This window comes from Rothia sp. CCM 9416, assembly GCF_048513535.1.
GTDB lineage: Bacteria > Actinomycetota > Actinomycetes > Actinomycetales > Micrococcaceae > Rothia.
The window spans coordinates 1-57,671 of sequence record NZ_JBLXXR010000008.1; the positions used below are offsets into that span (position 1 = coordinate 1).

Below are 57,671 nucleotides of genomic sequence, written 5' to 3' on the forward strand. Positions count from 1 at the left end.
TCTTTTCTTCTCGTCGTAGTAGAAAGGTTGATCCCCACTCGCCTTAATAGTCCCATTACGAGCCAACATCCACTCATCAATGGTCTCCTGCAAAGACACCTTAGTGTAGTATTTGGAATCTTCCACTTTTTCTTCTTTCGCGCTACATGCTGAAACTAAAAGACAGAGCGGCAGTAGGACTGCCAGTAGTTTTTTATAGAACACCGTTCCCCCTATTTACTGCGGCCCAGAATAAAGTCTTTATGGGTAAATTCGTAGCGTGTACCGTGCTGCTTATAGACCCAATCGGGGTAGTCGGCGTTAAAGGTAATCTCAGAAGAAGTAATCATCCCAGCATTATCGGTTGTAATAAGAATTCCATTATGGTATGAAGTGCGTAATGGAGAGTTATAGCCCGTCCCATCAGCCGGATTCACCGGGTGCCCCTGCACAGCACCAAATTGACCGTCAGCAGAGGCCTCCGAAGATAGGGTAAAACTATTTTTAAAAGCGCGCGGGTCAAACCTACCGCTAGCGTATTCACCGGTGCGAGCAATGTTATCAGCATCAGCAAGTGTGCTATACATTTGTGGACTGCCCTGGTCATCCTTCCCCAGGTATTTAAAGGACATGGCGTCCGGGTCACCAAAATAGAATTTTGGCCACCCAGCGGCTCCAATATTGTAATAAGCCTCAATGGGTGAATTTACATTTTGTAGCGTAAAACCAGCGGTTGTAGAGCCATAAGAATGGTTCCACAAATAGATTTTACGGTTATCATCCCCGAACGAAAGATTATTGCCCAGCACATTCAAGGCATCAACCGCGTTAGCATTGCGCTCGGAAGCAATCTCGGCATCGTCAGTTGAAAGTACATCCAGCCCTTGGGGGGGGTTACATAGTTCAGGTTGATAACCACAGCATGGGTTGTTTTACTGCCCTCCGTTCCATAGACCTTGCCTTGATCCGTATAGATTCTTTGGCCCATCCCCGCCAAATCTCCATCGTTCGGATCAAGACTGGTCTTGGGGTGGTTAAGCATCCCAGGATTAAAAATAGTCACGACATCAGCCCGATCCAAAACACCGTACGCAATTGTAGTGAGTACATCGTCTGTCTCGACTTTGTCCTTTCGATGTTCTCGACCGAACCCGTCGTAGCGCACCGTCGTACCCATATTGGACAAATCAAGATTAATGAGGCTTCGAGGAGCGCCTTTCTGCTGGTCGTTTATAGTTGTTTGAATGAGCAGCAAGGTATCCTTGGCGTAATCAGATAAGAGCTCTGGGTGCTCTAGTTTCAGGTTCAGTAAAGTCATATTTGCCTGGTGCCGGTCAGAGTACCGTACGCCCTCAAGATTTCCCACGAAACCAGGCATCTGTGCAATCAAAGCAGCACGCTGTTCCTCCGATAAGCCATAAATATGAGAGCCGTCAAGATTCCACCAGTCCCGTGATGCCTGCGCATTACCAACACCATCATTAGACACATGCACAGGCAGGCCCGCTAATTCAGGGTACCGCCGGGCAAAATCAGCAATCTCAGCCGGCGATAGCAAAGCAATACTAGATAGGTACTCCTGCAAAGCTTCAGGGCTTTCAGCAGTTTTCTCCGACAGGAGCTTCAAATCACGAGCAGAAACCGGCGGGTTACCCCGAATCACATCGGGCGAAAGCTCAAACAATGAGCCTCCCGATGCAGTTCCCAAAGCAAAATTAGGCACCCCATGATTGGTATGCGCCAGGGCGAACATATCCCCCACCGGAGTCAGCTTATACTCAGCACCTAAGCCTTCCCCAGCAGTCTGATATTCACGTGCAAGACCACGAACAATCTCACGTTGCGCCTCCAAAACCTGCTGCGCATCCGATAGTTCAGTGGCGAACCCTGCAATACTTTTTTGGGTATCTTCCCTCTCTGACTTATCGTCTATGTGATTCAGGCTTACAGTCAATGCCGCCAATTTTATGGAACATTCCCTAACGCTGTCTTGCGCCGCAGTCGCTAGACGATGCGCTTCCTGAGCACGCCCTTTAATATCAATCAGAGTTTGCTCCCAACGCTGAGCTAACTGCGCCATGCGATCAAATTCTTTGTGAACCTGCCAAATAAAGTATTCTCCAAGAGACAGGGACTCGTTGAGATAGCGAACTTTATAGCCTTGCCCGGCAAGCTCCCCAGTGGCCCTAAAAGAAGAAAGCGCAACATTAAGTGCCTCTGCTTTGTTATCCCACATCGAGCGAATCGCGACCCAGTCAAAAGGACTTCCTGGGGCAGGGTCCCCAGTGTCAAAAAGTGACCAGTCCTGAGGGTAGCTACCAATGGATAGAGCAGACGGAGCAGCTTGTGATTGAGCAAAACTACTGAGTGTTGATCCCATGCCTCTTTAAACTCTTTCTTGATAACTTGCTATCGCTGCCGCCGCGGCTCCACCGCAACTCATAATTTACCTTAGGTTAACAACGCGCAAGGTAACAACTATGACAACATTGGGTTCCGGCAAGGCTCATTACCCTGCATGATGTGGAGTAAAAATGTCCTCGATTCTACAGCTAAAGGCGGCGGCTAGCTGGAAGGCTAGGGGCAGGGAAGGGTCAAAACGGCCCTTTTCGATGCTGATAATGGTCTGCCGGGAAACTCCCAGCCGGTCCGCTAGCTCCTGCTGGGAGTAGCCGCGGTCTGCCCGCAGTTCTTTGAGACGATTCTGCATAGGCTAAACGCCCCTGCGCTTATAGACCAAGTAGTTTGCCAGGAAGATGAGCATTGCTAAGACTGTGGTGGCAGTGAGCACTAGGGAGGCGGGCGCGTCCCAGCCGAAGGTTGAAAAGGCTCCGACACCCAGGCCCATGATGGCAATCATCCAGTAAAAGGTGTTTTCTGCCGCCTTGGCATACCAGTGACTTTCAACGCTGGCTTCTGGGTTACGGACCGCCCCTTTGAGGGTTGAACGGTCTACCAGGAGGGCCCAAATACCTGCTATTGCTACAGGCCATACAGGTAAGGAAACCACAGGAAGAGCCCAGCCCGGCAAGTCCTCCTGCCGGAAGCTCACAATGCCCCAGCCCACTAGCAAGGAAAGAGCCGCACCGCCAACAATACTGATGGTCAGCAGGGTTGCTTGCCCGCCACCATAGCGGGAGCTACCCCAGGTGCTTACTTTCTTTTTTGTTTCCATTTGAGACTCCTCATGTCAAAGGTGCTTTACATTTCTTTGTAAAACAGACTTTACACATCTCAGCATTTTTAAGTCAAGCACACTTTACACACAGGGAATAGAAAAGCCCCTCCCAGTACCCAGCTCTACAAGGCTAGGTATCGGGAGGGGCTTATCCACACGCTAGCTCACTAGCTCTACGGCTTTCGGGTCAACACCCTTAAACGCCAGCCCCGAGCCAGTTGACCCGAAAGCCGTAGAGCTAGAGCAATCTAGGTAGTACCTTGCTAAGGCCTTACTGCAACCCTCACAGCCACAATTACCTTGTACCCTTAGCTGGTGACAAACTCCCCGTAGCCCAGGTCGGTCAGGGCCGCGCGCAGCTTCTCAGCCGCCTCGTCCATAAGTGCGGGGTCAGGGTTACGGTTGGCCTGTTCAAAGGTAAACTCACTCTGGTCAAGAGCTGGCCACACGTGCAGGTGGGTATGAGGTACGTCGAAACCGGCAATCATCATGCCGACCCTAGTCGGGTCAAAGGCCTTTACCAAGCCGCGAGAAACCTTGTGAGCCACAGCGAAGAGGTGGGCGCTCAGTTGCTCGGGTAAGTCAACCCAGTGGTCAATCTCCAGGCGGGGAACCACCAGGGTATGCCCGTACTGGAAAGGCTCAATGGTAAAGAAAGCAAGGCAGTGCTCGTCTTCCCAGATGAGACGGCCGGGAATCTCGCGGTTAATAATCTTAGTAAAAATGGTGCTCATAGCCACTCCCCTAGTTATTCTCTACATCAACGGTGGTACCCGGTGCCAGGTACTCAAACTCTGTACCGTACTTCTTACCAAAGTTGGTTGCGTGCCCCACAATCATGTTCCTTCCCGTCTCTGCCAGCAGGGAGTCATGAATCTGATAAGCCTTCTGCGCCCTCACCGCAATAATAAAGTCGATGACTTCCTGGATTTTGTTCCAAGGGGCGTGAATGGGTACCAGCAGGGTTTTGACCTCGATACCGTCAGGGACCACAAAGGAATCGCCAGGGTGGAAGAGGTTATCATCAATCAGGTAGCCCACGTTATCGATAGTCGGCAGGAGCGGGTGAATAACCGCGTGGTTACCGCCAAAGGTTTTAATGTTAAAACCGGAGAGGGTCAGCTGTCCATCTGCTTCTACGGCCAGAGCCTGAGCCTGGGGTAGCTCTTTGAGGACCGCCTGAACCACAGCGGCAGGGGCGTGCAGGGTAGTCTGCGGGTTCTCTTTTAAGAAAGCCAGTACCCTACCCTCATCGAAGTGGTCGGGGTGTATATGGGTGATCAGAACATGATCAGCGCCATCTAGGGCCTGCTCAACTTCCGAGAAGTTGCCGGGATCCAGCACCAGCACGGCGCCGTCTTTTTCTAAACGAACGCAGGAGTGGGTGTATTTAGTAAGTTTCATACCTCCAACCCTAGTATCTCGGTCTAGCCGATACCAGTACCAGGGAGCACAGCGAGCAAGCGGCGACCTAAGCCCTGCCGGTTCGCTCTATCGTGTACAGTAAGGCAAAGAAAAACAGACCTGGACCCCACGAGGATGCTTTCATGGCGACCCAACCGGCATCGGCTACTACCAAACCTGTAGAAATTAGAAACACCAAACAGCGTCGCGCTGTAACCGCAACCCTTGAAACGCTTGAGGATTTCATCTCGGCGCAGGATCTGCACCAGCTCATGCTCTCACGCGGCGAGAAGGTTTCCCTGGCGACGATTTACCGTCTCTTGCAGTCCATGGTGAACGCCGGTGAGGTCGAAACCCTCAAAACCGAAGAGGGCGAAGCCATTTACCGCCAGTGCGGCCTTGAGCACCACCATCACCATATTCTCTGCCGGTCCTGCGGGGCGGCCCAGGAGTTTGAGATTCCCGAGCTTGAAGAGCTCGTTCACGCTATTGCCGGTCAGCACGGCTACACCCAGGTCAGCCACGTCATTGAGATTACGGGCCTCTGCGCTACCTGCGCAGCTGAGGGCCGGTAAGCGACCCAGCGGCCAGGCCACCAACTGGCTCGGGTCTGGCGTTCGGCGAGATTGGCAAGCGCATCCACAGCCCGGCTTAGCACCCGGTGTGCCAACTGGCTCGGGTCTGGCGTTCAGGGAGATTGGCAAGCGCATCCACAGCCCGGCTTAGCACCCGGTGTGCCAACTGGCTCGGGTCTGGCGTTCGGGGATGTTGGCACACCGGGTGCTAAGCGAACGTAATGGCTTATACGGCTATTTCTCCAGCCCAGGCTCACTGCGCTTGCGGCCCGATGCTGAGTAGCGCTGGCGTACTGCCCGAATACCGCGGCACATGACAAAGATAAGAAAAGACAGCGTGGTGACGTAGGGGCTGATAGGGAGTGAGCCGGCTAGTGCCAGCAGGATTCCGCCTACCATGGCGACCTCAGCAAAGAGTACCGATAGGATGAGCGCCCGCAGGGGTGAAGCTGTAACCTGAAGGGCTGAGGCAGCCGGGGTGATAAGCAGGGCTAGCACCAGGAGCGACCCCACCACCTGAACCGATAGCGCAGTGGCGATACCGAGCACCACCATAAAAGCGACAGAGAGCAAGCGTAGCGGCAGGCCTTTAGCCTGCGCAACCACCGGGTCCAATGAGGCAAACATCAGAGGCCGCCACATGAGCGCTAGAGCCGTAATGATAACTGCCCCACCAACTACCATAGAGGTAAGCTGGGCCGAATCAACCGCCACAATCTGACCGGTCAGCAGAGAGAACTTGTTGGCCGAGCGTCCCGAGTAGAGGGATAAGAAGAGAATACCCAGACCCAGCCCAAAGGGCATGAGCGCCCCAATGATGGAGTCGTTCTCATGCACCTTGGCACCCATCAGGGCAATTATGAGGGCCGAGAAGATCGACCCTATCAGCGAGCCGGTGACCACGTTGTAGCCCAGGAGCAAGAAGAGCGCCGCACCAGCGAAAGACATCTCAGCAATAGCGTGAACGGCAAAGGCATGGCGGCGGAGCATGACGAAGAGTCCAACGACCCCCCCAATAAGGCCCAAAACTGCACCGGCGATAATGGACTGGCTCAGGAGTTCTAGGAGCTCACCGTAGCGGTCAAAGACAAAAACTTTGCTCCAAAAGTCAGCTAGGCTCATCCTTGTTCTCCCCGGGTGGCAGGTAGGTGTAGAAGCGGATCATCTGTTTCTAGGGCGCAGTGGTCCTCGCGGTACTCCCCGCCCACCACCACATAGCGCCCCTTGGTGTGAATAACGGAGACGGGGGTTTGGTAGAGATCAGTGAGCACCTCTGAGCGCATGACCTGGGGTACTGTACCGACAGTAAAGCGTCCACCGGCTAGGTAGAGCACCCGATCCACATGATCGATGATGGGGTTGATTTCGTGGGTTACGAAGACCACGGTAGCCCCATTTTCACGGTTGTAACGGTGGATCAAATCCGAAACCGCATACTGGTGGTTAAGGTCAAGGGAGAGCAGGGCCTCATCTGCCAGGATAATAGCTGGGTCGTTGGCTAGGGCCTGGGCGATGCGTAGGCGTTGCTGTTCCCCGCCGGAGAGTAAACCCACCGGAACATTGGCGTAGTCTTGTGCGCCGACGGCTTCTAGCAGACTATCAACCTTGGCCCGGTAGTCCCGGTTTTTGAAGCGAAAGCCCCAGCGGTGTCCGTCCACCCCTAAACCTACAAAGTCCCGAGCGCGCAGAGGCAATTCGGTCCCCAAGGCTTTTTGTTGGGGGATGTAGCCTAGTGCCGGGTTCCCCAGACCCGCTGCAGCACCCAGGACGGCAATCTTACCTTGGCTAAGCTGGGTCAGGCCCAGAATAACCTTGATAAAGGTTGATTTACCTGAGCCGTTGGGGCCGAGTACCGCAAAGTATTCGCCGCGTTCTACAGAGAGGCTAAGGTCCTTCCAGAGGGTGCGGTGCCCAAAGGACAGCCCACCCCCGGTGATCTCTATAGCGGGGGCGAGCTGGGGGGAAGAATCTGACATAGCTCCTATGCAACTGCCTTTTCGAGGTTGTCGATATTCTGGTTCATCCACTCAATGTAGCCGGTGTTTTCGGGAAGGGTCTCGGTGAACGAGACGCTGGGTACATCTTTGTTTTGGGCGTAACTAAAGATTTCAGCAGTTTGTGCGGTCTGGGTTTGTTCGTTGAAGGCAAGCAGGTCAATCTTCCCGGCGCCGAGAAGATCTTTGGCTTCCTGCAGGGTCAGCGGGGCGATGTCGCTTTCACTGTCTACCGCCGCTGTTAGGTCTGCCGGGGTGGCATCCGTGAAACCTGCGTCTTGGAGTAAGTAGCCGGAGACGGGCTCAGTGGCAAGATAGGTGCGTTTCTTGCTGTCTACGGCTTTGAGGCGGGTGATGAGCTCATCCAGGCGGGTCGAGAAGTCACGCGCGGCGCTGCGGTAGGTATCGGCCTGGTCGGGATCGAGTTCCGCCAGGTCAGCTGCCACCTGGTCGGCAACCTTTTTCATGGTGTCCAGGTCATACCAGACATGCTCGTTGTAGGCGTGGTGGTCGTGGCCCTCATGATCGTGGCCCTCATGATCGTGACCCTCATGGTCATGATCCGTATCTGCCTCCCCGTGGTGCTCTTCTTGCATATGAGCCAGGTCATCTGCGCTAAAGAGCCCAGAAACTTCAACGGCATTGACGATCTTCTGGCCGGGGTTATCGTTTCCAGCCAGATCGGTTAGAAAGGCATCGTAGCCTCCCCCGTTAACAACTACTATATCCGCGTCCTTGACAGCCAGACGATCCTGGCTGGTTGCCTCGTAAGAGTGGGGATCTACAGCCGTTGAGGCGATCAGCGGGGTGGCTTCCACTCGTTCACCACCGATTTCTTTAACCAGGTCAGCATAAACATCGGTGGTAGCCACTACTTTGATTGCGCCTTGATCAGGTGCGGCACTGTTGGAGCTTTGCTGGCCGCAAGCCGAAAGGCCAAGCACCGAGAGCATCAACAGGGAGGTAGCGGGGAGGATTTTTTTCACGACATATCTTTCTAGCCAGGTTCAGGTTTTCGTTTTATTAGCCTACCCCCTTTTGCGAACCGTTCGCAAATAATATCAATGTGCTTCCTCCCACCGACCAAACAGAGAACCGCCGCCCCTCCCCTAGACGGGAGGGGCGGCGGTTGACTCAATAACCCTGTAGGATGTCGGGGCTTGCCTTAGGGCTCAGAGGTAAAGCGGGCTGCGGCCTCCTGGCGGCGTCGCACATGCTCCTGGGTGGTGTCCTTAATTTCACCCACCAGCTCCTCCAAAATATCTTCCAGGAAGAGCACGCCCACGCTCTGACCCTTACCATCGACCACGTGCGAAACGTGGGCGCGGTTGCGTTGCATGACTGCGAGCGCGTCATCAATCTCAGTTTCGGGTTTGACAACAGACATCTGGCGGAGCTTGCCCCAGGCAATGGGCTGGTCCATTCGCTCAGCCTCGTAGACCAGAGCGTCTTTAATGTGCAGGTAGCCCATGTAGGTCCCGCCTTCACGGTCTTCCATGACGAAGCGGGAGTAGCCGGTATGGGCCACCGCCTTTTCTAATTCCGCCGGAGTGCAGGGAAAGACCATGGTGATGAGCTTGTCACCGGGCACCATAATGTCAGCTACCGTTTTTGTACTGAATTCCAGTGCCCCTGAGAGTACTCCTGAGCCGTCATCGACGGTGCCTTCAGCCGTGGACTGGGCCACGATGTTCTGTAGCTCATCCAGGGTAAAGGTGGAGGCGACTTCGGCTTTAGGCTCCACTTTCATCAGCCGCAGCGTGTGGTCGGCAATCCAGTTGAGCAGACTGACGATTGGTTTGAGCAGTCGGGAGATCGTAACCAGCGGCGGAGCGATCCACAGGGCTACGCCCCGAGCCGCCAGAGAGACTGCCATATTCTTGGGCACCATTTCACCTAGAATAACGTGTAGGTAGGTGACCAGGATCAGGGCGAAGGCAAAGCCCACGGCGCTGGCTACGGAGTAGGGAATGCCCCAGCTTTCCAGGGGTGCCGATACCAGGTGGTGCAGGGCAGGTTCCGATACGTTCAGAATCAGCAGAGAGCAGATAGTGATGCCCAGCTGGCAGGTAGCCAGCATGAGCGAAACGTTCTCCAGGGCGTACAAGACCGTGATAGCTCGCTTATTGCCGGTTTCGGCCAGAGGCTCCACCTGCGAACGGCGGGTAGACATAACCGCAAACTCACCGGCCACGAAGAAAGCATTACCGGCCAGCAAAACAAACAGAAGCGAGATAGCGACCCAGTCACTCATCGGCGGGCCTCCTTAGCGGTAGCGGGCTGAACCTCAGGGGTGGCGGGGGTATCGTGCACATAGCGGATTCGGTCCACGCGGCGCTGTTCCATCTTCTCTACCCGCAGGTATCCGCCCTCAAGGGGCACCACGTCCCCGGTCTCAGGAACCCTGCCCAGGCGGTCCATCATAAAGCCACCCATGGTTTCGTAGGCGGGGTCGTCCTCGATTTCAAGGACCTGGATGTAGTCGTTGACCTCATCGGGGCGCAGAAGGCCGGGGAAGATGTAATCGCCGTTGCCTACGCGCAGGGGGCGTTCGTCCGGGGAATGGACGTCATGCTCATCGGAGACTTCGCCCACAATTTCTTCGACCAGGTCTTCCAAGGTGGTGATACCGGCGGTTCCGCCGTATTCATCGAGCACCACGGCCAGTTGAAGAGCGCCTTCGCGAAGCTGAATCAGCAGGGAGTCGAGGTGCACGGTTTCGGGCACCTGAAGCACATCTTCCATGAGAATACCGGCCTCAAGGGTTTCTCGCTTATCTAGGGGTAGGCCGACGGCTTTCTTGACGTGGACAACACCCACGATGTTGTCCTGATCTTCACGGTAGAGGGGGAAACGGGAGTGCCCGGTGGTACGAGCTAGCTCGATAACGTCGCTGACCGGGGAGGTGTCTTCGAGCATGATGACCTTGCGGCGAGGGGTCATGACGTCGGCGGCGGTCAGCTCCGCAAAGGAAAGAGTGCGGTCAAGGAAGCGCGCGGTGTCTGAGTCCAGGGTACCCAGGTCAGCGGAGCGGCGGACCATAGAGGATAACTCCTCGGGCGAGCGCGCGGCAGACAGTTCTTCCTTGGCTTCCATGCCGAAGCGGTGCAGAATCCAGTTGGCGGATCCGTTGGCGGTTCGGACGATGGGGCCCATGACCTTGGTAAACAGCAGCTGGAGCGGTGCCAGGGAACGGGCGACCCGGTAGGGTTCAGCAATTGCCAGATTCTTAGGGACCAGCTCACCAATGATCATGGAGAGCAGGGTGGCTATACCCATAGAGAAAATGAGGGTCAGGGCTGAAGCGACGCCGGTGCTCAGCCCCCAGGAGGCAATGGTGTCACCAGCCAGAGCGTTAATACTGCTATCGAGTGTGTAGCCGGTAAGCAGGGTGGTGATAGTGATACCTAGCTGGCAGCTTGAGAGCTGGGTGGAGAGGGATTTGAGACAAGACATGACTTGCCTGCCCCGCTTGTCCCCTCGGTCAATCTCTTGCTGGACCTTGGACTGGTCGAGAGCTACCAGAGAGAACTCCACGGCCACGAAGAAGCCGGTCCCCAGAATAAGGAGGAAGCCAACTATGAGCAGGAGCCATTCCATTTAGCTATTCACCGCCCCGTTAGCAAAGGTTGGCACTAGGGCAAGAACGGGAGCGTCATGTCGATATATTACGGGGCTCTTGCCCAGGTGTATGTTAGAAAGCTGCTGAGTGCAGCGACAACTAGAAGGGTCTTCCATAGTCGCCCATTCTAGCGAAAACTCAAGAGAGGCGCGCGGTTGCTTTCACCGGGTGCGAAATTGTAAGGGGCAGCTGTCTCATTCTTTAGAAAGAAGCATAGGGCACTGGCCCATCACATGAACCAACATAGTCCCACACAAGACCATCTATTGACGCATGTTCCCCGTGGCTTAATGTCGCTTTATCAGCTAAGTACACAGCCCTAGCCAGTGGGGTATGAGCTTTACCCCCACCAGAGGTTGACCCTTTACTGGCTCTTTGCCCGGTGGGGCGTGTTGGACGTATGCCCTGAACACTCCTAAACTAGACAAAGATATGCAATACATCACGCGCCCAAGGGTGTGCGCGATGAATCATTCAGCCCGGCGCCCAAGAACCTTGCGGTGCCCAATGACCATACGAGATGGAAGAGGCGTTAGACAGTGCCAAACCAGCCAGAACATACTGTGCCTGAAGAATTTGCGGGCAACGAGTGGCTCGTTGAAGAACTCTTTGAGAAGTTTGAGGCAGACCGCAGTGCGGTCGATCAGAAGTGGTGGCCCCTCTTCGAACAGTGGGTAGGCAAAGGTGCCCCCACAGCTAATGCAACTCCCGCCAAGGCACCGGTCACCCAGCAGGCAACTTCGCCCCAGCGCTCTACTCAACAACCTGCGGCTCCCCAGCCCGCCGCGACTAGTCCTGCGCCCGCTGTTTCATCACCCCAGGTAACCACCCCAGCTCCTCAGAAAGAAGAACCTGTGAGCACTGCACCCGAAGAAGACCAGATTGTCACCCTCCGTGGCCCTGCCAAAGCAGTTGCCGCCAACATGGATCAGTCTCTGAGCGTTCCCACCGCCACCACCGTGCGCGCGGTACCCGCTAAGCTGCTTATCGATAACCGCACAGAGATTAACAGCTACCTGGCTCGCACTCGCGGCGGTAAGGTCTCCTTCACTCACATCATTGGCTACGCCATCATTCGCGCACTGGCAAACTTCCCCTCCATGAACGTGAGCTACGGTGAGGACGCCAAGGGTAAGCCCGCCGCTATTCAGCACGCCCACGTCAATTTTGGTCTGGCTATCGATCTACCTCGCCCTGACGGCTCCCGCAACCTGGTAGTGCCTAATATCAAGGGTGCAGAGTCGCTGTCGTTCTCCGAGTTCTGGCATGCCTACAACGACATCGTTCAGCGCGGCCGCGAAGGCAAGCTCGGTGTAGAGGATTTCCAGGGAACCACCGTCTCACTGACCAACCCCGGCGGCATCGGGACCGTTCACTCCGTGCCGCGCCTCTCCAAGGGGCAGGCTGCTATTATCGGTGCCGGTGCCCTTGACTACCCGGCCGAGTACCGTGGCACCTCCGATAAGGTCATTGCCCGCAACGGTGTCTCCAAGATCCTGACCCTGACCTCCACCTATGACCACCGCGTTATCCAGGGTGCCGGTTCTGGTGAGTTCCTCAAGCTGGTGGAGCACTACCTGTTAGGTGGTGACAACTTCTACGACCAGATTTTTGAGGACCTGCGCATCCCCTTTGAGCCCGTCCGCTGGGCCCGCGATAACCAGGTTAACCCCGAGGCTGAGGTCTCCAAGGTCGCGCGCATTCAGCAGCTCATTCACGCTTTCCGTGTACGCGGTCATCTGATTGCCCAGACCAACCCCATCGGCTACCAGATGCTCTCCCATCCGGACCTGCAGCTGGAAAACTACGGGCTAACCCTCTGGGATCTTGACCGCCACTGGCCCACCGGCGGGTTTGGCGACAAGGAGTCCTTGCCCCTGCGCACCATTCTGGAACTCCTGCGCGAAGCCTACACCCGTACCCTGGGCGTGGAATACATGCACATTGAGAACCCCCAAGAGCGCCAGTGGTTCCAGGACCGCCTCGAACACGGCTACACTAAGCCTTCCCGTGACGAACAGTTCCGCGTCCTGGGTACTCTGAACGCCGCTGAGGCTTTTGAAACCTTCTTGCAGACCAAGTACCTGGGCCAGAAGCGCTTCTCCCTAGAGGGCGGCGAGTCGCTGATTCCGCTCCTGGACTCGGTCATTTCCGAAGCTGCCGACGCCGGACTTTCGGGCGTTGGCATCGGCATGGCCCACCGTGGCCGCCTGAACGTACTGACCAACATTGCCGGCAAGTCCTACGCACAGATTTTCCGTGAATTTGAGGGCCAGCTTGACCCGCGCCTCACCGGCGGTTCTGGTGACGTCAAATACCACCTGGGTACCGAGGGTGTCTTCACTTCCCACAACGGCAACCAGACCCAGGTCTACCTGGCCGCTAACCCCTCTCACCTTGAAGCGGTCAACACCGTGCTTGAGGGAATCGTCCGCGCTAAGCAGGACACCCTCGCTGACCAGGGCATCATCAACTACCCGGTCCTGCCCATTCTGGTTCACGGCGATGCCGCCTTTGCTGGCCAGGGCATCGTTATGGAAACCCTGCAGATGTCCAAGCTGGAGGGTTACACCACCGGCGGTACCGTTCACATTGTGGTCAATAATCAGGTTGGCTTCACCACTACTCCGCGCGATGGTCGTACCGCTACCTACTCCACCGACGTTGCCCGCATGATTCAGGCACCTATCCTGCATGTCAACGCCGATGACCCCGAGGCCGTTGTACGCGCGGGCTCTATCGCTTTTGCCTACCGCCAGGCCTTTAACAAGGACGTCGTTATCGACCTGGTCTGCTACCGCCGTCGCGGCCACAACGAGGCCGATGATCCCTCAATGACTCAGCCCAAGATGTACCAGCAGATTGAGGAGCTCCCCTCAACCCGCAAGATTTACACCGAGGCGCTGGTAGGTCGTGGCGACATCACCCAGGATGAAGCCGAGCGCGCGCTCAAGGACTATCAGAGCCGCCTGGAGCAGATCTTCACTGAGACTCACGAGGCTCAGTCATCCTCTGCTCCCCTGGTCACTGCCGATGCAGCAGCAGTTTCGAACATTGAGCGCCCTGCCGCCCAGCAGAATGAGGACTCCGTTCGTGTTGCCGGTGAAACCGCTATCTCGCCCGAGACCCTGGCCCGTATTGGCCAGGCCTTTGCAGAGGTTCCCCAAGGCTTCACCGTTCACAAGAAGCTCAAGAAGCTCCTGGATCAGCGTGTGAAAATGTCCACCGAGGGCGAGATTAACTGGGGCTTTGGCGAACTTGCTGCCTTTGCCTCCCTGCTCCTTGAAGGCCGCAATGTCCGCCTCACCGGCCAGGATGTCCAGCGTGGCACCTTCGTCCAGCGTCACTCGGTTCTACACGACTCAAGGACCGACCAAGAGTGGAACCCGCTGGCACACCTCTCCGAGAACCAGGGCAAGTACGCTATCTACAACTCCCTGCTCTCTGAGTACGGTGTCATGGGCTTTGAATACGGCTACTCCGTGGAAAGCCCCGATTCCCTGGTGCTCTGGGAGGCTCAGTTCGGTGACTTCGCCAACGGCGCCCAGACCATTGTGGACGAGTTCATCTCTTCCGCTGAGCAGAAGTGGGCTCAGCGTTCCTCGCTGGTTCTGCTCCTGCCCCACGGCTTTGAGGGCCAGGGCCCGGACCACTCATCAGCCCGTATGGAGCGCTACCTGCAGCTGTGCGCTGAGAACAATATGACTGTTGCGGTTCCCTCTACCCCGGCATCCTACTTCCACCTGCTACGCCGCCAGGCGCACTCACGCCCCCACAAGCCGATGATTGTGATTACCCCCAAGCAGCTCCTGCGTCTGAAGGCTGCAGCTTCGTCGGTAGAGGACTTCACCACCGGTAGCTTCAAGCCCGTGATTGAGGATCAGGCCAATCTGAGCCCGGCCGAGGTCACCCGCCTGGTCTTTGTCTCCGGCCGCCTCTACTACGACCTCGAGGCTGAGCGAGCTAAGCGCAATGACAGGACCACCGCGCTGGTGCGCGTAGAGCAGCTCTACCCGCTCCCTGCCCAGGAGATTAAGGAACAGATTGCGGCCTACCCCAATGCCGAGGTCATCTGGGCTCAGGACGAACCTGCCAACCAGGGCCAGTGGCCCTTCATGGCGGTCAACCTGCTCCCCCAGATTGGCTACAAGATGGCTCTGGTCTCCCGCCCAGCCGCTGCCTCGCCTGCTGCGGGTACCGGCAAGCGCCACCAGCGTGAGCTCGATAACCTCATTTCCGAGGTGTTTGACCGCTAACTCTCTTAGCCCCTGGCTCACCAAGCAGGTGCTCCACCGTTTTTGTCAGTGGGGCACCTGTTTTTAGTCCCGGCTGACTGAAAAACAGGCGCTACCGGCCTTGCGAGCGTGCGTTGGCTGGCTCCCAGGGTTTAGACTAAGAAAGAATAAGACAACCGTTGCTGTGGGGCACTTACCCCACGGCCTAGAGAAAGAAGCACGTGGATCAGCGAAAAATTCGGCTTGTAGCCGTTGGCGATGAACTGCTCGCAGGCGTTGGGGACCCCCGCACCCTGGGGTGGTTTGGTCGCGTTATGGCACGCACCCCCCAGAACTCAGCCTCCATCTCGGCCTATAACTTGGCCGCCCCCGGTGAAGGCAGTGAACAGCTCAACTCACGCTGGTTTGAAGAAGCCAGCCGCCGTTTTGCCCAGGGTCACGATAACCGCCTGGTGATCGCACCCTCCACTTTTGACATTGACCTGGGTATCACCAGCGCACGTTCACGCCTGAACCTAGCGAACATGGTTGATATGGCTTCTCAGAACAATGTCAAGGTTCTTGTAGTTGGCCCTCCCCCCACCCTGGACTCCGAACGCAACCGCAAGATTGCTGACCTCTCCGCAGCTTACGCCGATGTGGTTACCCGCCGTAACCACGTCTACGTTGATACCTTCAACCCGCTCCTTCACCACGAGCAGTGGCGCAACGACCTTGCCGCTAACGACGGCCGCCCGGGCCAGTCCGGATACGGCTTGATTGCCTGGCTGGTTCTTCACCGCGGCTGGTACAACTGGCTCCAGATTTCTGAGCCGGTCTAAGCCAACAAACTGGCGTGATATTCAAAGCAGTATTGTGCAATCAGGGCTAAGGTATGCCAAAATGGTGAGAAGTGCCTGTTAACGGGTGCTATCGACCATTTTGTGCTCCGTTATCCTGGCGGGCACTCCACCTTGATCAAGGAGGCTCATATGAGCAAGCGCGGTCGCAAGCGTAAGGATCGCCGTAAGGGTGGCGCTAACCACGGTAAGCGCCCCAATTCATAAGGCAATCACCAAGGGCCCTCACTCTTCACAGAGTGAGGGCCCTTTCGTATGTCTGACGCACCTAGGCCTCGGTATGGGCCTGGCTGTGCAGGGTGTCGATGCAGTCCCGGATACGGCTCTTGAGATCCTGGGGCGCCCTTTCGGTGCAGGTTCTTCGCACCGCCTGCCGGATAATACATTCGAGGTCGTATTCCTGAGCACAATATTTGCACTCGGCCAGGTGGGCTTGGAGCTCTTCGAGATCCTGGCAACTCAGTGGGTCATCCAGGTAGTCGTAAATTCTGGTGAGTCGTTCCTGGCAGGGGTTGGGGGCGCCGTCTGCGCCGTGTGCCGTGGGCATGATGGCTCCTTTCTTAAACCGAGGTCTTGATGCCGCGTTCAGCTGCATAGTCTGTAAGTTTGTCACGTAAAAGTTTGCGCCCACGGTGCAGGCGGGACATGACGGTGCCGATAGGGGTATCCATAATCTCGGAGATTTCTTTGTAGGAAAAACCCTCAACATCTGAGTAGTAGACCGCCATGCGGAAGTCCTCCGGGATTGCTTGGAGGGCTTCTTTGACGTCGCTGTCGGGAAGACGGGCCAGGGCCTCTGATTCGGCGGAGGGCAGGCCACGTGAGTCGTGGGCACCTGCCTGCGCCAGTTGCCAGTCCTCTACCGTATCGGTGTTGGCCTGGTAGGGTTCCCGCTGACGCTTGCGGTAGACATTGATGTAGGTGTTGGTCAGAATCCGGTAAAGCCAGGCTTTGAGGTTGGTGCCGGGCTTGTACTGGTGGAATGCAGCAAAAGCTTTCATGTAGGCTTCCTGCACCAGGTCCTCGGCGTCCTGAGGGTTGCGGGCCATGCGCAGAGCCGCCGCGTAGAGCTGGTCCACGTACTGGAGGGCTTCGCCTTCAAACCTGGCTTTTTGCTCAGCATTCAGCTCGGGGCCTTCCTTCTGGCTTTGCCCGGTGTCTCCTGCGGTTTCCATGGAGCCTGTGGTGGTCATGTCCCTCCCGTATCTGGGGTCTTATCGTCCTACTCTACCTGCCAGTAGCGGGTAACAGTACCCTGGGCGACACAGGGTATAACACTATCTCCTGCCCCTTTTATTCCCGTGAATTTTTTGATTCTTGTCGCCTGCCTCAGGGTGTACCGGCCCCCTGAACCTGTTCGGCTCTGTATGCTGGGAACTGAAAGAATCTATCGCGCTGCGGTGGGACCCCCCCTCAAAGGAGAAAATCATGTCTTTGGTTCGTAAAGTTGCTCGCCCCCTCTTGGCTTCTAGCTTTATTGTCTCGGGTGTTGACCGCCTGCGTACCCCAGGTTCATCCAAGCACCTGACCAAGCTAGTCGATGTGGCAGCTAGCATCAGCCCCCAGCTCAAGGCCCTCAAGGGGCAGGAAGAACTGGTCGGTAAGGTTCTGGCGGGTTCTCAGGTTGCCGCTGGTACGCTTTTTGCTCTGGGAAAGTTCCCCCGTTTGGCCGCCACACAGCTTTTCATCACCGGGGCCATCAACTCCTACGTTGAGTACCGTGCCGCTGAGGCCAACACTAAGAACGAAAAAACAGCCCGCCGCAATGTTGCCCTTGCCAACGGCTCCTTGCTGGGTGCTATCGCAATTTCAGCAGTAGACACTAATGGTAACCCTTCACTGGTTTGGCGTGCATCTAAGCTCAGCGACAAGGTGGCCCACAAGTCTTCACGGCTTGCCTCTGAGGTGCAGGATGTAGCCCACGATGCCCAAAAGAAGGTCAGCGATTTGCTGTCTGCCTAAGACTTTAAGGGCGGCCAAAAACTAGAAAACCCTGCACCAAACGGTGCGGGGTTTTCTTCTACCCCTTCTAGCAACCTAAAATAGGTAGCAGTATGCCCTTATAAGAAAAGGTAGGTAGGTTTTTCGTGGTTGATGTGCCCAGCACAGTGTCAGTAGCAGATGGTGACTGGCACGCCCCCACCGTATCGGTGCAACCAGGCGCTCGAGCCCGCCTTGAGATCCCGGGCTCCAAGTCGCTCACCAACCGCTACCTTGTGCTAGCGGCCCTTGCCGATAGCCCCTCGATTATCCATGCACCCCTGCATTCCCGCGATTCAGCTCTGATGATTGCCGCCCTCAGCGAGCTGGGTGCCCGGTTCGATGAGATTCCAACAGGCAGTCCCTTTGGGCCGGATCTGCGAGTTACTCCCCTGAATTTTTCTCACCCACAGCCTAAGACAGCCTCCATCGATGTGGGCCTAGCGGGTACGGTCATGCGTTTTGTTCCCCCGGTGGCAGCTCTGCTCCCCGGTAGGTTTTCTTTTGACGGTGACCCCCACGCTCGAATTCGACCTATGGGCCCGGTCATCGATGCCCTGCGCAGTCTAGGTGCCACCCTTGATGAGGGCGGAGATAGGGCTCTTCCCTTTACCCTGATTTCAGACGGCAGGCACCAGGTTGCTGAGCTTACCATTGACGCTTCTGAGTCTTCGCAGTTTGTTTCTGCCCTGCTTCTAGCCGCCTGTCGGCTCCCTCATGGGCTGATTCTGCACCATGAGGGCGGGGCGCTGCCCTCCATGCCTCATATTGAGATGACTGTTGAGACTATGCGGGAGCTCGGTATCTCAGTCGAGTTCGATGGAGCCAACACCTGGACGGTAGCACCCGGCGGCTTCCCCGGTTTCGAAGTCACAGTAGAACCCGACCTCTCTAACGCTGGGCCCTTTTTGGCCGCAGCAGTGGTCACCGGCGCGCAGGTCACTATTGCAGGCTGGCCCGAACACACTACCCAGGGCGGTAATCACTGGCTCACTATTCTGCCCCAGCTCGGTGCTCAGGTTGAGCTACATGACGGGAACCTGACTGTCACCGGCCCAGCTGGCGGTGCCGTAGCGGGCCTACCCGGTCTTGACCTTGACCTGTCAGAAGCCGGCGAGCTGGCACCTACAGTTGCCGCGCTGATCGCGCTCTCACCGGCCACCAGCGTTCTCAGAGGTATTGCTCACCTGCGGGGGCACGAAACTGACCGGCTGGCGGCCCTTACCGCTGAAATCAACCGTTTGGGAGGCCAAGCGGAAGAAACAGAGGACGGCATCAAAGTTACAGCTCCGGTTCAGCACGGCGGGTTCTTCCTGACCTACGCCGACCACCGCATGGCAACAGCCGCCGCCATTATCGGCCTGCACCTTCCCCAGGTCATCGTGCAGGAGGTTGAAACCACTGCTAAAACCCTGCCCGGTTTCACCGGTCTGTGGATGAACATGCTGGACCAGTTCAAGGCTGGTGACCGCTAATGCGCCGCACCTGGGATGAAAGCGACGTGCGGGTTCGCCCCAATAAGAAGGGTTCCCGCCCACGCACCAAGGACCGCCCCTCCTATGCTGATGCTCACATCGGTCGTATCGTTACTGTTGACCGTGGCCGCTACACAGCGGTACTCGATGAGGGTCTCTCAACAGAGCGCCGGGTAACAGCCGTCCGTGCCCGGGAACTGCGCCGCTGCCCCATTGTGGTGGGCGATCGGGTTGCGCTGGTGGGTGACACCAGCGGTAAGCCTGATACGCTAGCCCGCCTGGTCCGTATTGAAGAGCGCACGAACCTGTTGCGCCGTAGCGCCGATGACACCGACCCCATCGAGCGGGCCGTTGTTGCCAACGCCGACAAGCTGGTTATTGTGGTGGCCGCAGAAAACCCCGAGCCCCGCACCGGCTTCATTGACCGTTCCTTGGCCGCTGCCTTTGATGCCGGCCTTGACCCGGTTCTCTGTATTACCAAGACCGACCTGAAATACCCCCAACGTCTGCTGGACTACTATAAAGACGTTGAGCTCACCCTTGTGCTTTCTAAGGCCCGGGACGGTCGAGCCCCCAGCGAAGAGGGCTCCGAGGGCCTTGATCTGTCCCTGATCGACCAGCTCAGTGACCTTCTCACCGGGTCAGTCTCGGTCCTCCTTGGCCATTCCGGTGTCGGCAAGTCCACTTTGGTCAATGCGCTCACCGGCGCCGAGAGAGCCACCGGCCACGTCAACTCTGTCACCGGGCGCGGCAGGCACACCTCATCGTCCGCCCTGGCACTGCAACCCAAAGACAAGCAGGCCGGAACCTGGATTATTGACACCCCCGGCATCCGTTCCTTTGGCCTAGCCCATGTTGAGCCAGAAACCCTGGTTGCTTCTTTTAGCGACCTAGCCCCCGGCTCAGCCAACTGCCCCAAAGGGTGCACCCACGCTTCTGCAAGCCCCAACTGTGGAATCCAGGCCTACGTTGAAGCAGGCCTAGCAGGTGCCGCAGGTGCAGAGCGTTTAGAATCCCTCCGCAAACTTCTTCGCGTCGATGAAGAAACCGGTGACTCCGAAAAAGAACTTGGCGTCGTAGCCTCCTAGCGACCACACACTCAAGGGTAAAGACACATGACCAACTACAACGATGACCTCCGTCTAGCTCACATCATGGCTGACTCCGTTGACCGGCTCACGCTGGCTCGTTTCAACGCGCAGGATTTCACCGTAGAGACCAAACCCGATCTCACCCCTGTCACCGAGGTAGACCGCGAAGCTGAACAGCATATCCGCTCCCAGCTCTCCCGCGTCCGCACCCGCGACTCCGTTCTGGGCGAGGAATTCGGGGAGACAGGTTCTTCCCCACGCCAGTGGGTGATTGACCCCATCGACGGCACCAAGAACTATGTGCGTGGTGTACCGGTATGGGCCACCCTCATTGCCCTGCTCGATCACGGTCAGCCCGTTGTTGGCGTGGTTTCTGCCCCCGCCCTACAAAGGCGCTGGTGGGCAGCTCTAGGCACCGGTGCCTATACCGGACGTTCCTTGGCTAAGGCCACCCGCATATCGGTTTCATCGGTGAGGTCTCTGAACGATGCTTCACTTTCCTACTCGTCTCTCAGTGGCTGGAAGGAACTGGGCATCCGAGATCAGTTCATTGATATGACCGATAGGGTCTGGCGAACCCGTGCCTACGGCGACTTCTGGTCCTACATGATGGTGGCAGAGGGTGCTGTCGATATAGCCGCCGAACCGGAGCTTGGCCTCTACGACATGGCGGCCCTGGTCCCAATCGTCACCGAAGCTGGCGGTAAGTTTACCTCCCTGGCCGGTGAGGACGGCCCCCACGGCGGCAACGCCCTGGCAACCAACGGGCATCTGCATCGATCCGCGCTGGAGTACCTGGGCACAGACAAAACGCTCTAGGTGCTGCCTGTCTGCGATATTTATAGACAAGGCCTAGGGGCTCACGCTTGCTGTGGGCCTGCGCCTTAACTGAATCTTATGGATTCCCTACTTAAAAAGCCGGCTCCCCGAATATTCGGGGAGCCGGCTTCTTCTAGGGGCAGGGTTTCTACTTCTTTTTCTTGAGAAGAGAAATCTGCTCGTTGGTCCTGTCCTTGACAGCCTCGGTATGAACCTCGGTCTGGCCGCTCTCAGACGGTGCCGAATACTGCAAGAACTTAGGCTGAGCAGGAATCTTCAGCTGAATATTAGTCTGCTGAGTACGTTGCTTGGAAAGATCAATCTGATAGAGCATGGTAACGGTTTCCTCACGGATAGCGTCCATCATGCCCAGGTACAGGGCGTAGCCTTCACGCTGGTACTCCACCAGGGGGTCCCGCTGAGCCATAGCTCGCAGGCCGATGCCCTCCTTGAGATAGTCCATCTCGTAGAGGTGCTCAGGCCAGCGCTTACCGATAACAGAGAGCACAACACGGCGTTCAATTTCGCGCATGGCGTCTCGCCCCACTGACTCTTCGCGTTCCTTGTACTGGAGCTCAGCATCAGCCAAGATTTCCTTGACGATCTGATTACGGGTGACCTTGGTGCGGTCCCCCGCTTCTTCGTCTAGGTCCTCGGGTGTAATGGTCACGGGGAAGATAGAGCGCAGGGCCTCCCAGAGTTTATCAAAGTCCCAGTCTTCGGCGTGGCCCTCAGCTACCTGAGCGTCAATGGTTGAGGTAATAACCTCGGTACGGAACTTGCTCATCTGCTCTTGCAGATCATCGCCATCAAGAATTTGGGCGCGGTCGGTGTACATGGCCTCACGCTGGCGGTTAAGAACATCGTCGTACTTGAGCACGTTCTTGCGCTGCTCAGCGTTACGGGCCTCGACCTGGCCCTGAGCGTTGGCAATGACACGGGAAACAATTTTGGCTTCTAGCGCGGTGTCATCGGGGGCACCGGCCATCAGGCGGGCGGCAGCCTGACCGTTGAACAGGCGCATCAGGTCATCGGAAAGTGACAGGTAGAAGCGTGACTCACCGGGATCACCCTGACGGCCAGAACGGCCTCGGAGCTGGTTATCGATACGGCGGGACTCGTGGCGCTCGGTGCCCAGGACGTACAGGCCGCCCAGCTCGGTGACCTCATCGTGTTCAGCGGCTGACGCTTCCTCAGCGGCCTTAAGGACCTCGGGCCACTTGGCCTCGTAGTCTTCGGGGTTATCGTTGGGATCCAGGCCCAGACGCTTCATGGTTTCTACGGCCTCGAACTCAGGGTTACCACCGAGCATGATGTCAGTACCACGGCCTGCCATGTTGGTTGCCACGGTCACGGCGCCCTTACGACCAGCCTGAGCCACAATTACCGCTTCACGGGCATTGTTCTTAGCGTTCAGAACCTCATGACGGATACCAGCCTTGGACAGGAGCTTGGAAAGGTACTCAGACTTCTCAACGCTGGTTGTACCGACCAGAACGGGCTGGCCGGACTCGTGGCGGGCCTCAATGTCCTTCACAACGGCGTTGAACTTAGCGATTTCGTTCTTGTAGACCTTATCGGGCTGGTCGATACGCTGAACGTCCTTGTTGGTGGGAATCGGCACAACACCCAGCTCGTAGGTGTTCATGAACTCAGCGGCCTCGGTTTCGGCGGTACCGGTCATGCCCGAGAGCTTATCGTACATGCGGAAGTAGTTCTGCAAGGTCACGGTTGCCATGGTCTGGTTCTCAGGCTTAACCTCAACCTCTTCCTTGGCTTCGATTGCCTGGTGAATACCGTCATTGTAGCGGCGGCCAGCAAGGATACGGCCGGTGTGCTCATCAACAATCAGCACCTCACCGTTCATCACAACGTAGTCTTTGTTGCCCTTAAAGAGTTCTTTGGCCTTAATAGCATTGTTGAGGAAGCCGATGAGCGGGGTGTTCTCGGGTTCGTAGAGGTTATCGATACCCAGGTGATCTTCCACCTTGTCGATACCGCTTTCCAGGACGCCCACAGTGCGCTTCTTCTCGTCAACCTCATAGTCCTTGCCGGGTACCAGGGTGCGAGCGATCCGGGCGAACTCGCCGTACCAGCGGTTGGCCTCCCCCATTGCGGGGCCGGAGATAATCAGCGGGGTACGGGCCTCGTCAATCAGGATGGAGTCAACCTCATCGACAATGGCAAAGTTATGTCCACGCTGTACCTGCTCGTCCTTGGTCCAGGCCATATTATCGCGCAGGTAGTCAAAGCCGAACTCATTGTTTGTGCCGTAGGTGATGTCAGCTTCGTATTGCTTACGGCGAACCTCGGGGGTCTGGTTAGCCAAAATGACGCCGCATTCCATGCCCAAGAAACGGAAAACACGGCCCATGAGGTTAGCCTGGTACTCCGCCAGATAGTCATTCACCGTAACAATGTGCACACCCTTGCCAGAGAGGGCGTTCAGGTAGGCCGGTGCAGTAGCGACCAGGGTCTTACCTTCACCGGTCTTCATTTCGGCGATATTGCCCAGGTGCAGGGCGGCGCCGCCCATGAGCTGAACGTCGTAGTGCCGCTTGCCCAGCGTGCGCTTTGAGGCTTCACGGACTACTGCGAAGGCCTCGGGCAGCAAGAGATCCAGGGATTCGCCGTCTTCAACACGTTTGCGGAAGGAGTCGGTCTCAGCGCGAAGTTCAGCATCGGTCATAGAGACAAAGCTGTCTTCGAGTGTGTTCACTGCATCGGTGTAAGCACGCAGCTGTTTGAGGACTTTCTTGTCTCCGCTGCGGAGTAGCTTTTCCAAGAGAGATGCCACTGAAGTTTGCTCCTTGTAGATTTGAAATAGTCGTAAGGTGGGTAGGCCCACCATGCTCACTCTATTGTAGTTTAGTCCTTTAGCCCCTCAGACTCTTTCACCTGTGGGCGTGATACAAGCTTTTCTTAAGGTCATTGGGCGCTCCCAGGTAGCCCTGAGAGTAACCAGGGCCCCATACAATGGCTCCCTCCCCGTCATTGGGGAGGGAGCCATCATGGGGCGATTCAGAAGAGCTTAGCTCTCGGTATCTTCAAGCAGGATGACACCGTAGGACCAACCCTTACGCCGGTAGACGGCTGCCGGTGCACCTGTTTCGCGGTCAACGAAGAGGAAGAAATCGTGGCCAACCAGCTCCATACGGTCAACAGCTTCTTCTGCTGTCAGATGATCTGCGGGGAAGCTCTTCTTTCTGATTTCGATGGGGGAAGAAACCTCATCGTGCAGGTCATACTCACCAGCGAATGCGGCTTCTTCAACCGGTAGTTCATCGGTGCGAATCTCAGTGAGCGCAACCTCTTCGGTAATGATAGGCATTGAGCCGGTTGCCTCGGCTACAGAAACGGGGTGCTTGCCACCGGCGCGACGGGTCTTGCGACGATCTCGTGCGCGACGCAGGCGCTCAAGGAGCTTGCCGTAGGTTTCGTCAAAGACAGCGAACTTGTCCTGGCCAGTTGATTCTGCACGCAGGATAGGACCACGACCAATAACGGTTATTTCCGCTCGGATTGAGGCCGGGCCGCTTTCGCTTTCCCTGGTGAATTTGACCTCAATATCGGTGACATTATCACCCAAAACTTCAAACTTGGTGATTCTGCTTTCAATGTATTCCTGCAAACGCTGGCCCACTTTGACGTTGCGACCGACGATCTTGAATTCCACAATTCCCTCCATTCTCAGGGGGTGAATACGGGGCCTTGTGACTGCCTCGTATTGGGGAATCTGCCTTGTGGATTCCTTACTGCAACTTTACGCCTATTTGTGTTTCAAGTCATTGCCTTGGGAGCTTGTCGGGCAAATTCAGTCGTATTTTACGGGGCTAAAGCGCTCTAAACCTATCATGTGTTAGTAAGGTCTACACGCGGGACCCGAGCCACGGCGATAGCACCTTCCACCAGCACCCCGGCCTGGCGCAAGAGACGCTGGGCTTCTGCTAACGATGCGCCCGTAGTGACCACATCATCGACCAGTATGCAGCGGGCACCAGCTAGCTTATATGAACGCCCCAGGCTGTGGAAGAGCGGCTGCCCTAAGCGTAGCTTTCCGTTCATCGCCCGCTGGCGGTCGTACTTACTCAGGGTCTTTTGCGCACCGGTACGATGCCCCTCCCCTGGCCTGCACCAGGTAGGGACCGGCTCAAGGACAGGCAGGACCCGTACATCCACTTGCCCTCGCACAGCACGCACCAGAGCCGAGGCAAGAAGAGGTGCAGGGGCATAACCCCGACGGCGGGTTGCGGCTCTACTGGACGGCAGTGGAACCAGGTGCAGAGGGTGGCCGCTAGACCGGCTTCCAGTTCCCGCAAGTAGCGCAAGCAGAGAACGGTTGAGCGCACTCACAAGGTAAGGGGCTAGATCGGTTCTGCCACCGTCTTTGAAAGCCAGAATACAGCGTGCCAGCTCGTACTCATACCGGCCAGCCGTATAAATCGGTAAGCGCGCATAGGCAACAGCGGTGGGCTCAACCGCCAGTGTTGCCAGGCGCAACAATCGGTCACAGAGCGGGCAAAGCGCCCCAGAGCCTTCCATAGTCCTGCCAAAAGCCCAGCAACTAGCGCAGACCCTGGGGAAAAAGAGCTCAGCAGTCTGGCTCAGGTGCCCCAGAAGGCCTTTATCAGCAGGTCTCGTCTCATGTCTTTGGAAGAGGTAATGCACACCCTGAAGTATTCCTGGGTCTATGAAAACCAGCCAGGGGTGTGTACACCGGGAACACCTTTAGCCAGAGTAATTCACTTCACTCAGGCTAGTCTCGATCCGGGTCCAGCTCCTACCGGCAACAATATACAGACCGTTTTCATCAGTCATCGCTACAGCCTGATCAAGCCCGTTACCCGTCACAATACGCACAATTCCCTGAAGCGGATCGTACTGGGTACTATGCCCAGAAAGCGAAACAATTTCGGTTTGAGTGGTTTCGGTATTCCACAGGAAAACCTCTTCATCAGTATGCCATTCAGCGCCCCTTGGATTAATATCCGAGCCAATACGTACCGGGGCCATGAGCTCCTGCGGTGTACCATCAGATGCCCGGCGGATAGCAGAAACCCAAGCGGCGTAGTCATTCCCCCCGACGGAGGTCACCACAAGGGCACGGCTACCGTCACGAGCTATCGCAAGGCTGTGCACGGTTTCCTCCGTTAGCCATGTCTTGACCGTCAGAAGCTCACCATTTTCCTGGCCAGCCGGGTAAGCCCTCACCCTTCCACCTTGCTCACCCAGCCAGAGCCAATTCAGGTGATCAAAACTTGGTTGCAAGATGCCATTCCCCCGGTAAATAGAACCAGACCGGTTTGAATTGGCCAGCCATATCTCGTTGCGACCAGCATTTGTGTAGGCATAAAAGTTGCGGGTGTAGTTCATTGCTGGCTGTGTAATAGCGCCGTAGGCTACGCCCTCGACAATAGTCTGCTGGCTAGCTGTATCGACCAAAGCGCTCCGGCTTACCAGCCGATTGTTCTCAATCCCCACCACGGCTCCTGACACCACAGCATTAATGGTGGGTTCTTTATAGTTCTCGAGGTTCTGGGCATCTACCACCTGATTATTGATACTCATCTGAACCGAGGCAACCGTAGCCAGGTTCGACAGAGCCTGAGTGAGCTGAGTCCTTAACCGCTCAGTCTCCAAAGCACTTGCCGTGACCAGGGCATTACCACCAGCCAGCTGAATATCAGCTACCCCGTTTTCCACAGGAACCGAGTTGATGGCCAGGCGAGTTTCCTGCGGCACAGCAGTCACCACCGCGCCCTCAAGGTAGGGAGCCGGTCCCTCTAACAAAACCCGAATGAGCGATGTAGCGATCGTCGAGCGTTCAGCAAACCATCGGATATCGGGCACCGCGTAGGTGAAAGTCGGGTCGTAAAAGTAGAGAGTAAAAGGATTGAACACCTCACCAAATTCAGTGCGGCTCAGAACCGTTCCGTCAGGCACCGCAGAAATTCGCCATTCCTGCTGCACTTTCTCCAAAGAGAACTCGATTTCGGTATCGGTAAAGGTCGTGTATGAGGTAGCCAGCCCCCTGTTATCAATCTCAGTGCTGGTGGGCACCGCAACCACATAGCTATTCTCCCCGGTCGCCCTGGTTGTAAAGGATGAGTTATAGACCAGGGTCCTGCCATCGGGTCGCCACGACTGTGCCAGGTCTTTAGTCAGATACTGGCGGGCAACACTGTAATCGTCTTTAACACCGGTTCCAGCGTGTAAGAACCCCTCAATAATCTCTGAAGGACTGGCCCCCGGCTGAGGGCCTTGCGGACCGGCAGAGGTACCAGCAGTTGAGCCCGTCGCCTGCGGGTCAGCGTAATGGTTGACCTCACCGTCAGTTGGAATCGTAGCGCAGGCGCTTACAGATGCAACTAAGGAACTCAAAGTCATGCTAAGGGCGGTGCGGCGTGAGATCTTAGCCATCGGTGGCCTCCGGTCGGTCGTATTCGTCGATGCTTCCTTCTAGCGGTCGGGCCTCCAGAGCCAAAGGCTCAGGAGCAAGAGGCTCACCGCTCAGCAAGACAGGCGATGGACCCATCGGTAGGTCCTGGTCAACAGGAATGGTCATGCGGAAGCAGGCGCCCTCCCCCTTGATACCCCAGGCTTCTAGCAGGCCCTGGTGAAGACGTACATCTTCTGCCGCAATGGACAGCCCCAGCCCGGTACCTCCCAGGGTGCGCTTGCGCGAAGTATCAGCACGCCAAAAACGGTTAAAGACTTGCTCGGTTTCCTCGGGGCTCAAACCGATACCGTGGTCACGGACAGCAAGGCCCAGGGTGGTTTCGGTGGCATCCACATACACATCAATAGGTCTACCCTCTGAGTGCTCTACCGCGTTAAAGAGCAGATTCCGCAGAACACGCTCAATCCGTCGGTGGTCCATATCAACCATGATCTCGGTGTGGTCAGTATGAACTGTGAGTTCGGTATTGGTGCGCATCAGATGCGGTTCAACCGCTTTGAGCACCTCATCAAGCACAGCCATAAAATCCACCGACACGATTTCTAGGGTCTGGGATCCAGCGTCAAAACGCGAAATTTCAAGGAGATCTGCCAGCAGGGAATCGAAGCGGTCCACCTGGTTATAGAGCAACTCGGTAGAACGTTTGTAGAGTGGCTCCATATTCTCACGGTTATCGTGCAACATATCCGCTGCCATGCGAACCGTTGTCAATGGGGTCCGCAGCTCATGGGAAACATCCGACACAAAACGTTGCTGCATGGTCGAAAGCTTTTCCAACCGGGAAATCTGATCCTGCAGGGAGTCAGCCATTCGGTTGAAGGAAAGCCCCAAACGGGCAGTTTCGTTCTGCCCCCGGACCAGAACACGCTGGTCGAGATCCCCCGCAGCCAGTTTCTCCGCTGTAATAGCGGTAGAACTAATGGGTCGAATAACCAAACGGGCAATCATCCACACGATAGTCAAAACTACTACCAGCAAGATACTGAACCCGACCCAGACCACCAAATTGATGTACTGCACGGTAGCCTGAGAAGCCGACAGGTCATAGACCAAGTAGATAGCGTAATCAGGGTTCTGCGGTATAGAGACCTTTGTGCCTACCACCAGCACCGGCGCTGTATGTCCATCATCCCAGGTGGCCTGTGAGGACTGCCAGTAGATACCTGACCCCTCACTCACACTCGTAGCCAGGTCAGCCGGAATGTCTTCCCCCGTCACCTCCTTGCTCTGCGACTGCTCGGTAATAAAACCATCTGTAGGAGCCTTAGGGTCTTTGAGAAGAACCCAATGGCGGTTACTATCAGCGCTGCTGGTCTCCAAGACCGTGATAAAGCGCCTCACATCTCGCTGAATCTCGGTACGGCCGGTTGCATCAGAACCGTTCATGAGGGTCTGCACACTACTGAAACCCGCAGCTGACTCTTCAAGAGCCTGGGCCAGATTTCCCCGGAAAAGTGAGTTCGCTATTTGGTGAGAAATAAACGAACCCACAAAGATGAAGGCCACCAGCAGGAGCGAGGCTGAAGCCACCACTGCACGGAACTGTAGCGACTGCTGCCACAACCTGCGAACAGTATGGAGAAGCCTCAAACGGTGTGAACGAGCGGGAGGCTCTACTGACTGCGGTTCAGAGGTAACAGACAAGGAAAGTCACTGCCTAGCGGTGCCCGTCGGAGGCAGCCTTATAGCCCACCCCACGCACAGTAAGAACAATTTCGGGATTCTCCGGGTCACGCTCAATCTTGGCTCGAAGACGCTGAATATGAACGTTCACCAGACGGGAGTCCACAGTCTTTTCATAGCCCCATACATTGCCCAATAGGGCCTCACGGGTCATAACCTGGCCTGGCTGGCGGGCCAGGTTAGCCAGAAGCTCAAATTCCAGCGGTGTCAGCGGAATACCCTGCCCATCACGGGTCACTGTATGCCCTGCTAGGTCGATGACCAGGTTGCCAATACGCAAGGGTTCATTATGACGCTCCTCGCGGGGGCGCAGGCGGGCACGCACACGCGCCAGCAGTTCAGCTGGCTTAAAAGGCTTAGTCATGTAGTCATCGGCACCAGCCTCAAGACCCTTGACGACGTCCTCGGTGTCGCCCTTGGCGGTCAGCATAATGATAGGAACCTCAGACTCACTACGAATCTGGGTGCACACCTCGATACCGTCCATACCGGGGAGCATAAAATCGAGCAAAATCAGGTCGGGGTGATTGTTGACGAAAGCCTCAAAAGCCCGGTCACCGGAATCGCAGAAGACCGTCTCGTAGCCTTCTTGAGCAAGCACAATACCGACCATCTCTGAGAGGGCGTCATCGTCATCGACTACAAGGATGGTTTCTTTCACGGGTGTTCTCCTGGATAGAGGGGGTGTGATGCAGGCCTTTCCCTAGTGTAACCGGTTTGTCCCCCGGTGAGTGTGAGCTCAGGTTCAGGGGGAGGCTTAGGCTTCCTGGGCAATTTCGGAGAGAGCGCGGGCGGTATCGGTCAGATGCCCCAAAACGGTAGTGGCACGAGCAGGGTCGGTGGTCGCTAAATCACCGCGTTCAGTCAAAATCATCTGATTCAGAAGCGCCTTGTGAAGACCCAAATCACGCCAGGTTTTCCACAGGCTACGGGCCAGATCCCCACTGGCAGTGCGAGTGATTGGATCAGCGGTTTCAAGGTAAAGACCGCCACCGGCTTCAAGCCGCGCGGCAAGCGGCTCCCAGTCAGCTGTCTTACTCCCTGTCATATCGACGACAGGGGTGGCAATAACCCTTTGGACTTCGGGGTCAAGTGCCAACAGATCAGTACGTACAAGGGGCTGAGCTTCCAAGTCCGCTGTAGCCCCGTGAAGCTCGTTCAGAGTAGCAACCAGCTCATGCCGGGGCACCGACCGCAAGGTACGGTAGCCACTCGAGGTAGGGATAGTTCCAGCTGCCACGGGGGTGAGAAGCGGCTCATCAAACTGAATCACTAGTGGCGCGCCAGGAACAGCCTGCCGCAGCTGGCGGGTGAGGTAATCCAGCCCCGCCATCAGCGACTGCGCTAGATCGGTGCGCGCACCTGGATCCGAGATCAGTCGCTCGCCATTGGTGAGGTAGGTGCTAGCGGCCAGGCTCAGTGGCCCCAACAAGCCTATCTTGAGCGGTGAGACCGACAGCCCAGATTCCCTTCCGACCACATCGGCAAGCACATTAATATCCGACTCCAGCAGGCTCCGGGCGGAGCTCCCCTCAGCGGCAAAACCGCTGGTTATCCGCCAGCCACTGGCTGTAGCATCGGCGCTCAACCCCTCAAGTGCCGCGATGGTTCTGGCCAGCAGGCTGGCCCGGTAGCCCCTACCGGGCAGGTCAGGCAGATAGCTAATGTGAGGCTCCCCCAGCTCCCCTCGGATCCTGGTGACTGCGTCAAAGATGTTCTCCCCTGCCCAGCTACCCAGACCGCTCGCTCTGACCGTGAGATGTTTCTCGAAAGTGATGGGTGTTTCGCTGTCCTTACGGATTGCGAGCATTTCTGCATCGGTTGGCAGGTAGAGGGCTGGTGCGGCACGATGCACGGACGGTTGACCTTTCTAGGGGTGATTGGGGTGCTGAATTTCAGTCTCAGCCGCTATCTTTTCATGGTGGCGGATAACTTCGGAGATGATGAAGTTTAGGAACTTTTCTGCAAATTCCGGGTCCAGATCAGCAGCCTCGGCCAGGCCGCGCAAGCGCCTAATCTGGGCTTCTTCCCTCCCAGGGTCCCCTGCCGGCAGGCTATGGGCGGCTTTAAGGTGCCCTACTCGCTGGGTGGCGCGGAAACGCTCTGCCAGGATATGGACCAGGGCAGCGTCCATATTGTCGATAGTCTGGCGCATAGTCAAAAGCTTGTCCAAGACGGCAGGATCAACCCCCTCCATGGATGTTGCTCGGGGATTAAAATCTGCGTGGGCTTGCACGTCATCAGAAGTTTCTCTTGGGCTCATGTCTTTAGTCTAGGGCGCGGGTGGGCCTTGGGTGCAGGAGTGACTCCCATCATTTCACGGTATGGAACGTGAATTTAGGGAGCAGTGATGTCCGCGCGGTCCAGGGAGTAGGCCCGAGCGATAGTGGACTGGCCCAATACCCGGGTGCCCTGGTAGAGCACCATGGTCTGCCCGGGGGCAACGCCGCGAAGCTTATCGTGCAGGCGCACCACGGTCTCTAGGCGCAGGGCACCAGGCTCAGCGGCTTCATCATCGGCAACCCATTCTAGGTGGGCGGTGGAGGGCACCGGATCTGCGTGTGCCCGCACCTGGGCGGTCACTTCAAAAGACCCACTCTGTGCGCCCTCCACAGGGTCAAGGGCCAAAAAGTGTGCGGCTTGTTGGACGGGTAGGCCTGCCCAGGTTTCGCGGATACCGCGAATCTCGTCAATTTCAAGCAGGTCCTTGCCCCCCACGATAACCTCATTAGTTTTGGGGCGGATTTCAAGCACAAAGCGGGGCTTACCGTCTGCAGCAGGGTGACCAATAGCCAGGCCCTTGCGCTGGCCCACGGTAAAGGCCTGAGCACCTCGGTGGGTACCCAGGACTCGCCCCTCGGTGTCCTTAATAGCGCCCTCGGTCATTTCAATGTGCTCTTCGAGCCACTCGCGAGTATCGCCCTCGGGGATAAAACAAATATCGTAGGAGTCCGGCTTCTTGGCCACGGAGAACCCGCGTTCGGCGGCCTCAGCACGCACCAGATCCTTGGAGGGAGTATCGGCTAAGGGGAACCAGGCATGCTTGAGCTGTTCGTGGGTCAGCACACCCAGAACATAGGACTGGTCCTTGGCCCAGGTCGCAGCACGGTGCAGTTCGCGGTTGCCGCCCTCGGTAGTAATGACCTTGGCGTAGTGGCCGGTCACAACGGCATCAAAGCCCAGGGCCACAGCCTTCTCGAGCAGGGCAGCAAACTTAATCTTCTCGTTGCACCGCATGCAGGGGTTGGGGGTCCGCCCCTGTTCATATTCGCTGATGAAGTCATCGACAACATCTTCTTTGAAGCGCTCGGAGAAGTCCCAGACATAGAAGGGGATGCCGAGCTGGTCGCAGACCCGGCGGGCATCCATAGAGTCTTCAATAGTGCAGCAGCCGCGTGAGCCGGTGCGGAGGGTTCCGGGCATACGAGAAAGCGCCAGGTGTACGCCTACCACATCGTGGCCCGCTTCAACAGCGCGCGCGGCGGCTACGGCTGAGTCTACGCCGCCACTCATAGCAGCAAGTATTTTCATGGGGTCATTCCTTATAGGTTGTCAAAAAGTCTTTAGTTCCAGCGCTGGGAGTCAGGGGCCTGGGCGGCCATGCCTGCTTTTTTAGCCTGTTCCCAAGCCGCGGGCAGAGCCCCAAGCAGGGCTTGCACGTCGGCTTCTGAGCTGGTGTGCCCTAAGGTAAACCGCTGGGCCCCCCGTGCAATTCCCTCATCCACTCCCATAGCCAAAAGAACGTGGGAGGGTCGAGGCACACCGGCGTTACAGGCGGAACCTGTCGATGATTCAATACCGGCCATATCGAGCAAGAAGAGCAGAGAGTCGCCCTCACACCCGGGGAAAGTAAAGTGTGCATTTCCCGGGAGCCGGCGGAAAGCACCGTCAGCGATTTGCTCAGAATTTTCGGGTTCGGGGCCGTTGAGGGTGGCTTCGGGGATAGCATGACGCACACCCTCAATAAGCAGGTTCCGCAGATTCGCCAGTCGGCGGCTTTCTTCTGCGCGGTGGTTAGTCACGGACTGAGCGGCCACACCAAAACCTGCGATAGCGGGGGCATCGATGGTACCGGAGCGCACAGAGCGCTCCTGCCCGCCACCGTGAAGCAGAGGAGCCAGGGGCGCAGTGCGGGTAGCAATCAGGGCACCCACACCCATGGGACCACCAATCTTGTGCCCGGAAATAGCCAGGGTCGTGGCACCGCAAGCCCGGAAGTCAATATCTAGGGCACCAAAAGCCTGGACCGCATCGGTATGGAAAGGAATACCGTGGCTTTCGGCCAGCTGGGCGATCTCAGCAATAGGCTGGACTGCTCCCATCTCGTTGTTAGCCCACATGACCGTGATCAGCGCAACCGTATCGGGGCTCTCCCCCACAGCCTGGGCAACAGCCTCGGGGGTAATGATGCCCTCTGAGTTGGGAGAAATCCACACGGGTTCAGCACCTTCGTGGGTCTCTAGCCACTCCACAGCATCACCTACCGCGTGATGTTCAATCGCCGAGACAATAATCCTGCAGGCGGCTCGGTTAGCCTTGGTCCTCGACCAGTAGAGGCCCTTGACCGCTAGGTTATCGGCTTCGGTCCCGCCCGAGGTAAAAATAACCTCCGCAGAGTCACAGTTGAGGGCACGGGCAACACGATCACGAGCCTGTTCCACTGCCGCACGGGCACGGCGGCCAGCTGAGTGGAGAGATGACGGATTACCGCCTGTGAACATTTGTTCGGTCACCGCTTGTACGGTTTCGGGAAGAACAGTGGTAGTGGCGGCGTGGTCCATGTAGACCCGGGGCATAGGCCTGCCTCTCAAAGCGTGGGCGAAAAGTATCAGCCCTCCATCATACTCCCCGCCGGGCTCTGACCTCTATGGGGTGGTTCACGGTGGAAGGTATTGGGGGCACGTACACTGGTGGGGTGTTTAAAATTCTTTTTTATGCCCCCGAAATTCCCGGCAATACCGGTAACGCTATCCGACTAGCTGCCATCACAGGCGCCGAACTGCACCTGGTCAAGCCCCTAGGCTTTAACTTTGAGGATGCCCATCTGCGCCGCGCGGGCCTGGACTACCACGATCTAGCGGTCATGACCGTCCACGAAACCCTTGAAGACGCCTGGGAAGTGCTGGCCCCCGCCCGAGTTTTTGCATTCACCACAACGGCATCAACAAACTACGCCGAGATAGACTACAAGCCCGGTGACGTGCTCATGTTCGGCCCTGAATCTGTGGGTCTCCCCCAGTATGTTCAGGACGATGAGCACATCACCGAGCGTGTCAAAATCCCTATGGTCCCGGGCCGCCGTTCACTGAACCTGGCTAACAGCGCATCTATCGCGGTGTTTGAGGCCTGGCGCCAGCACGGCTACGCCGGAGGAACCCTCTAGGAGGTAGCCTGCCCCAGGGTCACCTCAACCTGCTGGGAAGACCCCTTACGCTCAACGGTGAGGGTAACAGTCTGACCGGCAGCGGCCTCACGGACTGCGGCTGTCAGCTCGGTTGCTTCGCTAATGGTTCGCCCATCAACTGCAGTAACTACATCGCCCTTTTCCAGCCCGGCTTTCTCAGCGGCACCTCCGCTGGTAACCTCCTTGATCAGGGCACCATCGCCAAAGGACTCTGAAGCGTCCTTATTGGCCGGTGATGTAGTGACAGAAGCCCCCAGCATGCCGTGGCTAGCTGAGCCACTCTCAATAATTTCGTTGGCTACACGCTTGGCATAGTTAATAGGGATTGCGAAACCCACACCAATATTGCCGCTGCTAGAAGTAGTGCTGGTATCGGTTGAAGCGATAGCCACATTCACGCCAATAACCTCACCGGCAGAGTTAACCAGCGCACCACCAGAGTTGCCGGGATTAACTGCGGCATCGGTCTGGATGACATTAAGCGAGATACTGGAGGTATTTGAGCTGGAATAGCGTTGCTGGCCTGGCATTTCAAATTGGAAAGGGGATCCGCCAAAGGGGTCGCTACTGTCCGAGTCACTGTTGGAGTCCTTGGCGGCTGAGGATGCCACCTCGATGGTTCGCACCATGTTGGACACAATACCGGTGGTCACCGTGTTTGAAAGCCCTAGGGGCGCACCGATAGCAACGGTCGTATCACCCACGTTCAGTGCCCCCGAGTCCCCGAGGCTTGCAGGTGTCAGGTTCAGCCCGCTAGTATCACTTATCTTGATGACCGCTAGGTCACTGGTCGGGTCAGTTCCTACCACCGTGGCCGCACGAACGTTACCATCTGAGAGCTGGACTTCTAGGTTTGCCTTAGAAGTTGCTCCGTCCAGTGTGACCACGTGGGTGTTGGTGAGAATATGCCCCTGGTCATCCAGGATGATCCCGGAGCCTGATCCCGCTTCGCTCCTAGTGTTTGCGGAAATAGTCACCACCGAGGGGATAGCCTTTGCGGCAGCAGCGGTTACGGCGTTCACCGAGTCAGTGTTATTGACGATAGTGGTTCCGGCGCTGGTCCTGGTGATGCTGGCCGAACCCAGTGCTCCCAGAGTAGCCGCTACCCCGCCGCCCACGCCACCGCCAATCAGGGCCGCAATAGCGGCCGCAGAAATGAGAGCCGTAGTGGAGTGTTTCTTAGCAGGGGCCACCTGCGCATAGTAGTTCTGCGGGTAGGCCTGCGCGGAAGGGGGCTGTCCCTGCACTGCATGTGCATAGTTATAACTTCCGGCTGTTGATGCACCCTGATGATTATGTGCAGGTTGTGCGCCCCTAGCCGGTGCCGGCTGCTGGTAGGAAGCTCCCGAGCTCGGATCTACCTGGCCTTGAATCGGGTTCTGCGCATTATGGGGCTGTGCTTGCTGCGCACCCACCGCTTGAATGTGCTCGCTGTTAAGTGGCACAGTACGGTCATCAGCAGACTGCAAGTTTTCCTGTTCCCAAGGGTTATTCGACATGGCAGTTAACAACTTTCTTTAGTGCGAATTACTTACTCGCATATTTTTCAGCTGCTTCTACTATGCTTCACAGTTCTGGGATAGAGATGTAACTAAGCTGTATGTTGACTGCAGGGTTCCATAGAGAAAACCCAAGAGCGGGGCCGTGTATCACCTGCGAGCCTCAGCCAGAACTCTGCCCAAGATGGCAGCCCCAAGGATAGAATATAGTCCATACCGTTTGCCTGTTCCCCGGAAAAGAGTTCCCATGCCCCGCAAGCACCTTGCCACAGCCCTGCTGGTTTCTTCCCTTGGGTTAGGTATTATGCCCGCCGCTTTCGCAGCCGCCCCCTACGATTTGGATGCGGGGGTAAGAGTCAGCGACACCACCTCATCCCTGGGTGACACCTCCGCCCTCAAAGAATCTATCCAGCAACTTGCCACCGATGACCAGGTCAACCTTTTCGTCGTAACAATTGATGCTTTTGAAAGCCCAACCTCATCGGGCCAGTGGGTTGAAAAATTTGCATCTCTCAACAACATGGGAACCAACGATGTTGTCCTGGTCATCGCTACTGAGGACCGCCAAGCCTACTTCCTAGCAGGCTCAACTTCGCTACTCTCCGCCAAAGAGCAAGAAAAAATTTATCAGGACTACATCTACCCTGAGCTAGCAAAATCTGATTACAAGGCCGCCGCCCAGGCCGCAGTCACCGGGATAAAGTCCCAGCTTGGCTCCGGGGCCGCAGGCACCTCCACCGGAGCTGTAGCGGTGGGAGCAACCACACTGATTAGCGTTGGTGTTCTGGGCGGTGCAGGAGCACTGCTGTGGAGCAGAAAACGTTCGTCTAAAACCCCTCATGCAGGTCAGCCAAGTGGAACCGCGGCACCGCAGGCCCCCCTGCCCTCCCTAGCAGAGCTACGAACCCAGGCCGGTCAGCAACTTGTGAGCACCGATGACGCTATTGCCCACTCCTTACAAGAAGTTGAATTCGCGCGCCTCCAGTACGGGGAGGAGGAAGTAGCGCCCTTCCTGAACGCGATTAAGGCCGCCAAAGAGCATATGCAGCAGTCTTTCCACCTCCAGAAACAGCTTGAAGACGATATCCCCGATACCGAGGCCGACCAGCGAGCCTGGTTGACAGAGATTATCAGCAGAACCCAGCAAGCCCAGGCCTCTCTCAACGAGCAGGTCGAGAACTTTACCAAGCTGCGAAAGCTCGAAGAAAATGCGCCCCAGGTGCTTGCCACTCTCAAGGAGCAGATCAGGGCAGCTGACCCGCTCTTCGCCCCCGCTCAAGCAGCTCTGGGCAGGCTCAAAGGCCTCTACGCCCCCAGCGCTTACGGGGCTATAGCCGACAACATCGAAGAAGCACAGTCACGCCTTGAGTTTGCCCGTAGCTCAGCTCAGAAGGCCCAGGAGCTTTTGGCAACCGATAGGAGCCAAGCGATCTTGGAGCTCCGTGCTGGCGAAGAGGCCCTGGGCCAGGCCAAGGGGCTCCTTGAATCTGTGCACCACGCCGAAACTGACCTAGCTAAGATGGCAGCCTCCCTCGACGATGCCCTCATTCTGGCTGAGCGCGACGTTGCTCAGGCTCAAGAGTTAGCTCGTACGGGCGCGGGAAGCAGTAGCCAACTATCGGGTGCCGCCGCAGGTGTGCAGGCTGTGCTCGGTCAGATTCGTGCTGAGCGCGCGGGTGGCCTGATCGACCCCTACCTGCTCAATCAGCGCCTGCACGAGGTACGCTCAGAACTTGATGCGGCCCTAGCAGGTGTCCGTCAGGTTCACGAGCAGGAGCAAAACGCCCGTGAGAAGCTAGCTCATACGCTTCTCTCCGCCCAGGCTCGGGTATCTTCAGCCGGTGAATACGTGTGGGCTCGCCGGGGCGGGGTCAAGGCAGAAGCCCGGACCCGTCTACGGGAAGCTGAACGTCATCTGGCTGAAGCCCAAGAACTTCAGTCCTCAGACCCTGTCACAGCCCTCTCCCATGCCAATGATGCGATCCGCCTGGCAACAGATGCCCAGCGTATTGCTGAAAACGACGTTAATGTCTTTAGCCAAAACAATAGGGGCTACAGGGGCAACACCTCCAACTCAGCAATGCTGGGCGGTATTCTTCTGGGAACTCTGCTAGGCGGTGGAAGTAGCCAGGGTAGCTCCGGCAGTAGCTGGGGTGGCGGGTCATTCGGCGGCGGCTTCGGCGGCGGCGGCTTTAGCAGTGGCGGTGGCTTCGGTAGCGGTGGCGGTGCTGGCGGTAATTTCTAGCTCTCCTGCCACCGCCGGGCTCAGCCCGTTTTCGCTCAGGACGTAGCAAAACCCACACCCACCAGGGCCCAAATAGGCACCGTTATTGACACAATAGAAACTAGAGCGTAGCAAGCCTGCTCTCGCTTACCCCTCCACCGAAAGGTAGATACTCCATGGCCAAGCAAACCATTTTTAGCCGTATCGCCCAGCTCACCAAAGCAAACATCAACTCCCTCATTGATGCGGCTGAAGATCCCCAGAAGATGCTGGACCAGATGGTTCGTGACTACAGCAACAATATCGCTGAAGCCGAGCAGGCTGTCGCTCAGACCATCGGCAACCTGCGCCTGCTGGAAGAGGACCACGCCGAAGACCTCCGTGAAGCAGCCGAATGGGGCTCAAAGGCTCTGGCCGCTTCCAACAAGGCCGATGAGTTCCGCGCCGCAGGCGACACCGTTAACGCCGATAAGTTCGATAATCTGGCCAAGATGGCTCTGGGCCGCCAGCTCCAGGCAGAGAACACGGTCTCTTCTATCAAGCCGCAGATTGACTCTCAGACCCAGGTCGTGGAGCAGCTCAAGACCGGTCTGACCCAGATGAAGGAAAAGCTTAGCGAGATCACCCGTAAGCGTGATGAGCTCGCTGCCCGTCAGAAGTCCGCAGCGGCTCAAACCCAGGTCAATGACGCGCTCAAGTCTTTCAGCGTCATGGATCCTACCAGCGAGATTTCCCGCTTTGAAGAGAAAGTTCGCCGCGAAGAAGCTCGTGTACGCGGTGAGCAGGAACTGGCGGCTTCCTCACTTGATGCCCAGTTCAATGACCTTGAAGATTTGGGTAAGCAGACCGAACTAGAGGCTCGTCTGGCTGCCCTCAAGGCAGGCAAGTAGGCCTAAACAATAACAAGCTGTGAAGAGGGGCCCGGTGGTTTCGCGTGTGTGCGAGCCGCCGGGCCCCTCGGTGTTCGGGGCGGGTCAGGTACTGGGTTGCTCCTCCCCCGCTGGTTCTAGGGTGCAGATTCGATCTGGCCGGTAATCCGGTGGTAGAGCATATCGAGCGCTACCATGTTCACGCCCTCTGGAATGATCATGTCCACATGCTTCTTGGACGGCTCCACGTAGAGCTCATGCATAGGCTTGACCGTGGTGAGGTACTGGCTCTCGACCGATTCGATGGTGCGGCCACGCTCGATGACATCTCGGCGAAGCCTGCGCAGAATGCGAACATCGGCATCGGTGTCCACAAAAATCTTGATATCGCACAGTTCCCTGATTTCGGGCTCCACAAAAATCAGGATCCCTTCGAGAATAAGGATAGGCTGGGGAGCCACTTCCATGGTCTCATCGGAGCGGTTGTGGGTAGCAAAGTCATAGACCGGCGTCTCAATCCTCTGACCGGTCAGCAGTGTTTTGAGGTGCTGCACCAGCAGGTCGTTATCGAAAGCCTCCGGTGCATCGTAGTTCAGCAGGCATCGTTCATCGTAGGTGAGGTGGTCATTCCTCTTGTAGTAGTTATCGTGGTAGATTACCCCTACTTGGCCGTCAAAACGCTCTAGTAAGGAGTTGGTGAGGGTTGTTTTACCCGAACCGGTGCCACCAGCAATACCGATAATCAGTGGTTTCATGAATCTGCCCAGCCCTAGAAGTGAGAGGTTGCCATCGCCTTCTATTGTGGCATGGTTCTGCCTCTATCTACACACCGTACAGTCAAGCGCTTGATCATATTTTTACGGGACCTTTCATCAGGCCAAAAAGAGACATTTGCCGCTGGTTTAGCTGAATCTGACCAAGAATTCTGAATATATATCTCCTTGTCAGTAGCCACCCCCACCCTAAAACATATGGAACCCACCCCGGCTACCTACCCCACAAAATAACCCAGGACCTAGACCAAACTCTCGCTTTTGGGGACAAAAAATAAGAAAAACCCACCTTTTAGTGGACATAATGTGTGTATAGTGTCTAGAGGACTAACAACACGTACACCTCAGACAAGGAAGCCCGCTATGCATTTTGAAAGTTGGGTTACCGACAGGTACTCAAACGTCTCGCTCAGCTCCGCTGTCAAGCGTCATTCATCTCACGGTGGGCTCAAGAAATTCCACAAGGCCCTGCACATGGCGGACAGTATGGTTCGCGGTGAGACTGTTGTGGACTTTGTTGTCGGCAAATACAGTGGCTTGGGCGATACGCTGATGGTGATCACCAACGAACGTGTACTTCTGCTCCGTAACACTTTCCAGACCGGGCAGAGCCTTTCGTTTGATCTTCAAACGCTGGATCAGGCCAAGCTCAGCTATTTCCCGTTGCTAGGTCATACTCTCACCCTTAATGGTCACCGACTCAGCCGTATCCCAGCACCCTTTGTCGCTGTTCTGCGCAACCTGCTGACTGCAAAGCTCTCAGAACACTGGGCAGTAGCTGCCTAACCAGGCTTCCCCACAGCAATTTTCAAACCGGCCCCGCCCTTTACCTGCGGGGCCGGTTGTGTGCCTACCGCATGTTTAGGTGATTTTGGCAGGGACTAACTCACCCCAGTGAGTTGTCCCGCGCGGTGAGAGCATGTCGCGCTTCATTTCCCAGCCTGCGGGTGCGGAAAATCCAGCTAGGCCCAGACCCACGGCAGCCTGGCCGCACCGCTCTCGTATGCGATTCATTAAGCCGGCGATATCCTGGGCCTCATGCTGATAGGCCAGCCCTTCAAGCGGCAGGTTAAGGCCCGCTGGCACGAGGTCACTGAGTACAATTCCCGCCCGGACATAGGAGGCATACCCTGTATCTACCTGTTCCAACAGGCGGAGGGCGGCGCGGGTAAGAACCAGCGGGTCAGCGGTTTTTCCCGGGAGCTTGACCTGCACTGAGGGGTAGTGAGCCTGACCCACCCTAAAGGGGCTTGTACCGCAGTAGGCCGTGAGTAGGCCTGCTAACTGGCTGTGGCCAACCAGGCGTTCAGCACCCCGCTGAGCGTAAATACTGAGTACCTGGTGCATCTGGTCACGGGTTGTTATGGGGGTGGAAAAGGAACGCGAATAGATCAGTTGCTCTTTGAAGGCTCGTTCCGGCTCAAGCTCGATAGCCTTGACCCCATTCAGTTCCAGGACCGTACGCATGAGCACCACACTAAACCGTTTGCGGATGAGTTCTGGGGGCGACTGTGCAAGATCTGCGATGGAAGCAACCCCCATCTTCTCGAGCCGCACCGTTGTGCGCCTACCCACCCCCCATACTTCGGAGACCGGCAGAGCAGCCAGAAGGGCCTGCCTGCGCGCAGCAGGCAGCAGACCCCAGACGCACACACCGTTGAGGGCAGGCACCTTTTTAGCGGTCTTATTGGCCAGCTTAGCCAGCGTTTTGGAGGGGGCTACCCCAACACACACGGGGACGCCCACCCGGCGGGCTAAATCCGCTTTGATAGCGTGTGCCAGATGGTGCGCCTGGTCTTGGGTCACGGGCGCGGTCAGGAAGGCCTCATCAATGGAGTACTGCTCAAAGTCGGCTGCGTGCTCTTGGAGGACGGACATAACCCGTTGGGAGATATCGCCATAAAGCTCATAGTTTGAGGAGCGCACAGCGACCCCTTGGCTTTCTGCGCGCTCTTGCACCTGATACCAGGGAGTTCCCATAAGATAGCCCAGCGCCTTGGCCTCAGCCGAAAGAGAGATGACACAGCCGTCGTTGTTGGAGAGCACCAGTACCGGCCGGCCCACCAAGGAAGGGTCGAGCAGGCGTTCGCAGGAGACGTAGCAGGTGTTGATATCGATATGAAAGATCAGGTTAGACATGGTGCAGGCAGCGGGTCACAACCCCAAAAATCAGGAAGTCAGATTCTTGCGGGATAGGGATGGGTGGGTAGGCGGGGTTCTCGGGCAGCAGCCAGCCGCGACCTGCCCGGTCGGTGTGGAAACGTTTGATGGTGAACTCGCCATCGATAGCGGCTACGACGATGGAGCCTTCTGCCGGTTCGAGGGAGCGATCCACGATAATTTCGTCACCGTCTGCGATCCCCGCATCGACCATAGAGGAGCCGGTGACGCGCAAAATATAGGTGGCCGCGCGGTCCCTAATTAGGATGTCGTTGAGGTCGATGCTGGTGGCCCGGTAGTCCTGGGCGGGTGAGGGAAAGCCGGCTGGCACAGCAACATCGGGGCTGGGAACCAGCAGGGGGCTACTCGCGCAAAGCCGAGCAAGGAGGGTAACTTTCATACCCCTAGAATAGTACATATATTCTATGTTTTATAGAATATATGTACTAATTTAGGGAAGGTACCCTAGTAAGCTACAGCCCCTCCACTACAGAAAAGTTACTAGATCCAGGCCAATGTATCCCACTTCGTGTATGCCCAGGTAATATCTATCGGCTCGGTAGGAATATCCTGAGGGTTCTGATCCCAGAACACCCCAGCCCTATCCCTAACAATCTTAAAACGGAACTTATTCTCATGGTCGGGCATCTTCAAGGAACATAGGTTCCGCATCTGCTCCTGAGAAAAAATGAAGACGTGAGGATCATCTTCCCCGCCCTCTGCACTCAGAATAAAAAACTCATTGTCTTCCAAGGCAGACGCACTCACAGTGTTCCACGACTCGAACTCCACTTTCACGCTACGCGCATGGTTACGAGATGAGGCAAGGAGAATATTTTTGGTTTCACCGTATCCATTGACGATTTGAAGTCGGTTCTTACCCTGGCTAGCAGAACCCACCAAATGAAATTGAGGGAACCTGGTACCTACCTGCTCGGCCACAAAGTTCAGGGCAATCTGTCTAGTGGATATTTTGGCAGGTTTCTGAGTAGCTATCTCGGGATTGGCACCTGCGCGATGCTCTAGCGCCTGCTCAAGATTTTCAATACGCTTTTCAGCCGCAATAACGCGCTTGAGTAAATCAAAGTAAAGCTCCTGGTCCATAAGTTCCTCCTTGATAACCTGCACTTTTTACGGTTACCACAGCAAAAGATGTGACTTATAGCATTCTTACACAGTTCCAGTAGCATTCGGCAATCAAGTTCTACCGCGGAAGTAACACAAGTTCCATGAAGCCAGAAACCCGACAAGCGCCCGTCTACATGTTTGCCCTGTGCCCAATCAGGTAAGTCCCACAGCAAGACCATTAGGCGATAGCACTCTTACCTGCAGAGCATCATTGGAGCCCGCGATAAAGGACAAAAAGAAAAGCGCCTCACTTTTCGTGAGACGCTTTTCGTCTTGGTTGCGGGGACAGGATTTGAACCTGTGCACCTCGAGCTAAAAGCTCCGTTACATATTCAAACTACTATCGCAACGCCCTAAATACACAGACTATTTCACACCCCACAACAGCAACTCTACGGCGGCCTTTAGCCCCTCATAGCAGCATCCCACACCTTGGTAGAAAACTCGTACTCAATATGACTCACGTGCAGAAAACAAGGTGAGTGATGATGCCAGTCTTTAAAGCTAGTCCCGGTATCGTTCCAAAAACCTCTTACGATATATACCTTCTGAGGAGGAGGCCACAGACCAGAAAACCAAATATCACAGTAGCCCCTATCAAGATGAATACCTACAGCTTTCTGGCCTTTTCGAGCTTTTTGATACACCCTATCTACCCGAAGAACCATCAGGTTGTGCTGACGGGCATACCCCACGTGTTACTCAAGCTCGACCTTCCGCCGTTGGCGCCGAGCGACAATTCCAAACGGATCTCTCCAGTTAAACCCCATCTGCATTCTTCTTTCTATGAACAACGCCCCAAACATACAAAGAGTTATGACTCAAGCTACCAGTATTCACACTATCGTAAATGTCATACAATGAATACATGACTACACCAACCGTCTCCGATAGCGTCCTCACCATCAGAGTTCCCTCATCACTCAAAGAACGCCTAACCAACCTAGCAGCTGCATCTGACCGCTCCGTGGCTTACTGTGCACGCACCCTCATCGAAGAACACATCGCAGACGCGGAATACGCCGCAGAACTTCACGCCAAGGTAAAGGCAATCAAAACCGGAGGACGCCGCGCCTACACAGCAGAAGAAGCGCGAAAAGAACTGTGACTCTAATTTATGCAAGCCTCCTCATGGAGCCTTATCTACGACCCAGACTGCATCAAAGCGCTCAAAAAAACTCGATAAGCCAACCACTCGTAGAATTATGGACGCGCTCGACCGGCTTGCAGAATCACCCACACCACAAGCTCATTGCAAAGCACTTACCGGGGAATTCACAGGCCTATGGAGGTACCGTGTGGGTAACTACAGGGTCATCCTTGACCTTGACCAAGGTGAGCTTATTATCCTCGCCCTTAACGCTGGACATCGCTCCAAAATTTACCGCTAAGTCCGGGTATTCACGGCATTAGTCACCTCCTACAGAAAATCTAATCTGTAGAAAGGTCACAAGGTGACTACATGGACTGCTTGTATCACCACTTTTATTAACTGGCTCCTAGCGGCAGGACTCCAACAATCCAATGTAAACACCCGCACGCGGTGGCTCAAACTTCTCGCTTAGGGCTACCCCCCCCCAAACACCACACCCAGCTCACCCAGCAACTAGCGAACAAGCTCGCTTAACTCTATGCAATCCAGCAGCAATTAGAGCAAGCGCTGGAAGACTCCGATGCTGCAAAGCGAAGGGTCGAGCAGCGTTCGCAGAAGACGTAGCAAGCCTTGATCTCTATATTGAAAAAGAGGTCAGACACGGTGCAGGCAATACCACCTTGTGGATAATCCGCGATACAGGAGAAAAAGAAAAGCGCCTCACTTTTCGTGAGACGCTTTTCGTCTTGGTTGCGGGGACAGGATTTGAACCTGTGACCTCCGGGTTATGAGCCCGGCGAGCTACCGAACTGCTCCACCCCGCGGCGACTCATATAACTATACGCACCCCTACTCCTCAGCGCAAGTTGAAAAGACTATTTGTGAGTGAGAGTACATTTGTAGTTCCGCAAAAACTTAACTCACCTGCCCCTGGCTCTCTGATCTGCCCAGTCATACTGCTGGGCAACCAGCCCCCAGAAACCTAGCCAGCACAAAAGGCGCGGTGCCCTCCCCCGCAGGGGAGAGCACCGCGCCCTCAGGTGAAGCCAGGCTAGCTAGCCCAAGAAACCGGACAGCTAGAGCGAGCTAGTTACCAGCTGATGTTGAGGGGCTAGCCGAAGGACTAGCGCCAGAAACCTGACCTTCGATACCCTCAGCCTCAATCGCGCGCTGGAGGGCATCATTCAAACGTTTCTGAGCTTCACCGTAGGCAGTCCAGTCACCGGCCTTCATAGCGGCATCCGAATCCTGCATAGCCTTACGGGCATCCTGTAGCGCGCCCTGCAGGGTGCCACTGTCACCACTTGCGGTGCCGCCGGTGGCCTGAGTGGCCTCGGACTCATCGACACCGGCGTCGGCGGCTGTCTGAGCGCCTGAGGAGCCACTAAAGAGCTCGTTCAGGGCCTCCTCCAGGGTGGGGGCAAAGCCAACCTGCTCACCAAAGCCCACCAGCACGCGGCGTAGCGACGGATAGGCCGCATCACCGGAGGACTGAACATAGACCGGCTGGACATAGAGAATACCGCCGCCCACGGGCAGGGTCAGCAGGTTACCGTTGATAACGTCCGAAGCGCCCTGGCGGAGCAGGTTCAGCTCGGTCGAAACCGCAGTATCAGAGTTAAAGACGTTCTGCGCCTGGCCGGGGCCAGGAACCACCGATGAACGCGGCAGTTCCAGCAGGGTCAGTTTGCCGTAGCCTGCGGCCTTCTCGCCGTCCTTACCGGTCCCCGCGTCACCGTTAGCAGAGAGGAAGCCGTACATGACGTTACGGGTGTTGCTATCCGACTGCTGAGGGATAAAGGAGGTGGTCAGCGAGAACTTAGCGGAATCCTCGCCGGGCATCTGCAGGGACAGGTAATAGGGCGGGAGCGGCTTACCGCTATTGTTGGTGGGGTCGTTCGGGATTGACCACATATCATCCCGCGCGTACAGGCTTGAGGCATCGGTCACATGGTAGGCGTTGAGCACCTCACGCTGAACCTTGAAGAGGTCCTGCGGGTAGCGCACATGCCCAATCAGTGATGCGCTCATCTCGCTGTAGGGGCGCACCGTCCCGGGGTAGACCTTCTGCCAGGTCTTCAGAACCGGGTCCTGGTCATCCCACGCATAGAGGGTCACCGAACCGTCGTAGGCATTCACAGTAGCCTTGACGGAGTTACGAATGTAGTTGACCTGCTTGTTGGGCAGAGCCTGCGCGACACCGGTAGCTGTCTCTGAGTCAGCGGTAGCGCTCTCAAGGCTAGCTGCCTGCGAGTAGGGGTACTGATTGCTGGTGGTATAGGCATCCACGACCCACTGGACCTGACCATCGATAATCGCCGGGTAGGGGTTCCCATCCACCGTCAGGTAGGGGGCGACCTTCTTAACCCGGGCTGACGGGTCACGGTCGTAGAGGATCTGGGACTCAGAACGTACCGCATCTGAAAGCAGAATGTCAGAAGACTGGAACTTAATAGCGTAGGACAGACGGTTAAAAGCGTTACCGATATTGGGGCCGCCCTTGCCAGTAAAGGTGTACTTGGCATCATTCCCGCTGGCGTCGTCGGTGGTCTGTGGGCGGTCCAGTTCCAGGGGCTCGTCCTCAGCGCTACCTCCCACAATAGAGTATTCCGGGGAGCTCTGACCAAAGTAAATGCGCGGCTCATAGTCCTCGCTAATAGCACCGGTCGCGCGGATACCGGACTGAATAAACTTGGGCTTACCGTCAGCCTCAACCTGGTTGCCGTAGGCGGCAATCACACCGTAGCCGTGCGTGTAGACAACGTGCTGGTTCACCCAGGATGAGTTGGCGTTCTGCGCTGGGTTCAGCTCACGGGCCGCAATCACGGTATCGGTTTCTACCCCGTTAATGGAGTAGCGGTCCACCGAAAGATTCTTGCCGAACTGGTAGTAGGGGCGGAACTGCTGAAGCTGGGCGAAGGCACCCGAGACCACGTTGGGGTCAAGCAGGCGAATGTTAGAAATCGTTTCGCTCTCCCCCCGCAGGGCACCTGCGGCAGTGGAGGTCGTAGCATCGTAGTTCTTGACCTCGATAGCGTCAAGGCCATAGGCGGCGCGAGTGGCATCAATATTGCGCTGAATGTAAGGGGCCTCAGTCGCCTGCTCGTTGGGCACAACCTGGAAACGCTGAATAACCCAAGGGTAAATACTGCCTGCCACCAGAGAGGTCACAACCAGCACCACGGTGCCAATAAGGGGCAGGCGGAAATTGCCCTTAAGAATTGCCACGGCAAAGAGCGCAGCCACCAGAAGTGAGGCAACAGCCAAAATGGCGTTAACCGGGATGATTGCGTTCACGTCGGTGTACATGGCACCGGCCCACGAACCGCTCTGATCCTGGGTAGCGTTATAGCGGGCCAGCCACAGGCTCGCCGCCCGCACCAGAATGAAGACGGCACCCAGCAGAGCCAGATGACGGCGGAAGAAGACTGTGGTGGTGATGCCCTTTTCACCCACGATGATTCCACCGTAGAAGTAATGCACCACCAGGCCAGCCATGGCCGAGAACAGGATAAAGGTGCTCAACAGACCGGTCCCAAAATTAAGGAAAGGCAGAGTAAAAAGGAAGAACCCCAGATCAAGACCAAACTCGGGGTCGGTCTGGCCGAAGCTCTCACCGTTCATAAACAGGAGCACAGACTCCCACTGGCTGGTAGCACCCGCGCCCACAAAGGCACCCAGCACCAGGGGAACCACCAGGAGCATGAGCTTACGCATCTTATCGATGCTCTTACGGTAGCGCTCCATGTTCTGGTTGAACACTTCCTGGATATCTGCATAAGGATCAGGAACAGGGTCACCGTTAGCGTCAATGCGCGGAGCCGATGCCCGCCGGGGGGCGGGGGTCTGCGGTACACCGTGTTTGTAGGCGTAGCGCATACTAGCCCAGATAGCCAGACCGGCAAGTAAGGTTGAGCCTAGGAAGACAGCACCCTTAGTCAGGTTCTGGGTAATGAACACCTGCAGGTAGCCCAACTGGTCATACCAGAGGACGTCGGTGTAAATCTGGGTGGCCCCAACAAAAGCAATGACGAGAACCGCCACGATTGCAACGGTCATGCCCAGGGGCTTGTTCTTACCTTGGGGCCTGCGTGATGGAGAACGGGGAGGGGTGTTTCCGGTACTCACGGATGTCCTTTAGTTGTCTTGTGTGTCTGCCGCGCGAACGGCTCGGTCCCACAGCGCCACAATCAATACGGGGACGCTGTGTAATAAGAAACTATTTTGCCAAAGAACAGGGTGACTTACGAGAGCTGGCTTACCTTTTCAGCTCTCAGCACCGACTTTAGGGGCAGTGCAGGTCGGGAAGTTAGCGGGGTCTTGGCCCTGACCAATACGCGTCACCGCCTCGACCGCTTCATCCAGGGTCTCCACCTTAACCACCGACAGGCGGCTGGGGACCTTGCCCACCACCTCATCGCAGTTACTGGCGGGGGCCAGGAAGACGGTGGCACCGGCATCGGCGGCACCCTTCATCTTCTGCTCAATGCCGCCGATAGGGCCTACCGTGCCGTCAGATTCAATGGTGCCGGTGCCAGCAAAGTGCTCGCCACCGGTCATATCGCCCTCGGTCAACTCGTCAATAATACCTAGCGCGAACATCATGCCCGCCGAGGGCCCGCCCACTTCTTCTAGCCCGTACTTGACGGTCAGCGGGAAATTAAAAGTGCGGGAAAGATAGAGGCCAAGAACATAGCGACCGCTCTTATCGTTATATACGGGGGTGACCGTTACCTGCTGGGTCTGAGCATCACGCTTCAGGGTCACGGTGACAGGTTGGCCGCCGGAGGCATTAACCCGGTCAGTCAAGTCGGAATATTTGGTGAGGGGTTCATCGTTGATGTCCGTGATGATATCGCCCTCCTGAACCAGGCCTTCACTCGGGCCACCCTCCACCGCGCCAGAAACATTCAGTGTCTCGGTGTAGTCGATACCCAGCTGAGTCAGAGCCGCTGCCTGAGCAACCTCCTGGGAGTTGGTCATATCGGCGCTATTGCGAGCGCTGACCTCTTCACTGGTGACGGTGGGGTCATAGACCAGGTCGCTGGGGAGCACCGTGGTTGATTCCTCCAGCCAGGTCGACAAGGCACCCAGGGAACCGAGGGTTGAGTTGGGTCCACCGGCTACTTGCACGGTGGTCATGTCCAGGTAGCCGGTTACAGGGTAGGTCTCTGCGCCCTCAATCTCAATCAGCGGCTTCTTATTGAATTCGCCGATGGTGTTGAAGGTAGGCCCCGGGGACTCCGTGACAAAGTTCACGGGGATAACTAAAGATAGTAGGGAGAGGCCCGTAAGGCCTGTTGCGCTTACCGTGTATAGATTTATGCGGGGCTTGCGCGCAAGGCGGCCCATCTGTTCCCTCGATAAAAAACCCATAGGAACAAGATTACAAGTAAAAAATTCGCTCCGTCCCTCAACCCAGCAAACTCCCACTTGGCTGTGGGCTAAAAGCCACTTTTTGCGGCAGGTAGACCAGTAGGCTAGAGGGAAAGCGGGGCGGCGCTCCTGTTGCCCCACCGCGTGTTCTGGAAATGAGGCAAGCAGTGTCGAATCACCCCTTTGATTCTTCAGGTCATGACCCCCTAGAAGAGTTCCTGAAAAAACTCCGTGAGCAGGGTTTTGACCCCAATGCCATGAACGGTGCCCAGGCTTTTGATGCCGATGCCCTGCGCAAGATGGGTCTTCCCCTTGACCCCGCCATGTTCTCGGGTATTTTTGCCCAGGTGAATTCTATGATGAACGCTCAGAGCAGTGATGAGCCGGTCAACTGGGATCTTGCCCAGCAGAACGCCCGCCAGGTACTGGCCCTGGGCAAGGACCCTTCGATAACTTCTAGCCAGACCGGTGCGGTACGAGATGCCGCAGCTCTGGCTGACTTGTGGCTTGACCCTGTCACCATTTTTGAGCGTCCGGCCTTTAGCGTCGAAGCCTGGTCTAAGGCTGAATGGGTGGAGAACTCGTTTGCTACTTGGAAAGAAATTGCTGGCCCGGTAGCTACTGAGGTCACTTCGGCTATGAACGCTTCGATACAGCAGCAGCTGCCCGAAGAACTTTCCGGCATGCTCGGTGGCGGCAATATTTTTGCGGGCCTGGGCGGCATGATGTTCGGTATGCAAATGGGGCAGGCTATCGGCAAGCTTGCTGAAGAGATTGTCTCGTCCACCGACATCGGGATCCCCCTGGCTCAAGGGCGTTCTGCTCTGCTCCCCGGCGGTGTTGCCGCTTTTAGTGAGGGCCTTGAAATCCCGGCCCAGGAGGTTATCCTCTACCTGGCAGTGCGTGAGGCCACTCTGATTCGCCTGCACAAGGCTAACCCCTGGTTACGCGAGGACATCATCGGCCTGATTCAGCGCTTCTCACGCGGTATTCGCGTTGATATTGAGCGTATGCAGGCATCAGCCCAAGAGATTGATTTTGATCCAGCTAACCCCGAGGCCATGATGGAGGTCTTTGCCGGGGACATGTTCGCTCCCCAGCACACCGAGGACCAGCAGCTGGCCCTGGACCGTTTGGAAACCCTGCTTGCTCTCATTGAGGGCTGGGTATCTCTCATTACCGAGCAGGCCACCAAGAATCTGCCGATGGCGCCCCAGCTTTCTGAGTCTATGGCCCGCCGTCGTGCAACCGGTGGCCCAGCCGAACACGCTTTCGCCCAGCTCGTCGGCCTGGAGCTGCGCCCCCGCAAGATGCGCGAAGCCCTGGCTTTCTGGCGGCATTACGAAGAGCAGCATGGCTTTGAAGCCCGTGATCAGCTCTGGCAGGGCCCTGAGACTCTGCCCACCAGTGAAGACCTCGATGATCCCGAAGGCTTTGCCTCCCGCCGTGCTCTGCTGACAGCTAGCCAAGATGAGTTCGATGCGGCTCTCGAAAAGCTCCTGGCCGGTGGCTACGACCAGCCCGATGAAGAACCCGGTGAAGGCTCAGAAGGTGGTGGCTCCCCCAAGGCTTAGGCCCTCAACCTTGGGGTTTATTTGATCCGAGGTAGGTAAGGCAGGCTCATAGCGAATTTGCTGGCCGGGGCTGGCCTACCTTATGAATAATCCTCCTTATTTATTCCCCTGATGGGGGTGGGGTGCCAGGCACGCGCTGACCGAAGGTCACTCCTTCCAGAAAGGCACGCGCCTTCTCCTGTTCCGGGTAGAGGGCTTCTAGTTCCCTAAATTGCGGGCTGTGGTTGGGTTCTAGAAAGTGGCAAAGCTCGTGAAAAATCACGGAATCAAGCACGTAGCCAGGAGCACCTTGCAAGGTGTGGGAGATGCGGATAGTGCGCTCAGCCGGTGTTGCTGACCCCCAGCGGTGCTGCTGGTTGGTGACCCAGCGGATAGATGAGGCAGACGGTGCCTGCGGGAGGTAGGCCCGGCGAAGTTTCTCAGCTCTTTGAGCCAAAAGCTCATCGGAAATAGCTCTGCGCTGGCTCTGTTTCTTTCGAGCCGCGCGGCGCTGTATTTTGGGGAGCAGGTTCTCTATGTAAATCTCAAGGTCCTCTGGTGTGCTGGATGCAGGAACCATCAGGCGAATCCGCCCGCCCTCAAGTGGCTGAGCCTGGACGGTGCGCCTGCGGCGGGTGGAGCGCACCACCTCAATCTCCGGGCGGTGCGCGGTGGCCGGCAGTACCTCTCGGATGCTAGCCATTTAAACTCCCTGAGGGGCGATGTCGTCCAAGAATCGTGAGCGCTTACGCCCAGCCCTACCGCCGGGGGTACGCGAGCGCGACCAGGTGAGGGTTAGGTAGGAGCGGGCGCGGGTGATGCCCACATAGAGTAGGCGGCATTCTTCGTCCACCTCGTCACTGCTCTGGGCAAAGGAGATAGGCATGAGCCCCTCATTGAGGCCACAGAGGAAAACAGCCTCCCATTCCAAGCCCTTGGCTGAGTGCAGAGAGGCCAGGGTGACACCGTTGAGGGAGGGCGCGTCGCGGTGCTGGGAGCGTTGAATGAGGACAGCTACTAGCTCGTAGAGGGTGAGCTCCGGGGGCAGTTCGCCTGTACCGTTGGCTTGGGCCTGTTCACGCGCCAAGGTGCGCTCAGCAACCAGCCGGTCGGCCAGGGAAACCAGTGTTTCCAAGGACTCCCAGCGGGCGCGTTCCTGGCCTGAGCGCTGGGGCGCTTTGGGTGACCAGCCTAAGTTTTTGAGGTTATCGCGTACCAGCTGGGGTATAGAGTCGGTCTCTTCTGCGCCCTTGGCGGCACCCTGAAGCATGCTGATAGCGGCGCGCACCTCAGCCCGGTCAAAGAACTGTTCAGCACCGCGCAACTGGTAGTTGATGCCAAGGTCGTTAAGGGCCTGTTCCAGGGCGGCTGACTGGGAGTTGGTGCGGTAGAGCACAGCAATGTCAGCGGCGGGAATACCGTCCTTTTCTATCAGGTCTTTAATGTCTTCGGCTATACCGATCGCTTCTTGCTCATCGTCAGCATACTCGAACCACTGGGGCGCCGGCCCTTCCGCACGCTGGGAAATAAGTTGAAGCGGGGGCGCCCAGGAGTAGCGGGTGGAGTCAGGGCGCTGTTTGCGGGCGGCCAGCAGGCGGTTGGCTAGGCCGACCACCTGCGGGCTGGAACGGTAGTCGCGCACCAGTTTGACCACCGTGGCCTGCTCAAAACGGCTGCGGAATTCCAGCAGGTGGCGGCTGGTTGCACCAGCAAAGGAGTAGATGGTCTGGGAGGCATCGCCCACCACGCACAGGTCGTCGCGGGCACCCAGCCAGGCATCCAGAAGCCGCTGTTGGAGGGGCGAGACGTCCTGGTATTCATCAACCACAAAGTGCCGGTACTGCTGGTGAATCTGGGCGGCGATTTCGGGGTTCTCTTCGATAATTGCCACGGTCAGCAGAAGGATATCTTCAAAGTCGATGACGTTGCGTTCGTCTTTGAGTTCCTCGTAGGTGCGCAGCAGGCGGACCATGTCGATAGGGCTGATATCGGCGGGTAGTTCCCGGTGGGCCAGATGGGGCATGAGGGTCTCTGCGGTCAGCATGGAGACTTTGGCCCACTCAATTTCACTGGCAAGGTCGCGGACGATAGCGCGGTCAGTTGCCAGGCCCAGCCTGCGGGCCGACTCAATAATGTACTGGGCCTTGTTTTTGATGATTTCGGGCAGGCTCCCCCCAATGGCCTGGGGCCAGAAGTAACGGAGCTGGCTTAGGGCGGCAGAGTGGAAGGTACGGGCCACCACTCCGGTAGCACCGAGCTGGCGCAGGCGCACCTTCATCTCTTCGGCGGCCCGGTTAGTAAAGGTTAGGGCCAGTACCGCGCGTGGGTTGTAGCGACCAATAGCGATGCCGTAGGCAATGCGGTGGGTAATAGCCCGGGTCTTACCAGTGCCAGCACCGGCCATAACACACATGGGGCCAGACAACTCGGTCGCCACCCGGCGCTGTTCGGGGTCAAGGCCCTCCAGAATACTGTCAGCGGCGGGGGCGGTCAGGCTAATGGGGTGTGCCCGTAGTTTGTCCTGGTTCATGGTGCTACTCCCCTTGCCCTCGCTGTGTATCATTGGGCCCCGAGCAGGGCCGGTTATCTAGTCTACCGCTCTCCTTTAACCGGGAGCGGAGCGCCCAGCCAGTATTCTATGAGGTGGCGGGAGATTGAACCGGTACCCGGGAGCTGAACCTCGCCCGAGCTATAGGCCCGGACCAGCTCCTGGCGGGTAAACCAGCGGATTCTTTCGATTTCCAGGCCGTCGGGTTTGACTGCCTGCGGGTTAGAAATCTCAGCCATAAAACCGCACATGAGCGAGCGCGGAAAAGGCCAGGGCTGTGACCCCAGGTAGCGCATGGCGCTTACCTGACCGCCGCACTCTTCGTAGACTTCCCGCAGGACCGCGCTTTCGAGGGCTTCCCCGCCCTCCACAAACCCAGCGAAGGTTGAGTAGCGCCCCGGCCCCCAGGCGCGGGCCTGGCCCAGCAGAATTTTCTCTGCTCCCTCCCAGCGAGCGGTCACTGCGCTAATCACCGCCGGATCGGTGCGGGGGAAAATCTCGCGGCCCGATTCACTGACCCGCACCCAGCCGGCCCGGGTAGCGAATGTAGCCTGCCCGGTAGCCGGGTCAAAACCTGCCGAAGCGTGCCAGGCGGTCAAGGAGGCAGCCGAAGCTAGCACCCGACCCCAGGCATAGGCCAGGCTCGACCCGCCGTAACCGTAAGCCGCATAGTCACGGATGCCCACCCAGCGACCACCGGCACGGGCCGCAAGCACCTGGGCGATGCCCGCTTCTTGGTTCTCAAAGCCCTGGGCCACTATCGGGCCAAGGCACAAGAAATCTTCAAACCGATCAGTCAGCGCAAGAACGGGAGCCTGCCCTAGCTGGGGTTGACCCGGCCCCTGTGATGCGCTCGTGTTCTGCGCGCGGGAGCATAGACTGCCGGCGTAGAGCAGACTAACCTGCCGGTGCCTATCCACTGCCGTGTAATCCAGCAGGGCAGCAGTATTCAGCTCAAAAATCTCTGCTAGATTCAGGGGCACCGGACGTTCACCCTCCCCCACCAAAACGCGACCAGAATCCACGGCAACCAGGTAGGGCCGTTGCGCCCAGGGGTAAAGCTCCCGCCAGCAGGTAGGTAAAGCCGGGTCAAGCTCACCGGCCAGTGCCCGCCCCAAACCTGCGAAAAAGCCCTCGACCTCCCGCGCCCCTGCACAGGCAGGCACCCCATCAGCCACCAGCGGTAGCGGCCCCAAAGGCCTCAGCACACCGGGAGCAAGGCCCCTACCCGCCCCATCGGCTAAGAGATTGGTCAAATTCTCAGCGTTCATCTCCAATTCATCCCGTCTTCTCTTGTACCCTTGGAAGTGTGACTTCAACTCCCCTTCAACTTGCCGCCATCGTATCAGCAGGCGTACCCGGGCTCTACCCCGTAGCCGCACTGCCCTCAGCCGACGATGCCCTCGACTTCGACTCAGCTATCATCATCGACTCAGCCGACAAACGCTGGCGCGTGCGTGCACCCCAAACACCCCGAAGCCAGCGTGCGCCTTGAAGCCGAACACGTTATCCTCCAGTCTTTCTCGCCCGGTATCCGCGCCCGTCTGCCCTTTTTGGTACCCACCATCGTAGGAACCGTACCGCTCGATGGCCGCCAAGCCTTCATCTACACCCATATCCCGGGTAAGCACTGCGACATCGACGAGCTAGCCGATATCTCCTACTCCACCCGCGAGGGCAAAACCAACATCGCCGATGAGATCGCCCACTACATCGCCACCATTCACGTCTTCCCCACCACCATCGTTGAAGAAGCCGACCTGCCGGTCTACACCGGCGAACAGATCCGGGAACGCCGCCTAGCCGAGCTTGACCGCGCCGTAGCTACCGGCAAAGTCCCCTCAGGTCTGCTCACCCGCTGGGAACAGCAACTCAATAACTCCGCCATGTGGCAATTCCGCCCCCGCGTGATTCACGGCGACCTCAACGAAGACAACCTAGTACTCGACCAGAAAAAGGTCGTCGAAATTACCGGCTGGTCCGAGGTCTGTGTAGGCGACCCTGCCCAAGACTTTGCCTGGCTCTACGCCTGCGAAGACCCCCTCTTTAGGGAGCGGATCTTTGAAACCTACCGCAAAGAAATGCCCCAGGAGCCCGACCGCAACCTAGAAGCCCGCGCCAGCCTCTACGCAGAGTTCGGCCTGGCTCAGTGGCTTATTCGGGGCACCGAGCTTGAAGACCGCGTCATGATCTCTGAGGCGGTCTCCATGCTCAATCACCTTGAAGCCGAACTGCTTGCTGTCAAGGCGCTTGCCCCGGCCCTGGACGAGGAAAAACCCCAGCCCCTGGACTAGCTCTAGCCTTCCCGCCCCAGCTTCTCGGCCCGGGCTAGGGCCTTCTCCAGCTCTTGCAGACTACTAAAACGGGTAATTTCTTTAGTTTGGCCCGTTGAGGCATAGAAGAAGTAGGCCCGGACCTGCTCCGGTACAATCCCCTGCAGGCGAGCAAAACCCAGCCGGTAAAGCGAAAGCTGAACCGACCGCTTTTTAAGTTCCTTCTCCGTACGCGGGGGCCGACCGGTCTTCCAGTCCACCAGTTCCCAGACAGTCTGCCCCTGCTCATCAACGGTGGTAAAGACCGCGTCAATACGGCCACGCACCGTCACAGCACCCAGTGGAGTTTCTAGGGGATACTCCAGCGCCCAAGGGGTTCGGTCCGCCCACTCACTGCCCAAGAAGTTCTCTTGAAGCTGGGGCAGGTTCAGCTCTTGGTCAGCGACATCATCGTCAAAATCTTCATCCACATCCAGCATGCCGGTCTGCCCAAAATGCTCCTCTACCCAGCTATGGAAGAGGGTACCCTGGCGGGCGGCAATACCCGGCCTCTGCGGCATGGGCCTGCGAATCTGGGCCAGCACCTGCTCGGGTGAAGCCACCAGGTTCACCAGCAAGGAGGCAGAAAGATGCCCCGGTAGTTCAAAGTCACTCTCGGCAGGTGGTGCAGCAAGCAGAGCCAGCAGAAGCTCGGTTTCCTCCTGCCAGTCCTCGAGGGTTTTAAGGGTCTGCGCTCTCTGCTCCGCACTTAGCTCAGCAAGGGCCTGCTCGGGACTGGGCCCCTCCTGCGGGTCAAGACCGCCACGCACCACGTTCCGGGCCGCCCGCTCCACCACCTGCCGGGGGGTTAGCCCCGTAGCAGACCCGACTGCTACCGGCTCCACCTGCAGGGGAGCATCGGTGGCGGATTCAAGTTCTTCTAGGCTCTGCCAGGTGCGCACCTGCGGCCCGTCAAAGGGGTCAAAAGGCCAGGCGGCGGTGGTGATGCTAGCCGACTGCGGGTTGGCAACACCCACCTGGTCCTCATCCACCCTGGCGATTACCTCCGCCAGAGGGGTGGGGGCCTGGATAAGTTCTTCCACAAACTCCGAGAATGCACGGGGCTTAGTTGCGGTACCCTTCCAGGCCGAACTGGTCAGGGTAAGCAGGGAACGCGCACGGGTAAAACCCACATAGGCTAAACGGCGCTCTTCACCGATGCGGTGCTCCACAGCCTGCTCCGAGAGCAGGGCGGTAAACTCGCCCAGGTCGCGCAGGTTTTCAAAGTCCTCGCGCCAACCGGGCAGATAGTTTGCGTCCCCGCGCAGGGGCCAGGGCAGGGTACTACTCTTCTTAGTCCACCGCTCATCCTTAGCATCGGGGAACTCTCCGACCGCCAAACCGGGCACATAGACATGATCCCATTCCAGGCCCTTAGAAGCGTGGACGGTCAGAAGC

General features: G+C 57.1%; 50 protein-coding genes, 1 tRNA gene and 1 pseudogene (1 of these 52 running past the window's edge). 17 read left to right on the forward strand and 35 right to left on the reverse strand.

Translation table 11 applies throughout. The annotated features are described in order from the left end of the window. Positions 1–212: 212 nt before the first annotated feature. The 6 genes from ACN080_RS04760 to ACN080_RS04785 all read right to left on the reverse strand — a co-directional run bounded on the left by ACN080_RS04760 (position 213) and on the right by ACN080_RS04785 (position 4,561). Complete coding sequence (locus tag ACN080_RS04760; RefSeq protein WP_419113183.1) at positions 213–788, reverse strand: hypothetical protein; 576 nt, start codon at positions 786–788, stop codon at positions 213–215. A 2-nt stretch (positions 789–790) separates the two neighbouring features. After that, positions 791–2,359: a hypothetical protein gene (locus ACN080_RS04765; protein WP_419113184.1), complete on the reverse strand. Its 1,569-nt coding sequence runs from the start codon at positions 2,357–2,359 to the stop codon at positions 791–793. Positions 2,360–2,488: 129 nt separating this feature from the next. Then, complete coding sequence (locus tag ACN080_RS04770) at positions 2,489–2,689, reverse strand: helix-turn-helix transcriptional regulator (RefSeq protein WP_419104593.1); 201 nt, start codon at positions 2,687–2,689, stop codon at positions 2,489–2,491. A 3-nt stretch (positions 2,690–2,692) separates the two neighbouring features. Then, on the reverse strand, positions 2,693–3,154 hold the full coding sequence (locus ACN080_RS04775) for a hypothetical protein (protein ID WP_419104594.1): 462 nt from the start codon (positions 3,152–3,154) through the stop codon (positions 2,693–2,695). A gap of 311 nt (positions 3,155–3,465) precedes the next feature. Beyond that, the gene (locus ACN080_RS04780) at positions 3,466–3,891 is read right to left on the reverse strand and encodes an HIT family protein (protein ID WP_419113185.1); all 426 of its coding nucleotides are present in this window, start codon (positions 3,889–3,891) and stop codon (positions 3,466–3,468) included. Between the two features lie 10 nt (positions 3,892–3,901). After that, entirely contained in the window at positions 3,902–4,561 is a 660-nt protein-coding gene (locus tag ACN080_RS04785) for an MBL fold metallo-hydrolase (RefSeq protein ID WP_419113186.1), read from the reverse strand. A 143-nt stretch (positions 4,562–4,704) separates the two neighbouring features. On the opposite strand from ACN080_RS04785, the gene ACN080_RS04790 reads away from it, so the two are divergent. Further along, positions 4,705–5,136: a Fur family transcriptional regulator gene (locus ACN080_RS04790; RefSeq protein WP_419100531.1), complete on the forward strand. Its 432-nt coding sequence runs from the start codon at positions 4,705–4,707 to the stop codon at positions 5,134–5,136. 234 nt (positions 5,137–5,370) lie between these two features. Here ACN080_RS04790 and ACN080_RS04795 read toward each other — a convergent pair whose 3' ends face one another. The 5 genes from ACN080_RS04795 to ACN080_RS04815 form a co-directional block, all read right to left on the reverse strand. Beyond that, entirely contained in the window at positions 5,371–6,258 is an 888-nt protein-coding gene (locus ACN080_RS04795) for a metal ABC transporter permease (protein ID WP_419113187.1), read from the reverse strand. Beyond that, positions 6,255–7,112 carry a metal ABC transporter ATP-binding protein gene (locus tag ACN080_RS04800; protein WP_419110247.1) on the reverse strand — a complete coding sequence of 286 codons (858 nt, stop codon included), beginning with the start codon at positions 7,110–7,112 and terminating at the stop codon, positions 6,255–6,257. Before ACN080_RS04800 ends, ACN080_RS04795 begins: the two co-directional genes overlap by 4 nt. Positions 7,113–7,117: 5 nt before the next feature. Beyond that, on the reverse strand, positions 7,118–8,116 hold the full coding sequence (locus ACN080_RS04805; protein WP_419113188.1) for a metal ABC transporter solute-binding protein, Zn/Mn family: 999 nt from the start codon (positions 8,114–8,116) through the stop codon (positions 7,118–7,120). Between the two features lie 179 nt (positions 8,117–8,295). Next, positions 8,296–9,384, reverse strand: a complete 1,089-nt coding sequence (locus tag ACN080_RS04810; RefSeq protein WP_419100535.1) for a hemolysin family protein — start codon at positions 9,382–9,384, stop codon at positions 8,296–8,298. Next, positions 9,381–10,730 (reverse strand): hemolysin family protein, encoded by a 1,350-nt coding sequence (locus ACN080_RS04815; RefSeq protein WP_419100536.1) that lies wholly within the window; start codon positions 10,728–10,730, stop codon positions 9,381–9,383. Before ACN080_RS04815 ends, ACN080_RS04810 begins: the two co-directional genes overlap by 4 nt. A gap of 561 nt (positions 10,731–11,291) precedes the next feature. Between ACN080_RS04815 and ACN080_RS04820 the strand changes: the two genes are divergently transcribed. The 3 genes from ACN080_RS04820 to ACN080_RS04830 all read left to right on the forward strand — a co-directional run bounded on the left by ACN080_RS04820 (position 11,292) and on the right by ACN080_RS04830 (position 16,033). Further along, a complete protein-coding gene (locus ACN080_RS04820; RefSeq protein ID WP_419113189.1) occupies positions 11,292–15,008 on the forward strand; it encodes a multifunctional oxoglutarate decarboxylase/oxoglutarate dehydrogenase thiamine pyrophosphate-binding subunit/dihydrolipoyllysine-residue succinyltransferase subunit in 3,717 nt (1,238 codons plus the stop codon). Positions 15,009–15,208: 200 nt separating this feature from the next. Further along, positions 15,209–15,808: a GDSL-type esterase/lipase family protein gene (locus ACN080_RS04825; protein ID WP_419100538.1), complete on the forward strand. Its 600-nt coding sequence runs from the start codon at positions 15,209–15,211 to the stop codon at positions 15,806–15,808. A 150-nt stretch (positions 15,809–15,958) separates the two neighbouring features. Next, positions 15,959–16,033, forward strand: coding sequence for a 50S ribosomal protein bL37 (locus ACN080_RS04830; RefSeq protein WP_377129465.1), 75 nt, complete (start codon positions 15,959–15,961; stop codon positions 16,031–16,033). Between the two features lie 61 nt (positions 16,034–16,094). Here ACN080_RS04830 and rsrA read toward each other — a convergent pair whose 3' ends face one another. After that, positions 16,095–16,373, reverse strand: a complete 279-nt coding sequence (rsrA, locus tag ACN080_RS04835; protein ID WP_419112092.1) for a mycothiol system anti-sigma-R factor — start codon at positions 16,371–16,373, stop codon at positions 16,095–16,097. A 13-nt stretch (positions 16,374–16,386) separates the two neighbouring features. After that, positions 16,387–17,001 (reverse strand): sigma-70 family RNA polymerase sigma factor, encoded by a 615-nt coding sequence (locus ACN080_RS04840; protein ID WP_419100591.1) that lies wholly within the window; start codon positions 16,999–17,001, stop codon positions 16,387–16,389. A gap of 253 nt (positions 17,002–17,254) precedes the next feature. On the opposite strand from ACN080_RS04840, the gene ACN080_RS04845 reads away from it, so the two are divergent. The 4 genes from ACN080_RS04845 to hisN all read left to right on the forward strand — a co-directional run bounded on the left by ACN080_RS04845 (position 17,255) and on the right by hisN (position 21,191). Beyond that, the gene (locus tag ACN080_RS04845) at positions 17,255–17,788 is read left to right on the forward strand and encodes a DoxX family protein (protein WP_419104601.1); all 534 of its coding nucleotides are present in this window, start codon (positions 17,255–17,257) and stop codon (positions 17,786–17,788) included. 125 nt (positions 17,789–17,913) lie between these two features. After that, the gene (gene aroA / locus ACN080_RS04850; protein ID WP_419113190.1) at positions 17,914–19,281 is read left to right on the forward strand and encodes a 3-phosphoshikimate 1-carboxyvinyltransferase; all 1,368 of its coding nucleotides are present in this window, start codon (positions 17,914–17,916) and stop codon (positions 19,279–19,281) included. Further along, positions 19,281–20,369 carry a ribosome small subunit-dependent GTPase A gene (rsgA, locus tag ACN080_RS04855; protein WP_419100542.1) on the forward strand — a complete coding sequence of 363 codons (1,089 nt, stop codon included), beginning with the start codon at positions 19,281–19,283 and terminating at the stop codon, positions 20,367–20,369. The genes aroA and rsgA overlap by 1 nt, the downstream gene beginning before the upstream one ends. A gap of 27 nt (positions 20,370–20,396) precedes the next feature. Further along, positions 20,397–21,191, forward strand: a complete 795-nt coding sequence (hisN, locus tag ACN080_RS04860) for a histidinol-phosphatase (protein ID WP_419112089.1) — start codon at positions 20,397–20,399, stop codon at positions 21,189–21,191. 148 nt (positions 21,192–21,339) lie between these two features. Here hisN and secA read toward each other — a convergent pair whose 3' ends face one another. The 10 genes from secA to ACN080_RS04910 all read right to left on the reverse strand — a co-directional run bounded on the left by secA (position 21,340) and on the right by ACN080_RS04910 (position 34,130). Next, positions 21,340–23,988 (reverse strand): preprotein translocase subunit SecA, encoded by a 2,649-nt coding sequence (gene secA, locus ACN080_RS04865; RefSeq protein ID WP_419113191.1) that lies wholly within the window; start codon positions 23,986–23,988, stop codon positions 21,340–21,342. Positions 23,989–24,222: 234 nt separating this feature from the next. Beyond that, positions 24,223–24,867 carry a ribosome hibernation-promoting factor, HPF/YfiA family gene (gene hpf, locus ACN080_RS04870; protein ID WP_419100545.1) on the reverse strand — a complete coding sequence of 215 codons (645 nt, stop codon included), beginning with the start codon at positions 24,865–24,867 and terminating at the stop codon, positions 24,223–24,225. A 176-nt stretch (positions 24,868–25,043) separates the two neighbouring features. After that, complete coding sequence (locus ACN080_RS04875; protein ID WP_419113192.1) at positions 25,044–25,733, reverse strand: ComF family protein; 690 nt, start codon at positions 25,731–25,733, stop codon at positions 25,044–25,046. Between the two features lie 186 nt (positions 25,734–25,919). Beyond that, a complete protein-coding gene (locus tag ACN080_RS04880; protein WP_419113193.1) occupies positions 25,920–27,611 on the reverse strand; it encodes an LpqB family beta-propeller domain-containing protein in 1,692 nt (563 codons plus the stop codon). Then, entirely contained in the window at positions 27,604–29,295 is a 1,692-nt protein-coding gene (gene mtrB, locus ACN080_RS04885) for an MtrAB system histidine kinase MtrB (RefSeq protein ID WP_419100548.1), read from the reverse strand. The genes ACN080_RS04880 and mtrB overlap by 8 nt, the downstream gene beginning before the upstream one ends. A 13-nt stretch (positions 29,296–29,308) precedes the next feature. Beyond that, positions 29,309–29,995, reverse strand: a complete 687-nt coding sequence (gene mtrA, locus ACN080_RS04890) for an MtrAB system response regulator MtrA (protein ID WP_419100549.1) — start codon at positions 29,993–29,995, stop codon at positions 29,309–29,311. Between the two features lie 96 nt (positions 29,996–30,091). Continuing rightward, positions 30,092–31,189, reverse strand: a complete 1,098-nt coding sequence (locus ACN080_RS04895) for a hypothetical protein (protein WP_419113194.1) — start codon at positions 31,187–31,189, stop codon at positions 30,092–30,094. A 15-nt stretch (positions 31,190–31,204) separates the two neighbouring features. Continuing rightward, positions 31,205–31,597 carry a chorismate mutase gene (locus tag ACN080_RS04900; RefSeq protein WP_419104608.1) on the reverse strand — a complete coding sequence of 131 codons (393 nt, stop codon included), beginning with the start codon at positions 31,595–31,597 and terminating at the stop codon, positions 31,205–31,207. A 74-nt stretch (positions 31,598–31,671) separates the two neighbouring features. Then, complete coding sequence (gene mnmA, locus ACN080_RS04905) at positions 31,672–32,865, reverse strand: tRNA 2-thiouridine(34) synthase MnmA (protein WP_419100552.1); 1,194 nt, start codon at positions 32,863–32,865, stop codon at positions 31,672–31,674. A gap of 32 nt (positions 32,866–32,897) precedes the next feature. Beyond that, positions 32,898–34,130: a cysteine desulfurase family protein gene (locus tag ACN080_RS04910; RefSeq protein ID WP_419112085.1), complete on the reverse strand. Its 1,233-nt coding sequence runs from the start codon at positions 34,128–34,130 to the stop codon at positions 32,898–32,900. A gap of 119 nt (positions 34,131–34,249) precedes the next feature. On the opposite strand from ACN080_RS04910, the gene ACN080_RS04915 reads away from it, so the two are divergent. Beyond that, on the forward strand, positions 34,250–34,717 hold the full coding sequence (locus ACN080_RS04915) for a tRNA (cytidine(34)-2'-O)-methyltransferase (RefSeq protein WP_419100554.1): 468 nt from the start codon (positions 34,250–34,252) through the stop codon (positions 34,715–34,717). Here the strand turns inward: ACN080_RS04915 and ACN080_RS04920 are convergent. Then, on the reverse strand, positions 34,714–36,237 hold the full coding sequence (locus tag ACN080_RS04920; RefSeq protein WP_419113195.1) for a S1C family serine protease: 1,524 nt from the start codon (positions 36,235–36,237) through the stop codon (positions 34,714–34,716). The two genes, ACN080_RS04915 and ACN080_RS04920, sit on opposite strands and share 4 nt — an antisense overlap. A gap of 247 nt (positions 36,238–36,484) precedes the next feature. On the opposite strand from ACN080_RS04920, the gene ACN080_RS04925 reads away from it, so the two are divergent. Continuing rightward, entirely contained in the window at positions 36,485–38,482 is a 1,998-nt protein-coding gene (locus ACN080_RS04925) for a TPM domain-containing protein (protein ID WP_419113196.1), read from the forward strand. 155 nt (positions 38,483–38,637) lie between these two features. Then, on the forward strand, positions 38,638–39,351 hold the full coding sequence (locus ACN080_RS04930; RefSeq protein WP_419113197.1) for a PspA/IM30 family protein: 714 nt from the start codon (positions 38,638–38,640) through the stop codon (positions 39,349–39,351). Between the two features lie 116 nt (positions 39,352–39,467). Here the strand turns inward: ACN080_RS04930 and udk are convergent, their stop codons facing one another. Beyond that, positions 39,468–40,085, reverse strand: a complete 618-nt coding sequence (gene udk / locus ACN080_RS04935) for a uridine kinase (RefSeq protein ID WP_419100558.1) — start codon at positions 40,083–40,085, stop codon at positions 39,468–39,470. Between the two features lie 381 nt (positions 40,086–40,466). Between udk and ACN080_RS04940 the strand changes: the two genes are divergently transcribed. Continuing rightward, complete coding sequence (locus ACN080_RS04940) at positions 40,467–40,889, forward strand: hypothetical protein (RefSeq protein WP_419104613.1); 423 nt, start codon at positions 40,467–40,469, stop codon at positions 40,887–40,889. Between the two features lie 75 nt (positions 40,890–40,964). On the opposite strand, the gene ACN080_RS04945 is transcribed toward ACN080_RS04940, so the two are convergent. The 3 genes from ACN080_RS04945 to ACN080_RS04955 all read right to left on the reverse strand — a co-directional run bounded on the left by ACN080_RS04945 (position 40,965) and on the right by ACN080_RS04955 (position 43,367). Continuing rightward, entirely contained in the window at positions 40,965–42,242 is a 1,278-nt protein-coding gene (locus ACN080_RS04945) for a Y-family DNA polymerase (protein WP_419104614.1), read from the reverse strand. Beyond that, entirely contained in the window at positions 42,235–42,663 is a 429-nt protein-coding gene (locus tag ACN080_RS04950) for a LexA family protein (RefSeq protein ID WP_419104615.1), read from the reverse strand. The genes ACN080_RS04945 and ACN080_RS04950 overlap by 8 nt, the downstream gene beginning before the upstream one ends. A 101-nt stretch (positions 42,664–42,764) precedes the next feature. After that, positions 42,765–43,367, reverse strand: a complete 603-nt coding sequence (locus ACN080_RS04955; RefSeq protein ID WP_419113198.1) for a hypothetical protein — start codon at positions 43,365–43,367, stop codon at positions 42,765–42,767. 892 nt (positions 43,368–44,259) lie between these two features. Between ACN080_RS04955 and ACN080_RS04960 the strand changes: the two genes are divergently transcribed. Together ACN080_RS04960 and ACN080_RS04965 are read left to right on the forward strand one after the other, a co-directional pair. After that, positions 44,260–44,499 carry a ribbon-helix-helix protein, CopG family gene (locus tag ACN080_RS04960; protein WP_419113199.1) on the forward strand — a complete coding sequence of 80 codons (240 nt, stop codon included), beginning with the start codon at positions 44,260–44,262 and terminating at the stop codon, positions 44,497–44,499. 52 nt (positions 44,500–44,551) lie between these two features. Beyond that, positions 44,552–44,782 (forward strand): annotated as a pseudogene (locus ACN080_RS04965) (type II toxin-antitoxin system RelE family toxin); the annotation flags it as partial. 449 nt (positions 44,783–45,231) lie between these two features. Here ACN080_RS04965 and ACN080_RS04970 read toward each other — a convergent pair. The 3 genes from ACN080_RS04970 to ACN080_RS04980 form a co-directional block, all read right to left on the reverse strand. Continuing rightward, positions 45,232–45,308 (reverse strand) — tRNA-Met (locus tag ACN080_RS04970). Between the two features lie 262 nt (positions 45,309–45,570). Continuing rightward, positions 45,571–48,612 carry a UPF0182 family protein gene (locus ACN080_RS04975; protein ID WP_419112081.1) on the reverse strand — a complete coding sequence of 1,014 codons (3,042 nt, stop codon included), beginning with the start codon at positions 48,610–48,612 and terminating at the stop codon, positions 45,571–45,573. 138 nt (positions 48,613–48,750) lie between these two features. Continuing rightward, positions 48,751–49,836, reverse strand: coding sequence for a PDZ domain-containing protein (locus tag ACN080_RS04980; RefSeq protein ID WP_419104617.1), 1,086 nt, complete (start codon positions 49,834–49,836; stop codon positions 48,751–48,753). A gap of 191 nt (positions 49,837–50,027) precedes the next feature. Between ACN080_RS04980 and ACN080_RS04985 the strand changes: the two genes are divergently transcribed. Next, complete coding sequence (locus ACN080_RS04985; RefSeq protein WP_419100565.1) at positions 50,028–51,434, forward strand: zinc-dependent metalloprotease; 1,407 nt, start codon at positions 50,028–50,030, stop codon at positions 51,432–51,434. A 100-nt stretch (positions 51,435–51,534) separates the two neighbouring features. Here ACN080_RS04985 and ACN080_RS04990 read toward each other — a convergent pair whose 3' ends face one another. The 3 genes from ACN080_RS04990 to nudC form a co-directional block, all read right to left on the reverse strand. Beyond that, positions 51,535–52,116 carry a M48 family metallopeptidase gene (locus tag ACN080_RS04990; protein ID WP_419113200.1) on the reverse strand — a complete coding sequence of 194 codons (582 nt, stop codon included), beginning with the start codon at positions 52,114–52,116 and terminating at the stop codon, positions 51,535–51,537. Continuing rightward, positions 52,117–53,943 (reverse strand): ATP-dependent helicase, encoded by a 1,827-nt coding sequence (locus tag ACN080_RS04995; protein WP_419113201.1) that lies wholly within the window; start codon positions 53,941–53,943, stop codon positions 52,117–52,119. Positions 53,944–54,005: 62 nt separating this feature from the next. Continuing rightward, a complete protein-coding gene (gene nudC / locus ACN080_RS05000; protein WP_419110194.1) occupies positions 54,006–55,232 on the reverse strand; it encodes an NAD(+) diphosphatase in 1,227 nt (408 codons plus the stop codon). 38 nt (positions 55,233–55,270) lie between these two features. Between nudC and ACN080_RS05005 the strand changes: the two genes are divergently transcribed. After that, entirely contained in the window at positions 55,271–55,456 is a 186-nt protein-coding gene (locus ACN080_RS05005; protein WP_419113202.1) for a hypothetical protein, read from the forward strand. Continuing rightward, the gene (locus tag ACN080_RS05010) at positions 55,419–56,255 is read left to right on the forward strand and encodes a phosphotransferase (RefSeq protein ID WP_419113203.1); all 837 of its coding nucleotides are present in this window, start codon (positions 55,419–55,421) and stop codon (positions 56,253–56,255) included. The genes ACN080_RS05005 and ACN080_RS05010 overlap by 38 nt, the downstream gene beginning before the upstream one ends. A gap of 2 nt (positions 56,256–56,257) precedes the next feature. On the opposite strand, the gene ACN080_RS05015 is transcribed toward ACN080_RS05010, so the two are convergent. Continuing rightward, positions 56,258–57,671, reverse strand: the end of a protein-coding gene (locus ACN080_RS05015) for a UvrD-helicase domain-containing protein (RefSeq protein WP_419113204.1). 2,252 nt of this gene lie beyond the right edge of the window; 1,414 of the gene's 3,666 nt are visible here — the last part of the coding sequence; its start codon lies off the right edge, out of view; its stop codon occupies positions 56,258–56,260.

Coding starts and splice junctions, on each gene's coding strand:
- rsgA (WP_419100542.1), top strand. CDS start 19,281: ATGCGCCGCACCTGGGATGAAAGCGACGTGCGGGTTCGCCCCAATAAG.
- ACN080_RS04845 (WP_419104601.1), top strand. CDS start 17,255: ATGTCTTTGGTTCGTAAAGTTGCTCGCCCCCTCTTGGCTTCTAGCTTT.
- ACN080_RS04930 (WP_419113197.1), top strand. CDS start 38,638: ATGGCCAAGCAAACCATTTTTAGCCGTATCGCCCAGCTCACCAAAGCA.
- ACN080_RS04880 (WP_419113193.1), bottom strand. CDS start 27,611: ATGGCTAAGATCTCACGCCGCACCGCCCTTAGCATGACTTTGAGTTCC.
- ACN080_RS04900 (WP_419104608.1), bottom strand. CDS start 31,597: ATGAGCCCAAGAGAAACTTCTGATGACGTGCAAGCCCACGCAGATTTT.
- ACN080_RS04790 (WP_419100531.1), top strand. CDS start 4,705: ATGGCGACCCAACCGGCATCGGCTACTACCAAACCTGTAGAAATTAGA.
- ACN080_RS04980 (WP_419104617.1), bottom strand. CDS start 49,836: ATGGGCCGCCTTGCGCGCAAGCCCCGCATAAATCTATACACGGTAAGC.
- ACN080_RS04770 (WP_419104593.1), bottom strand. CDS start 2,689: ATGCAGAATCGTCTCAAAGAACTGCGGGCAGACCGCGGCTACTCCCAG.
- ACN080_RS04925 (WP_419113196.1), top strand. CDS start 36,485: ATGCCCCGCAAGCACCTTGCCACAGCCCTGCTGGTTTCTTCCCTTGGG.
- ACN080_RS04795 (WP_419113187.1), bottom strand. CDS start 6,258: ATGAGCCTAGCTGACTTTTGGAGCAAAGTTTTTGTCTTTGACCGCTAC.
- ACN080_RS04920 (WP_419113195.1), bottom strand. CDS start 36,237: ATGTCGAATAACCCTTGGGAACAGGAAAACTTGCAGTCTGCTGATGAC.
- nudC (WP_419110194.1), bottom strand. CDS start 55,232: ATGAACGCTGAGAATTTGACCAATCTCTTAGCCGATGGGGCGGGTAGG.
- udk (WP_419100558.1), bottom strand. CDS start 40,085: ATGAAACCACTGATTATCGGTATTGCTGGTGGCACCGGTTCGGGTAAA.
- rsrA (WP_419112092.1), bottom strand. CDS start 16,373: ATGCCCACGGCACACGGCGCAGACGGCGCCCCCAACCCCTGCCAGGAA.
- ACN080_RS04950 (WP_419104615.1), bottom strand. CDS start 42,663: ATGAAAGTTACCCTCCTTGCTCGGCTTTGCGCGAGTAGCCCCCTGCTG.
- ACN080_RS04815 (WP_419100536.1), bottom strand. CDS start 10,730: ATGGAATGGCTCCTGCTCATAGTTGGCTTCCTCCTTATTCTGGGGACC.
- ACN080_RS04995 (WP_419113201.1), bottom strand. CDS start 53,943: ATGAACCAGGACAAACTACGGGCACACCCCATTAGCCTGACCGCCCCC.
- ACN080_RS04960 (WP_419113199.1), top strand. CDS start 44,260: ATGACTACACCAACCGTCTCCGATAGCGTCCTCACCATCAGAGTTCCC.
- ACN080_RS04840 (WP_419100591.1), bottom strand. CDS start 17,001: ATGGAAACCGCAGGAGACACCGGGCAAAGCCAGAAGGAAGGCCCCGAG.
- ACN080_RS04990 (WP_419113200.1), bottom strand. CDS start 52,116: ATGGCTAGCATCCGAGAGGTACTGCCGGCCACCGCGCACCGCCCGGAG.
- hisN (WP_419112089.1), top strand. CDS start 20,397: ATGACCAACTACAACGATGACCTCCGTCTAGCTCACATCATGGCTGAC.
- ACN080_RS04800 (WP_419110247.1), bottom strand. CDS start 7,112: ATGTCAGATTCTTCCCCCCAGCTCGCCCCCGCTATAGAGATCACCGGG.
- ACN080_RS04955 (WP_419113198.1), bottom strand. CDS start 43,367: ATGGACCAGGAGCTTTACTTTGATTTACTCAAGCGCGTTATTGCGGCT.
- ACN080_RS04765 (WP_419113184.1), bottom strand. CDS start 2,359: ATGGGATCAACACTCAGTAGTTTTGCTCAATCACAAGCTGCTCCGTCT.
- mnmA (WP_419100552.1), bottom strand. CDS start 32,865: ATGAAAATACTTGCTGCTATGAGTGGCGGCGTAGACTCAGCCGTAGCC.
- ACN080_RS04785 (WP_419113186.1), bottom strand. CDS start 4,561: ATGAAACTTACTAAATACACCCACTCCTGCGTTCGTTTAGAAAAAGAC.
- ACN080_RS04945 (WP_419104614.1), bottom strand. CDS start 42,242: ATGTCTAACCTGATCTTTCATATCGATATCAACACCTGCTACGTCTCC.
- ACN080_RS04810 (WP_419100535.1), bottom strand. CDS start 9,384: ATGAGTGACTGGGTCGCTATCTCGCTTCTGTTTGTTTTGCTGGCCGGT.
- ACN080_RS04775 (WP_419104594.1), bottom strand. CDS start 3,154: ATGGAAACAAAAAAGAAAGTAAGCACCTGGGGTAGCTCCCGCTATGGT.
- ACN080_RS04780 (WP_419113185.1), bottom strand. CDS start 3,891: ATGAGCACCATTTTTACTAAGATTATTAACCGCGAGATTCCCGGCCGT.
- ACN080_RS04940 (WP_419104613.1), top strand. CDS start 40,467: ATGCATTTTGAAAGTTGGGTTACCGACAGGTACTCAAACGTCTCGCTC.
- ACN080_RS04910 (WP_419112085.1), bottom strand. CDS start 34,130: ATGCCCCGGGTCTACATGGACCACGCCGCCACTACCACTGTTCTTCCC.
- ACN080_RS04875 (WP_419113192.1), bottom strand. CDS start 25,733: ATGGAAGGCTCTGGGGCGCTTTGCCCGCTCTGTGACCGATTGTTGCGC.